Consider the following 57,671-nt stretch of genomic DNA (forward strand, 5'->3'; position numbering starts at 1 on the left):
CCGCCACCGTCATTGGCCTCCTCACGATTCTCGGATATTCCCTGTACGACACGGTTGTCGTGTTCGACAAGGTTCGGGAAAACACGAGTGGCTTCGCCGATCAGGAAGACTACACGTACGCGGAGGCCGCGAACCTGGCAGTCAACCAAACTCTTATCCGTTCCATCAACACGTCCGTGACGGGCCTCCTGCCCGTCGGCGCGATCCTCGTCATCGGTGTCCTCTTCCAGGGTGCCGGTACGCTTCGCGACCTGTCACTGGCACTATTTGTCGGTATGCTTATCTCGGCTATTTCGTCGATCTTCGTTGCGTCACCCCTTGCGGTGACCCTCGGGGAGAGGCAGCAGGACATCAAGGAGCACACCGAACGTGTTCTGGCGCGCCGCGAGGCCGGCGCTGAGTTGAGTGAAGAGAAGAAGGCATGACCGAAAACACGTTCCCGCAAGACATCGTGGACCTCGTCCAATCCCACATTCGTGAAGTGAATGACTTCCCGGCCCCCGGAGTGCTGTTCCAGGACGTCACCCCGCTGATTGCCGACCCGAAGGCATTCACGGCCCTCATCAACATCCTCGCCGACCGCTACCGCGGCAAGGTGGATGCGATTGCCGGACTTGAGTCCCGTGGCTTTATCCTGGGCGCACCCCTTGCCGTGGCTCTCGGAGTTGGCATGATTACCGTCCGCAAGGCCGGCAGGCTTCCCGGACCCGTTGTCGGCATCGACTACGACCTCGAGTACGGTTCGGCTCGCATGGAACTCCAGCCCTTCACCGTCAACGACGGTGATCGCGTCCTCGTGATCGACGACGTGCTCGCAACCGGCGGCACCGCAAACGCCGCATTCGAACTCATCGAAGCAGCCGGCGGTAAGGCCGACACCCTGTGTGTGCTCATGGAGATTGAGAGCCTGGGTGGGCGCGAGCGCCTCGCAGGGCGCAACGTCGAAGCCGTCCTCACCTACTAACTGTCGTGAGGTGGCAGACCACCTCACGATGAGTGCCGATACCCTGTGCGAAGCGCAACGCTTCGTCACAGGGCATTCGCATGCTTTCCAGACTTGATCTGGTGCGGCAGACGCCAACTCCCTCAAATACTCGCGTGGCAAACCATGCTCCGTACGCTCTAATGTAGCCGTGATCTCCGATCGCTCGGGACCAAGGGTGAGCTGTTTGCTCAGGCCTAGAGGAGGTAAGCCTGCTCAGGTCCAGCGGAAGTTAGCTTGTTCGGTCCAGCAGTAGTCCGTTTGTTCAAAGCACCCATGCACGATGGATTGGCCGAGATCTCGTATTGATCTGTTTCGCGGAGGAGGCCGACAGGCAGGAGTTTTCCCGATCGTCCCCATCGGCCGTACAATGATGGGCATGGCGGAACCGGAGAGTGATGTTCCCCGCATCAGGTCGAGACTGGCCTGGCTGAGCGGGCGGACGCAGCATGTCCCAACCATCCTGGAACCGCTCATGGCGGCCATAGAAGGCCGCACCATTGATCGCGCGAAAGTCATTCGAGCATTCGAGGTCGCAGAACGCTGCCACCAGGGCCAGATGCGCAAATCCGGCGAGCCCTACATCACCCACCCGATCGCGGTTGCGACGATTCTGGCCGAGCTCGGGATGGATACGGATACGCTCGCTGCGGCACTGCTGCACGATACGGTGGAAGATACTGGATACTCACTGGATGAACTAACGGCCGACTTTGGGGCCGACGTGGCCGTGCTGGTTGATGGGGTGACGAAGCTCGACAAGGTCGAGTACGGTGAGGCAGCCCAGGCGGAAACCGTCCGCAAGATGGTTATTGCCATGTCGAAGGACATTCGAGTCCTGCTGATCAAGCTGGCGGACCGCCTGCACAATGCTCGTACGTGGCGCTACGTACCGTCGAATTCGGCCAAGAACAAGGCCCGTGAGACACTCGAGATCTATGCTCCCCTCGCGCACCGCCTGGGCATGAACTCGATCAAATGGGAGCTCGAGGACCTCTCGTTCAAGACCCTCTACCCGGATGTTTATCGGGAGATTGAGCGCCTCGTATCCGATCGTTCAAGCGGCCGTGAAGCCTATCTTGAGTCGGTGAAGGAACAGCTCGGTAAGGAATTGAAGGCCGCACGCATTAAGTGCACGATTACCGGGCGGCCCAAGCATTACTTCTCGATCTACCAGAAGATGATCCTCCGTGGCCGAGACTTCGAGGACATCTACGATCTCATCGGCATCCGAGTCCTCGTCGAATCAGTGAGGGACTGCTACGCGGCCCTCGGCGTAGTCAATACGCTCTTTACCCCGATTCAGGGGCGCATCAAGGACTACATCACCACCCCGAAGTTCAACCTGTACCAGTCGATCCACACCACGGTCATCGGTCCCGACCAGAACACGATGGAGGTGCAGATCCGCACGTACGACATGCACAGGCGCGCCGAGTACGGTGTGGCCGCGCACTGGCGGTACAAGGAAAACCCGAACGCCACGAAGGCAAAGAAGGACCTGCCAACCGAACAGGAAACTCAGCTCAACTGGCTCCGTCAGCTCGTTGACTGGCAGCGAGAAACTGCCGACCCGACCGAGTTCCTTGACTCTCTGCGCTACGAGATGTCGGGAAGCAGGGTGTATGTCTTCACCCCGAAGGGAGAGGTCATGGACCTCCCGGCGGGAGCCACTCCGGTCGACTTTGCGTACGCGGTTCACACGGAAGTTGGGCACCGTACGGTGGGAGCCAAGGTTAATGACCGGCTCGTCACCCTCGACCACACGCTCGAATCCGGTGACACGGTGGAAATCATCACGGCCAAGGGCGTGGATGCTGGGCCGAGCCAGGGCTGGCTCGACTTCGTCGCCTCACCGCGCGCACGCGCCAAGATCAAGTCCTGGTTCACGAGAAGCCGCCGCGACGAAGCAATCGAGGTCGGTAAGGAACGCCTGGCGAAGGCTATCCGTCGGAAGAACCAGCCCGTTCATCGCCTCATGTCTCGCGACACCCTCAAGGGTGTTGCCGATGATCTGAATGGGAGCGATATTTCAGACCTCTACGCCGCTATCGGTGAAGGTCACGTGTCAGCCGAGTCCGTGGTGCGCCGCCTCATCGCCTCCCAGGGCGGTCAGGCCGGCGTGGAAGAGACCCTCGCCGAAGCGGTTACGCCAACAAGGATCCGTACCCGCCCCGCGAACAACTCTGCGGGTGTGGCCGTCGAGAACCTTGACGACTCCGATGTCATGGTCAAGCTCGCTCGCTGCTGTACTCCGTTGCCGCCCGATAAGATCGTGGGCTTCGTGACCCGCGGTAACGGGCTCTCCGTCCACCGCGCTGACTGCCCGAACGTTAAGTCACTCGAGCGCGAGCCGGAACGATTCTTGCCGGTGTCGTGGTCGGATGAAGGTAGCTCCGTCTACCTCGTCCAGGTCGCCATCGAGGCACTCGACCGTGCGGGGCTGCTGGCCGACATTGCCCGAGTCCTGTCCGAGCACGGGGTCAACATGATTTCCGGCAACATCAACACATCCTCCGAACGGGTCGCGAAGTCACGATTCACGTTTGAGATGGCGGATAGTAGGCACCTGAACCAAGTGCTGCGCGCACTGAAGAGTATCGAAGGCGTCTACGAGGCCTATCGTGTGACTGGTGCCCGGGATAGTCGGGTAGATGCCGGGCAATCTGCCCAATCAGCTGACTAGCCTGCCAGCTATCGCGGCCGCGAAATCGTTGGCCAAGAATCTCACGGACTTCCCGCACGTCAACTCCGTGACGGAGCAGGTGCACAATCCCCGGTAATGCCCTCTCCGGCGGTAGGACGAGCAGGTCCGCAGCCGTCCGCGCCATCGTCGTCACGTAAGCGGAACCGATCTGTGTTAGATGCTGGTCTTTCAGGAGCCGCCGATCAGTCGTCCACCGAGTCGACTTGCCCGGGAGGGGAGCGGTGGGAACACTGCGGAGGCTGAGTGGATCGATCGTCCATCTGCCCGTATGAACAAACACGGCACTTTCATCAACGAGAACCGCCGGGCTTCGCAGGCCGCGAGCCACCGCGTTTGCTCGCAGTGCGGGGCTTTGGCAGAGATCGACCGGCACGGCATGATCGGGACCCACTAGGCACAGGACGGGGGAGTGCGGATCACCAAAGAATGGTGCCCCCAACTCGATAGCCGTCACCGGTGCAAACTCCATACCCCATCACACCACAATCAGCGGCGTAAAGACCTCAACTTGTCTCCAATGTGGACAACTGGCTGGTCACAGGCCTGGGGGACCGGGGAGCGGTTTAGGAGATGGCACGGAGGGCGAAACTGAGATGGAAGCAAATGGGAAGAGTCAGCGAAGCACGATCAGTGATGTACTAAAGAGTAGGTGGGCGGTCCCTTAGGGAACCGCCCACCTACCGTGAGACTACTCGTGAGTAACGCTGCTACTTGAGCTGCTCGAGCCAGGACCTGCGAGCATCGAGTGCTTCCTGGGCGCGCTGGGCGGCCTTCTCGTCGCCACGCGCCTGAGCATCGGCGAGCTCCTGCTCGTGCTTGGCGATGGCATCCTCGAGCTGGGCGGCGAAGCCGGTTGCTCGCTCAACCTTTGCGGGATCGGTCTTGCGCCACTGCTCATCCTCAGCCGCACGAACGGCCGACTCGACATCGCGGAGCCTGCCTTCGGTACGGGAGATGTCCTTGCGGGGGACGAAACCGATCTGTTCCCAACGATCCTGAATATCGTGTAGCTTCTTCTTCGCTGCCTGGATGTCCTTGATCGGGAGGATCTCTTCAGCTTCCTTGATGAGCTCAAGCTTCTTGGCGAGGTTCGCACTCTGCTCGGAGTTGATCGAGTCGCGGTCTGCCTGACGAGCGTCGAAAAACACCTGCTGTGCGGCACGGAAGCGTGCCCACAGCTTGTCATCTTCCTTGCGGGAGATGCGGCCGGCGGCCTTCCACTCCTCTAAGAGATCACGGTAAGCCGCAGATGTTGCTCCCCAGTCGGTGGAGGAGGACATCTCTTCTGCGCGCTTGATGAGAGCTTCCTTCTTGGAGGTCACTTCCTTCTGCTTTGCTTCCAGCTGAGAAAAGTGCTGGCGGCGGTGACGATCAAATTCTGTACGAGCGCGAGAGAAGCGCTTCCACAGTCCTTCTTCGGCAGCGTGGTCGATCCTGGGGCCGGCCTTCTGTGCGCGCTTCCACTGCTCAAGCAGGGAGGTGAGTTCGTTGCGGGAGTCGCGCCAATGAGTGCGTTCGGGGTCCTGTGCGGCAATGGCCTCGGCGCGCTCGATGATCGAGGTGCGATCGGCGAGAGCCTGGATCTTGGCGACCCTGCGCTCCTCATCAAACTCGGCCTGACGGACCTTGAGTCGCTCCCGAATGGCCTCGACACGGGACTTGAGGGCCTCAACGTCGCCGACGACAGCTGGTTCGACCAGAGCCTCGTCCAGGGCCTTGAGGCCGGGATTGATCTCTTGAGGGTTGACAATCTCGAGCCGGGATTCGAGTAGTGAAGCCTGTGCCACCAGGTCGAGGTAGCGGCGCACGTAGACCGCCAGAGCGTCGTCCTTCGAGTCACCGATCGCGTACTGGCCGACCAGTCGCTCGCCCTGATCACCGGAGGAACGCAGGTAGACGTTACCCTCCTCATCCACGCGACCCCATTCGGCCGCTTCGGCTGCCGCCTTGGGATCGACCGGCGGAGCCGGGGGCACCACGGCAGGCTTGGCTGCCGGCTTGCCGGGGGCGGGGGGCCTCGGGCCCGTCTCTTGTAGCCATCTGGGGGTGGAGAGGAGACAGTCCTGGGAACGCGGCGGAACGGCGTGACCGGGAGCTGGTGCGGGCGGGGGAGTTGGGCGAACTGTGCCATGCGGCTTGGGCGGCACGGGTGCGCCCTCTGCCGGGGCTGTCTCCGCAGCTGCCTCAGCGGCTTCAGTCTGCTCGGCTGCACGTTCTTCGACCGGTGCCTCGGGAACTCCGGGGCCATCTTCCAGGGGCTGATCCTCTGTGGCAGGGGCGGGAGCTGCTTCCTCGCTCTGCTCAGGAGAATCCGCTGCCGCGGTTTCTTCTGTCTGTTCGGCGGTGGGCTCCGTCGCCCGTGCCGACTCTGCTTCTTCGTTCACGTTTGTGTTGACCTGCTCGGTTTCGGCAGGTGTCTGCGACGCAGTAGATTCCGTGGCATGCGCCTGCTCGTTGGTGGATTCGACCGCGTGTTCTGCGGATTCTTCATGATTGATGGGCTCGGTACCCGGATTTGACTGCGTCATCGTGTGCTCCTTGGGACGGGGTCGGCAGATGCGTGACCGTTCTCGTGTTGGGACGATCTATAGTCTACGATGTTCTGGCTCACATCGTGGCAACGGATCGAAATTACTCCAATACAGCCCCAAACAACACAGTGAGAGGATTGCTTGGGGCAGTCTGGTCATTCTTTTGAGATTGACCAAGGCGGTTCATATAAATAGGTGGCCAACCCAAACGGTGTGGTGCGCGAGAGCTGCTGAGCTTCGTGGTCCCGTTCTGCAAACGCCCTCACGTACCACTTCTTGCGTAGCAGCCGATCGATTAGGGCCTGCCGACTGGTGATGATCCATTGCCATTCAATTGGAAGGAACCGCCGGCCTCGGAGGGCACAGCCGGTCTTCGCCGATTGGTCTGGGCGGGGAAGAGCGATAACGTAGTGCCATGCGTTTGTTCATTTACACCGAGACGTTCCTCAGTGCGAACTGCTACATCTGGGAGAACACGGACACGAAGCAGGCTCTTGTTGTGGATCCGGGTGCTGGCAGTGCCGATTGGGTGGAGCAGAAACTGGCCAAGGAAGGCCTCGAGCTCGCCGGAGTGCTCCTCACCCACGGTCATCCCGACCACGTGTGGGATGCTGCGAAGGTTGCGGGAGATAAGCCCGTCTATATCGCGAAGCCGGACCTGTATCGTCTCGACGATCCGCTCGCTCACGTGGGCGGAATCGGTATCGACGTAGCTGAGGAATGGGTGAAGCCCACCAACGTCCAGGTCATTCCCGAACTGTGCTTGCAAGGCTCCGGGGCTCAGATTGCTCCCGGTTTCCCGGTGCGAGCAGTGCTCGTTCCCGGTCACACGGAAGGTTCGGTCGGCTACCTGAGCGCAGGTGTCCTGGAGGATGGTGAAGGAGCCATCACCGTGTCGCAAGACGGTTGCGGCGGCGGCGGATGCGAGGGCTGCAACTGCGGTGCGAGCGAAGGAAAGTCTGAACCGGAGCCGGTTGCCTTCATGTTCCTCGGTGACGTCATTCTCGGAGATTCGATTGGTCGCACGGACCTCGATGGTGGGGACGATAAGGAAATGCAGTCCACGCTGCGGATGCTTGCCGTTTCGATCAATCCCGATACCGTGCTCGCGACCGGTCATGGCCAGCTCTCCACTCTCGGCTACCAACTGCAAGCAAATCAGCACCTGCGCCAAGCAGCGATGATCACCGCGTGATTGGTTTTTACCACACTACGGTGCGATATCACGCTTGCCTGTTGGTGAGCGTGCGATAATAGCGCTCATGGCACGTCATTTTTCACTCTCCGGTTTCCCCGAGTGGCTTCCGGAACAACGACTCGTAGAACAGCACGTCCTCGAAACCTTGCAGCGGACGTTTGAGATGCACGGGTTCTCCGGAATCGAGACCAGGGCAGTCGAGCCTGTCTCCCAGCTCCTGTCCAAGGGTGAAACATCGAAAGAAATCTATCTCCTGTCCCGCCTCCAGGCGGACCAGGCCACTGACGATGCTGAACTGGGACTCCACTTCGACCTGACTGTCCCGCTTGCACGCTATGTCGTTGAGAACGCGGGCCGGCTCATGTTCCCGTTCAAGCGCTACCAGATCCAGAAAGTGTGGCGCGGCGAGAGGCCGCAGGATGGGCGCTTCCGCGAATTCGTCCAGGCCGATGTTGATGTCGTTGGTCAGGACACCCTGTCCCAGCACCATGACATGGAGCTACCGCTCGTCATGGTTGACGCGCTCTCCACGCTCCCGATACCCCGCGTCATTGTGCGCGCCTCAAACCGCAAGGTCGCCCAGGGCTTCTACGAGGCCATCGGCATCACCGACATCGAAGGCGCCCTGCGAGCCATCGATAAGCTCGACAAGATCGGTGAAAAGGCTGTCGCGGAACTGCTGGTTGCCGATGGTGCGACCGGGGAGCAGGCAGCGCTAGCCCTCGCACTCGCCGGCATTACCGGCACCGACGCCTCGATCGCCGACCGAGTTCTCGCACTCGGAGCCCGCTCCGAACTGCTGGAGACCGGCCTCGACGAACTGGTAACCCTTGTTGAAGGTGCGAACGAGCTCATGCCCGGCTCAATCGTTGCCGACCTCAAGATCGCGCGCGGCCTCGACTACTACACGGGCACGGTTTACGAGTCGACCATGGTTGGCCACGAAGATCTGGGATCCGTGTGCTCGGGTGGACGCTACGATTCACTCGCCACGGACGGCAAGAAAACCTACCCGGGTGTGGGCCTCTCCATTGGTGTATCCAGGGTTCTTGCTCGCGTGCTCGGACAGCCTCTCGTTGAGCCGTCACGAAAGGTTCCGACCGCGGTTTTGGTGGCAGTGCTTGATGAAGATAAGCGCCGTGTCTCGGACCGGGTTGCCATGGCCCTGCGCGAGCGCGGAATCCCCACCGAAGTATCTCCGAGCGCCGCGAAGTTCGGTAAGCAGATCCGCTACGCGGACCGCCGCGGCATCCCCTACGTCTGGTTCCCCGGTGAGCCCGACTCGGTTAAGGACATTCGCTCCGGCGATCAGGTAGATGCTGATCCCGCCACGTGGGCGCCGCCCTCCGAAGACCTGTCACCGTCGATTCGGATGCTTTCGTGAGAGCCCCGGCAGGAATCGGATCGACCGCGAACGAGGTCGCGAGCCTGCTCGCAGACGTGCGAGAGACTCTCGACCGGGTGTCGTTTCCTCTCGACCTGCCCCAGGCGGCCGATGCTCGGGAGGAGACGCAAGACCTCAAGCATCAGCTCGATGACTACGTGCTTCCGCGGTACGCGTCGCTCGATGCTCCGCTACTGACGGTTGTCGGTGGCTCCACCGGCTCCGGCAAATCCGCGCTCGTCAACGCACTCACCCGCAGCCACGTGGCGCAGTCGAGTGCGATCCGGCCCACGACCAGGACTCCTCTCCTCGTTCATCACCCCGCCGACCGGGACTGGTTCGAAGGCGATCGGATCCTGCCCGAGCTCGCCCGGGTACACGGTTCCGGCGGAGAATCCCACACCGAACTCGAACTGGCTACGGCAGAGTCCCTGCCGCGCGGACTCGCGTTGCTCGACTCTCCCGATATTGACTCGATCGTCGAAGAAAACCGGAGGCTGGCTGCACAGCTGCTCTCCGCGGCTGACCTGTGGCTCTTCGTGACAACCGCTGCCCGCTATGCTGATGCGATTCCGTGGGCACTCTTGGACGAGGCGGCCTCTCGAAATATTGTCATCGCCATCGTCCTCAACCGCGTTCCTGCAGGTGTGGGAGTTGAGGTTAGAGCCGATCTCGCTCGCCGGCTTGATGAGAGGGGACTGTCCCATGCACCCCTCTTCGTCATCGGGGAAACGGATCTTGGTGAGGAGGACTTCATCCCTGAGGCTGATGTTGCGCACGTGCGAGCCTGGCTGAACGGACTCGCGCACGACTCGGCGGCACGAACGGCCGTTGCTCGCCAGACCCTGGGCGGTGCGGTTGATGGTGTTGCCATCCGCGGCAGGAGCCTCCTGCCCGCGCTCAACGAGCAACGCTCCGCCCTCGTGACCCTGGCCTCCCAGGTTGATGACACCTTCGCCCAGGCGCACGCCCAGCTCGTCTCTGCGGTGAGCGACGGATCGGTCCTGCGTGGCGAGGTGCTCGCTCGCTGGCAGGACTTTGTCGGCACGGGCGAGATCCTCCGCCAAGTCGAAGCCGGGGTTGGAAAACTCCGTGACCGGATCACATCGTGGTTCAAGGGCGACGGAGTCGAGCCAGAACACGTCGAAGAAGCGATCGAAGACGGGATCGCCACCATGCTCATCGGTGAAACCGAATCCGCAATCGCCACGATTGAACGCTCCTGGGCACGCGGCCTCGGCGGCGACCAGTTGGCGGCAAACGCCGCCTCTCGCCTCCGCAGCCACGAGGAACGCAAGGAGGCAGCCACCCAGCTGGTACGGGAATGGCAGGGCCGCCTCACCGAACTCATCCAGGTTGAGGGGAAGGACAAGCGGGCGACAGCGCGCGTTCTGTCCCTCGGCCTCAACACGGTCGCCGTCGCCCTCATGATCGTCATCTTCGCCTCGACGGCAGGGCTGTCCGGTGGTGAAGTGGTCGTGGCTGGTGGTACGGCCGTGGTGGCACAGAAGCTTTTGGAAGCGATCTTTGGGGATGATGCGGTGCGGAAGATGGCGAAGGAGGCCGTCGCCGACCTGACCGACCGGGCCGGCGCCTTCATGGTCACCGATGCTGAACCGTTCCGTAGCGAGCTCGCAACCCTTGGTGTGGATGCGTCCGCGAGTGACAACTTGGGGGAGGCGCTTGCCCTGCTGTCTGCTGCCCGCCGTGAGGAGAATGGCCTGTGACGACTCTCAACGAGGGCCTGCATGACCTGTCGCGAGCAATCGACCTAGCGGAAGACCGAGTATCACCCGCGTTGCTCTCGCGTGCCCGAGAACTTCGTGATGCGATCGTGGATCGCCAGGCCGCGGGCCTCGAAACGACGGTTGTTGCTCTCTTTGGCGCCACCGGTTCGGGCAAGTCCTCCCTGTTCAATACGCTTGCGAAAACCAACCTGTCGAAAGTCTCGGCGAGCCGCCCCACAACCAATGAGCCGATCGCGGTATCGGAGCAGAGCGCGACCGAGATCCTCGACTGGCTACACGTCCGCGATCGACACATCCGTCCCCACCTGTTCAATAAGCACGGCGACCGTATCGTTCTGCTCGACCTCCCGGACGTCGATTCCACAGAGGAAGCGAACCGGGAGATCGCTCAACGCCTCGCCGGGGTTGTTGACGTACTCGTGTGGGTTCTCGATCCCCAAAAGTATGCTGATGCCGTTGTCCACGAGGACTACCTGCGTCCCATGACCGAACACTCGGATGTCACCCTTGTTGTGCTTAACCAGATCGATACGGTTGATCCGGCCGAACGTGACGCGATGATTGCCGATGCTCAGCGGATCATTCGCGAGGATGGCCTCTCGGCACGGATCATCGCGACCTCGACTCGCACCGGAGAGGGAATCGCAGGACTGCGGTCCACGATCGAGTCCGTTGCTGGCTCCCAGCAGGCGGCACACGATCGGATGGCGGCTGACGTGCGTGCGATCGGCACCGACCTGTCGAAGGAACTGGGTACAAAGGCTCCCGGGTTGACAAAGAAGAATCGGGAACAGATCGCGACCGCTGTTGCGAGTGCAGCGGGTGTCGACCAGGTTGCGAAAGCGGCCGCCGGTTCCTACCGTTTCAGGGGTCGCAAGTGGGTTGGCTGGCCGGCACTGCGCTGGCTCACCAACGTCCGTGTAGACCCCCTCAAGGGACTGCACCTGGTTCCCGACAAGGGTGATGTGCCCACGCTCACCGGGGTGCGAGCAACCCCTGCCAAGGAATCCCAGGTACGCGGGCTTGTTCGTACGATCATGGGTGAAGCGACGGAGGGCTTGCCGGCCGCATGGCGGCGGGACCTGACCGAAAGCACCGAATACCGGACCGGCACCGTCCTGGACCATGCCGACCGTGTCATTGCTTCAACAGACTTGGGTTACGACAAGAGGCCCGCCTGGTGGCAGGTCATGAACTTCCTTCAGTGGCTCTTCTTCGTCGTTGCGATTGTTGGTCTCGGGTGGCTCATCGCCATCTGGGCCGCCAACGCACTAGTCCTCCCGCTCCCGGATCCCCCGAAACTCGGCGAGGTTCCACTCCCGCCATTGCTGTTCCTCGGAGGGTTACTCGTGGGATTGGTCCTCACCATCATTGGGCGACTGTGCGTAAATCGGGGCGCAGCAAGCGTGGAGAAGCGAGTCCGTAAGCGATTGATCAAACAGATCCATCCAGTCGCCGAGGAGCACATGCTTAATGATGTTGACCGGGTCCTAGAAGAATCACGGATGCTATCCGATGTGGCAGGTCGCCTCACGACAGTGGGCAAGAAGTAACACTCAACCAACTGGACGGTGACAAACACCTAGCCGGTGACTTGAACTGCCTGGAGCTGTGCCGATAGTGGCGCAACTTCAGGCAGTTTCCTTATATCGAGGCGCAGAACCTAAATCTCTCAAACAATGCATCGATGAATGTCACCTCATTCGGCTATGCCATCGCGAACGAGAAATGCAGCCCGCTCGATCAGTGATACGTCCAAGCAGGGTGGCTTTATTCGAGCAGTGACATGTCCAAGCAGGATGGCTGTGTTCGAGTAGCGACTAGTGAACGCAGCATGGTGATGTCCGAGCAAAGCTCCGGCCAAGAATTGGCACCCGGTCTGCGCAGCCACTTCTGGTTCGAATAAGTGCCGTATAGGAATGACTGAGACTCGGCTGACTTAGACTCGAATGAGCGAGATCTGAGCGAGTGAAACCTGTGGGGATAAGCGAACGAGGGACCCGTAGGTCCCTCGCCGTCACCTAGAAGGTGAGTGTCGCTCCGCTGTCTCTAGTAGTCTCGGCGACGCTTGGAAGAGCCGCCACGACGCTTGTCGAAACGGTCACCCCCACGCTTATCAAACCTATCTCCGCGCCTGTATCCGCCGCGGTCTCCACCGCGGTCGAACTTGCGTCCGCCACCGCGCGGCCCCTCATCGGGACGGATCTGAAGAGCCCGCCCGGATACTTCGGCATCGTAGATGCGGTTGGTTGCTTCCTGGCTGAGATCGCCCGCGATCTCGACGAGGGAGAAGGAGGGGTAAATGTCGATCTTGCCGAGATCGGAGCCGCGCAGGCCGCCCTCGCCGGTGATCGCCCCAACAATGGCACCCGGCTTGACGCCGTCACGGTGACCAACCTCAACGCGGTAGCGGCGGGCGCCGGGCAGGGAGCCACGGTCGCGACCGCTACGCTCACGGCCCGGGCGATCATTGCGGTCACCCTTGCGGTCATCACGCACGTTCAGGCGATCCGGTTCGTCGTTGTCGGTCGGGCCCGGGTCACGGACACCGAGAGCGAGCAGTGCGTAGACGAGATCGTCGACGGACATGTCCGTCTCCTCGGCCTCCTGAGCTGCCTTGAAAGCATCGAGTGCCTCGCGGTACACCGACAGGCGGCCGACCGTGTAGCGTTCCTTCGCCTGGGTAATGAGACGCTCCGCGCGTAGCTTCGACACCTCGGCGGGAGTGGGCAGATCCACTTCTTCCATGCGAGCCTTCGTGGCCTGCTCGATCTTCCGCAGGCGAGCACGCTCACGCGGAGTGACAAAGGACAGGGCAACACCCTCGCGTCCCGCGCGGCCGGTGCGACCAATGCGGTGCACGTAGGTGTCGATCTCCTTCGGGATATCGAAGTTGATGACAAGTCCGATGCGTTCCACGTCGAGGCCCCGGGCGGCCACGTCGGTTGCCACGAGAACATCGAGGAAGCCGCTGCGGAGGCGGTCGATGAGCTTCTCGCGGTCACGCTGAGCAACATCACCGGAGATTGCGGCAGCCTGAACGCCACGAGCGTTTAGTTCGAGAGCGAGCTCCTCGGCCGAGGCGCGGGTACGAACGAACACGATTGCTGCGTCTGCGTCGCTCGTTGCGAGGACTCGTGCCAGGCCACCGATCTTGTGGCGGGACGGCACAACGGCGAAGGTCTGCTTGACCGTGGATACGGTGGAGCGAGGATTAGATACCGAAATGTGTTCCGGATCGGTCATGTGCTGATCCGCGACACGGCGGATCTGGGGCGGCATGGTGGCCGAGAAGAGAGCCGTGATCCGGCCCTCACGCGTGAGGGATCCCGCAATGGTCTCGACGTCTTCCGCAAATCCCATGCGCAGCATCTCGTCGGCCTCGTCGAGAACAAAGTAGGAGACGTGGCTGAGGTCGAGGGCGCCCTTGTTGATGAGATCCATGACACGGCCCGGGGTGCCGACAACAACCTGTGCGCCGCGTTCGAGACCGCGGATCTGGGGCACATAGGAGGAGCCGCCGTAGACGGGGAGAACATTGAGATCATGATTGACCTTCGCGAAGTCGGAGATCGCGTCCGATACCTGGAGGGCGAGCTCGCGGGTGGGGGCAAGCACGAGTGCCTGAACCCTGCGCTTGTCGGGGTTAACCTGGGCGAGAAGGGGAAGGCCGAAGGCTGCGGTCTTGCCGGTACCGGTCTGGGCCACGCCGACAACGTCACGGCCACTGAGCAGAACCGGGATGGTCTGCTCCTGGATGGCGGTGGGGGTTTCAAAACCGAGGGCCTGAACGGCCTCCAAGAGGTCCGCCGGCAAACCAAGGTCAGCAAAGGTGGTGGGGTTTTCTTCTGTTTCGGGGGTGTTTGATGCGGGCGTATCCGCCATTGTGTTTCCTCATCTGCCAACCTGCCCGAATCACACAAGAATGGCAGCGTCAGCTCTAATACCGCGCCACGTTGGCGCGTGTCCGGCGCCTACTGACGCCTCCCGGCGCTAAGCGCCCTCATAACCTTACCGGGTCGATGCTTGATGCGTCAGGTCAGTTTCGGTGACGTTCGGCTCAACCCGGAACGACACCGCCAGCGAGGCGAGCGCCAGGAGCGACATGGCAATGAGCACGGCCGCGAATGACGCGGTGCCAAAGCCCGAGATGAGGGCGAAGACAATGCCGGCGAACGCAATACACAGGGAAGCGCCGAGCGTATCGGATACCTGGAGGGCGGACGAGGTCTGACCCTGCGACTCGATCGGGGTGAGGGCGAGCGCGTGGGTTGCCATCGCCGGATAGGCGATACCGATCCCCAGGCCCGCAACCGCCCAGGCGACAATGAGGAACCAGGGGGCTACCGACACCCACGCAACGGGGATGGTGGCAGCGGTTCCGATCAGCAGGATTGCGCTACCAAAGCTTGCGAGCCGCTTACGTTGGCCCGGATCGATGATGCGTGCCTGAACGAATGAACCAATCGACCAGGTGATGGAACCGACGGTGAGTGTCAGCCCCGCATCAAGCGGCTCCCAGCCATGAATGCGCTGCAGCATGAGAGGGAGATAGATTTCCACCGCCAGGAAGGTGCCGTTCAGCATGCCACGCAACGCAACCGTCGAGGGCATACCCCGTTTTAGGAGAAGCGTGCCACTGGGAAGCATGGGGCGCACAAAGGCCAGTGCCGCGACAGCGGCGACCACGATCCCCGCGAAGACAAGGGGAGTGAAATCCTCAGAATCGGTTCCGGACATGACCTGGAGGGCAATGGCGGCAATGCCCGCACCGAGTGCCGGCAGGGCCACGGTCTTGAGCTTAGAGAGCTTGCCCGTGAACTCCATGGCCGGAAGCATCGACAGCACCTTCGCCAAGAGCGGCAAAAGTACGAGCAGAAGGACGGGAACGATGATGAACACGACACGCCAGTGCACGTGCTGAGCAAGGAAACCCGACAGTGCGGGACCGATGAGTGAGGGAACAACCCAGGCGGCACTGAAAGCCGCAAAGAACGTGGGTTGGCGCTTGCCCGGAACCAGCCGGCCCACGAGCACATAGAGGGGAACGATGCAGAGGCCACCTCCGAGCCCCTGAATGAGTCTGCCCAGCACGAGGATCTCAATCTCGGGAGCGAAAGTGCACATGACCAGACCGGCCGAGAAAACAATGAGACCCGTAAAGAGCGGTGCGCGCACACCCTTCGCATCGGCCCACGGCCCACACAGCGCGGTCGTGATGAGCTGAGCAGCGAGCGTAATACCGTTCGCGAGCGCAAACATGTGCTCACCATTGAGATCCTTCGTGACGGTGGGCATGGCCGTGGTAACCGCGAGTGCCTCGAAGGCGATGCACGTGATGATTGCTGTCGCGATCCAGAGGAGCCACCGTTGTGCGGTCTCGGATGCGGTGCGCTGTTTGCGGGGATGTCTGGCCATAATGGGCATTCTCTCACCGCACAACTTCCGTCACTAGGTGGACACGAGTGACTCGTATCCTAAACTGGGATGTGGCGCTGGCTCGTTTCGCCCCCGCCCGGGTTTGCCTGTCTCGCAAACCGGAACCGTCAACGAATTGAGGAATCGTGCTCCGTACGCACCACACGGGAAGCCTGCGTGCCTCCCACATTGGCCAAACCGTCACACTCGTGGGTTGGGTTGATCGCCGCCGTGACCACGGCGGCATTGCCTTCATCGACCTGCGTGATGCCTCCGGCATCGCCCAGATCGTGATCCGCGAGGAAGTCGCGCACGAACTGCGTGCCGAATACGTCATTCAGGTGACCGGTACGGTCCGCGAACGCCCCGAAGGAAACGCCAACGCCGGTATTCCCACCGGTGATGTCGAGGTTGTTGCTGACGAGGTCGAGGTTCTCAACACGGCAGCGGCGCTACCCTTCCAGGTCTCTGAGCATGCTGAGGATTCCGGCAAGGTTGGGGAAGAGACCCGACTGAAGTACCGTTACCTCGATCTGCGCCGTAAGTACGAACAGAACGCGATTCGCCTGCGTGCCAAGGTGAACCGCGCTGCCCGCACGGTCCTTGACGCAGCCGACTTCGTTGAGATCGAAACCCCGACGCTGACTCGCTCCACCCCGGAGGGTGCACGCGACTTCCTCGTGCCCGCACGCCTTGCCCCCGGATCCTGGTATGCACTGCCGCAGTCGCCCCAGCTGTTCAAGCAGCTCCTCATGGTGGCCGGCATGGAACGCTACTACCAGATCGCCCGCTGCTACCGTGACGAAGACTTCCGTGCAGACCGTCAGCCCGAATTTACCCAGCTCGATGTTGAGATGTCCTTCGTTGAGCAGGACGATGTCATCGCGATTGCGGAAGATGTGCTCGCTGAGATCTGGAAGCTCATTGGCTACGAGATCACGACCCCGATCCCGCGCATGACCTACGCCGATGCCATGGCCAAGTACGGCTCCGATAAGCCCGATCTGCGTTTCGGACAGGAACTTGTCGACCTCACCGAATACTTCAAGGACACCCCGTTCCGGGTGTTCCAGAACGAGTACGTGGGTGCGGTTGTCATGCCCGGTGGTGGCTCCCAGCCCCGCCGTACTTTCGATAAGTGGCAGGAATGGGCCAAAGCTCGCGGTGCCAAGGGACTCGCTTACGTCACGATCGCCCAAGACGGCACGCTCGGTGGCCCTGTTGCCAAGAACATTAGCGATGCTGAGCGCGAGGGACTCGCGGCCGCAACCGGTGCCCAGCCCGGCGACTGCATCTTCTTCGCTGCCGGCGATACCACCTCATCCCGTGCCCTCCTCGGTGCCGCCCGCCTTGAGATCGGTGAACGCTGCGGCCTCATCGACGGCAAGGAATGGTCGTTCGTGTGGGTTGTTGACGCCCCCATGTTCAAGCCCGCTTCCGAAGCGAAGGCCGAAGGAGATGTTGCTGTGGGTGGGGGAGCCTGGACCGCCGTCCACCATGCGTTCACTGCACCCAAGCCCGAGCACCTCGACACGTTCGATACGGATCCAGGTTCGGCACTGTCGAACGCCTACGACATTGTCTGCAACGGCAACGAGATTGGTGGCGGTTCCATCCGTATCCACCGTTCCGACGTTCAGGAACGCGTCTTTAAGACCATGGGACTGTCCCAGGACGAGGCCCAGGAGAAGTTCGGCTTCCTCCTCGATGCCTTCAAGTACGGTGCACCGCCCCACGGCGGTATCGCCTTCGGCTGGGACCGCATTGTCGCCTTGCTCGTGGATGCTCCCTCGATTCGCGACGTCATCGCCTTCCCGAAGTCGGGTGGTGGGTACGATCCGCTGACCGATGCTCCCGCTCCCATTACCCCCGCACAGCGCAAGGAAGCAGGAGTGGATGCCAAGCCCAAGGCGAAGGATGCTGTCGCCGGTGAGGCAGAGGCTCAGCTTGAGGAATCTGCCAAGTAGCGATGACCGAACCCGTCGAGTCGCGCCCGCTGTTAAACATCAGCCGGGCCGCCGAGATCTTCTGGTACACCTCCCAGACGGAGTGGATGGAACTCGTGGAGCAGGGACAACTCCTGCTCCACAAAACCTCACCCGACCACGCGGTCGTGCTCTACGTAGCCGAACCGGTCAAGAGCATGGCAGATCTCATTGCCAGATCAAGTGAGCCTGACCTCCTCCGCCTCCTCGCCCTCGGTGATCCGGGCAAAGTCAATGAGGCACTCGATCGATTGCGCGAGCAGGCGAGAAGCGGAACGCTGAATGGTTTGGCTGGTGCCGGGGAACTTCCCGGCCCGTCCCGGGCCATGCTCCAAGACGACACCAGTGCCGGACTTGCCGACCGCCACAAGGGTTGGCTGGGCCAATACGTGGGTAACAGGTGGATCTTCTTCTACGCGGAAGACAAGCTTGAGACTCCGACGCACGATGAGCACATCGAAAAGCTTGGACCCCAGTGGCGGGCAGAGATCGAGCGCGTTATTACCGCCTCGAACCCAACTACGTCAGCGCTCAGGGATATCGACGAGCTCACGTGGTACGGGTACGTCGATGGGAACCTGCTCGGTGGAGCCATGGGAGTAGAACGCCGACGTAACAGCGACGGCACCCTCGGATCGCACTTTGCAGGGCTGGGTACGGACCCTGATATGCAGGGGAGAGGGATCGGCGGTTCGGTCATGGCAGGCACCATCAACCGTGAACTCGACGAAACCGACCTCACCACGTTCGGCATGTGGAGCTGGAACGATAAGGCAAGACGCCTCTACAACCGCCTTGGAATCATAGAAGGGCACGAGTACATCACCTACTCGACCACACCCCTTCAAGAGTCGTAACCGAAGTTCCGCTGAATCTTAGTAGCCCCGCTTGGTTACCCTTGCGGGGCTACTTTGTACCCTCGCAAGGGATTTATAAACGGCGCATCCGCTTCCTAGTCATCAACAGCATCCTCAACTCGCTTCGACATGCCGAGCGAAATTTGTCTCGCTTAGGAACTGTGCACACGGCTAATTAGTTAAGCAAGCTTCGAACCGTGCAGCGCAATTCTGTTGGTGTCATGTCACTGCCTACGAACTCTTTGACTTGACGAAATATGCCGACATGCAATGGAAGCCAATACTGGAAAAGATTTGTCCGAACCCATTTGTACGCTGAGACTGTGTCAGACGACACGTTTACAACAAAATAAAAGGAGGATGCATGCGAGTAGATGCATATCACTCTATTAACCAGAGTGATCCAGATGTTCATCATGTATTCGACAACTGTCCTACTGGCCAGCAGATCCCTGCTCGCAACAAGCGACAAGGGAAAAACAATTGGCCTCTTTGTAAGCATTGCGACGATATGTAGGGCCAGAGTGGGACTCCAAGCGTTCAACTTGGAGTCCCACTCCATATTTTTCTAAGTAGCCAACGACATGCTGTGAGTAGTCAACGACTGACCTTCAATCCCAACCCACAGCGTCCAATGCGAATTCTCGAGTCTCGGAAATATGCCTGGTTCTTTCAATCAAACCTCGCCAATATTGCAGTTGCTAGTCGGGCGAAGTTCCTATATTTCTGCGGAAATTCTCAGCGCAGCCCTCGAGTTAGTCGTGGCCTCAGTTTCAACATCGTTTCCTAGTTCCCAAGAGATTGCGACCATGGCCACGACTGTTGAAGATGGATTTGCAGGCAGCGCGACTGAAGCAGAAAATATTCGGACAAATTAGGACAGTAGTCCCGACACCTGCTTTTAAGTACGGATTACTCTGTAATAAATAAGCGGAGACAGTTTCACAAACACTTGGAGGCAAAAATGGCTGAACTCTCACTCACCGATGTGTCGGGACAGGGCGGCGGATGCGGTTGCGGTGAACACGACCACGACGTTCCCGTACTTGACGTTCGCATCATCCCCCACGCAATCCGTCACGGTGCCGTCATCGGCTCCTTCTCTCAGCTACGTCCGGGAATGACCATGCATCTCATCGCCCCGCACAATCCGCTTCCCCTCCTTCAGCAGCTCAAGGACATCAATGGCGAAGATGCCATCGAGATCTCCTACGTTTCCGAGGAGCCTTGGACCATCGCTCTCACGCGCAAGTAGTCCAGATAACTTGTGGCTGGGATGCGGAGGGTCGAGCTGCATCCCAGCCACAACCATGCACGGGGCCGTGAACACTCACGCTTAAGAGCCCGGTGCATCCTTGGGTAGTGTGGGATTGAAGTAAGGACGGGTGAACGGTATGTCTCTGGGTGCACTCCAGGCCCCCGCCCAAACGGGCGGCAAGAAGTCACGGCGAGTGTCGTGGCGGGTGGTTTTTCTGGTTCTCGGTGGTATTTCACTCCTCATGGGGATGAATGCGGGACTGCTCAATCTGGGATCGTGGGCACCTTCTGCAATCCAGGATGATTCTGTGCACGGATTTGTCATGACGGCAGGATTCCTCGGTACCTTAATTTCTTTGGAACGAGCCCAGGCGCTAGCCCACAATGCATCGAAGAACAACTGGGCTTTCCTTGCTCCCGGACTACTTGGTGCGGGTGGCATCATGCTCGCCGTTGGGGGCACGGCATCGTTCTGGGGAATGGTTGGGCATCTCCTCATGATTCAGGGAGCACTCGTGTTCTCCCTCATCTACCTGTGGCTGTGGCGTAGGGCGCCACTCACCCTCCTTGCCACCCAGATCCTGTCGGCCGTTCCGCTGCTCGTCGCCACGATCCTCGTTTTGCGTTTCGATGTCTCCGCGCTCATTCCCCTCCTGGGAGCATTCCTCATCATTACGATTGTCTCTGAGCGAGCGGAGCTCGCTCAGCTTTCCATGGGCAGGCGTGCTGTCCCCACCCTGCTTGTCTTATCAACTGCCCTTGTGCTGGCAGCGACTGCATCGCTCCTGTGGCCCGAGGTTGGGGCACGAATATTCGGAGGCGTTCAATTCTTACTTGCCCTGTGGTTGATCAAGGATGATGTGCCCCGCCACCTCATCAAGTCCACAGGTTTACACCGCTATACGGCATTCGCTCTGCTGACCGGATACTTCTGGCTCATCGTTGGAGCCATAACCTGGATTCTGACCGCGGGAGCGGTCGGCACCGCGTACTACGATGTCGTGATTCACACGATCTTCATCGGATTCGCATTCACCATGATCATGGCTCACGCGCCCACGATCTTCCCTGCAGTCATGAGCATCCCCGTTCCCTACAGGCCGATCATGTACCTGCCGCTGGTCCTGCTCAACATTGGCCTACTTATTCGGGTCTTTGCCGAGATTGCAGTGGGGCAGGGAAGTCTATGGTTGTTGGGCGGTCAAATCAATGTCATTGCGATCTTGATATTCCTTGTCACCATCATCGGTACTGTCGTTGCTGGTGAACCCAAGGAGACAGGTGAACCCAAGAAGACAAAGGCCAGGGGATAGTTGTGGAGCTAGGATCACGCCCGACGACGGGTACTCCCGGACCGAAGAAAGAACGCCGTGCGTTCAGCCCAATTAGGGACATCATGGCCATAATCTGGCTCCTTGTCCTGGTGGTCGTTGTCATTTTCCATGAGCAGATCCTGTCCTCGGACTGGCTTGCTATCCACGTCACGTTCCTTGGTGCACTCACCCACTCCGCTCTCGTGTGGTCGGAATACTTCGCTAACACCCTGTTGAAGACAAGGCCGCAAGAGAATGAGCGGGAGATGCAGGACAGGCGCAGCCTCATCGTTGCGCTCGGTGCACTGTTCGTGTTTGCTGGCTTCCCGATGGACATGTGGGTCCTCGTCATGGTCGGAGCCATCCTCGTCACTGTTTCAGTTGTGTGGCATGCCATCTTTCTCATAAGGAAAGTGAAGGCGGCACTTCCCGGCAGGTTCCGGATCGTTATCCGCTACTACATCACCGCAGCATTCATGCTCCCCGTGGGAGCAACCTTCGGAGTGCTCCTCGCCTTCGGCTTTGGGGATGAATGGCGGGGCAGGCTCATGATCGCCCACATGACCTTCAACCTACTTGGCTGGATTGGGCTGACCGTGGTTGGCACACTCGTGACCTTCTGGCCCACGATGGTCAGGGCGCGGATGGATGACCGATCGGAACGGCTCGTCAAACAGGCACTGTACCCACTGCTTGCCGGGATCGTCATCGTGTCAAGCGGTGCGCTACTCGGCCAGACCATCATTTCCCTCATCGGCGTTCTTTGCTACGCCGGGGGACTGGTGTGGTGGGGGAGAACCCTGTGGAAGCCGGTTGCTTTGAAAGGCATTCGGGAGTTTGCTCCCGCTTCCGTTGGTGCCGCCATGGTCTGGGCCATTGTTGGACTCATCTGGATCGGAGTCTTGCTCGCGGTATCTGAGGATTGGCCGGAGGTCACTGACCGCCTGGTTGATATGGCACCGGTCCTCGCCTTCGGATTCGCCATCCAAATCCTGCTCGGTGCACTCTCGTACCTGCTCCCCGTGCTCATGGGCAGATCCCCTCAAAATGTTGTTGTCTACCAGGATGGCCTCAACACGTGGTCCACGTTCCGTATTACGGTGCCGAACATGGCACTCATCGTGTGGCTACTGCCCGTACCCGACACGGTTCGCATCGTGATAGCAGCACTGGGGATCTTTGCGCTCATGACCGCCATCCCCATCATGTTCCTGGCTGTCTTTAGAGGACTGAAGCACAGCAAGCAGCAGGAGGCTCATCGCCTGGAATCAACCAACCCCAAACCCGTGACAAAGAATCCCGAGACACAGAACCTCGTGACGAAGAATGCGGAGGAAACGCATGAGTGAGAACAAGCCTGGTGTGATGAGGGGGCAGCAATCCAATTCTGGCGTGTCATCCGTGTGGTCAGCTGGCGGTCTCATCGCAGCCGTTGTGGCATTGCTCCTTGCCGTGTCCTTCGGTGTTGCTCTACCCGGCAGTGATAGCTCACTGCCCGCGAACCCCAACTTTGGTGGTGGTCCGGCCGCGGCGGGAGCCGCAGTGGAACCAACGGGAGAAACAACCGAGGTCACGGTCGTGGCAACCGCAGACATGACCTACGAGCCAGCCGTCATTGATGTGCCTGCCGGCAACGAACTCGTTGTTACCCTCGTGAACGAGGATGACAAGAACGGGCACGACCTCGTGATCGGGGACGTGCAGTCATCGCGCGTGCAGCCAGGTCAGTCAGAAACGATCAACTTCGGCACGCAGTCCTACTCCCAAGAAGGCTACTGTTCGGTTGCTGGGCACAGGCAGATGGGCATGACCCTCGACGTGGTTGTCGATGGCAGCGAAGCTGGCACTGGTGGCCACGACAGCCATGCGGCCACTCAAACCATTCCCGATGTTGATGGTGCGGAGATTGGCGAGGTCTATCCTGCGGCTCTCGAGCCCCTGCCAGAATCTGATGGTCCGGTTACCCACGAAGTCACCTTCACGGTCACGGAAGTACCCCTCGAGGTAGCACCTGGGCTGTGGCAGACCAGGTGGACATTCAACGGCGGCTCCATGGGGCCAGTCCTGCGGGGACGGGTGGGAGACACCTTCGAGATCACTCTCGTCAACGATGGCACCATTGGGCACTCGATCGACTTCCATGCTGGTGCACTCGCACCGGACGAGCCCATGCGAACGATCGCTCCCGGTGAAGAGCTGGTATACCGCTACACGGCAACCCGCTCGGGAATCTGGATGTACCACTGCTCGACAGCACCCATGTCCACCCACATTTCGGCTGGCATGCACGGCGCGGTCATCATCGAACCCGATGACCTTGACCCGGTTGATCGCGAATATGTTGTTGTTCAATCCGAGGTATACCTCGCTAATGAAGCTCACTCTGCAGAGGAAGCGGAGGAACTCGACGCCGATAAGATCGTTGCTGGCAACCCCGACCGCGTTGTCTTTAACGGTGTTGCCAACCAGTACGACCAAGAACGCTTCGAAGCCCGCGTTGGTGAACGAGTCAGATTCTGGGTACTGGACGCCGGACCGAACGTACCGTTGGCATTCCACATCGTTGGGGGACAGTTCGATACCACCTGGAGTGAGGGAACCTACCTCATCCGTCAAGGTGCATCCTGGACTGGGGCAACCGATGGTGGGTCGCAGGTACTGTCCCTGCTACCTGCCGAAGGTGGATTCGTGGAACTCGAATTCCCCGAGGCCGGCAACTACGCGGTCGTCAACCACATCATGAGTGAAGCCGAACGCGGCGCACACGGATTCGTGCACGTCACTGAGTAAGCAGGTATCACGTATCGGAGGAGACATCGGACCTTCTGGAATGAGAAAACTGTCCTGAACGAATGAGATTGCTATCCTCAACGAATTGGCACCCCTGGCGGGGTGCCAATTTCCTTTAACTTCTCACATCAGAAAATACCTGGTCTCCATAGTCCATCCGCACCTCAGTGGAGTACGTTAGATAGGGAAGTCATCACCGCGAGGTATTTGTTTGAATGCTGATTGCGTTGAACAAAGACCGGGAAGGGGAAAGGTTGAGATGAACGTGGAAAATCGGATCACGGTAGATACCCCTGCGACATGTGTCTATGACGCCAATTGCACGATGTGTGCGAAGCTTGCGAGGTGGGCACAGAAGCGAACCGATGTGCAGTTCACCGGGTATGCAGACCTGACCCATCGCGGAGTAGACCCCAGCGAGTATGAGTCTTACCTGGTTTTTGCTGGTGAGACCGTTGAGCGCGGGCACTGTGCCGTTGCTGCAGTGCTCAAGACCATGGGGCTCCCATGGAAGCTTCTTGGCACAGTGGTCGGGGCCCGGGTTTTCGATTCGCTGGGAAGAAAGGTCTATGCAGAAGTAGCTGAGCGCAGGAGCTGCTCAACCTCGTAGGTGCACCTGGCTCAGTATGTTCGGGAGTTAGAGTGACGGGTGGCGTTGCTGGTGGCAAGACCACCCGTCGATCAACTCAATCGTGGGTGCCGAACCTGTTGTAGATCTTCACCAGTGGCTTTGGTGCCCACCAGTTCCATTTGCCCAGCAGGGTCATCGTTGCCGGAACGAGCAGCATACGAACAAGGGTTGCGTCGAGTGCAACGATAATTACGAGGGCGACACCGACCTGTTGGACGACTGCGAGCTCGCCGAAGACGAAGCCAATGAACACGGCAATGATGATCGCTGCGGCCGAGGTGATGATCCGACCGGACCGCTGAAGTCCGGATGCCACCGCATCATTGTTCGCGTAACCCCTGTCCCAATACTCCTTGATCCGAGCAAGGAGTAAAACCTCGCAGTCCATGGCCAGACCGAAAGCGAACGCGAGAGCAATAGCCACAACGTAGGCGTCAAGCCCAGGTAGGGCCTCGAGGCCCAGGTAACCGTTCTCAAAGAGATCCACACTGTGAGTCCAAGGGATGCTAAGAGTGAAAGCCCATTGAGAAGGACGGTCTTGAGAGGGGCCATGAGGGACACGGTCATGAGGAACAAGTAGGAAAAAGACTGCAATGACAATGATGAGGAGGGCAGGTGGGAGACCCTCAGCAAGCGACCCATTGAAGTCCATCTGCAACGCAGCATTGCCTCCACCCTGAACTCAACATCGACATGAATTGAGCGAATGTCAGAGACGATATTCCCGACTTCGATGCTGAGCGAATCTTCAACATCGAGATCAAGGCTAATACGAGTGAGATCGGCACTTGCACCCTCGGTGAAGGTCAGTGCCGCATCGGGATATGTTTCCGCCAAGATTGTTGCGAGCTTACTGTTGGCTACCTGATCGACGGGGATTTCGGCGAGAACGGTGATGTCGGGGGTGGCGAATGCTGGGTACTGCTCCGATAGGAGGGCGATTGCTTGCCCATCATCAGATTTCTCGGGAATGTAATTCTTATAGGAGGAGCGCAGGTGTAGATTGCCGATCAGGAGTGCGATGATCACCAGCAGTGCCCCGAGAACGATGAAGATCGGCCACGGACGATCGTGCACAAAGTGAGCGATTTTGGAGAATACTCCATGATCGGTAGCTTCGTCCCAAATACCTTGAGTGAGCTTCCGCAACCCCGGCACCTTTGACAGATTTGAAGGGGCGGGCCAGATTGTTTCCGAAAAGGCTGATGAGTGCGGGTACGAGGGTGATCGAAGTAAAAACTGCCAAGATCACCGTGATAACGCCGCCCATGGAAATCATCTGTAGCGTTTGTGCTTCCATGACCAGCGGGGCCGTAATGGAGGCGGCGATGGCCATGCCGGAGAAGAACACGGTGCGACGGGCCGTTGAGGTCGTGGTTTGGCTTGCGGTGGACCGCATACCATTCAATTCGCTTGCTTGTTCCTTTGTCGGGGCCTTTGGAATGTCACTGACATCTGGCTCATACCCAAGATCGGGAAGATGTCGTTGATTCTCCTCCCGGTAGCGAGCAACAATCAGCAGGTCGTAATCGATCGATAATCCGAGACCAATAATCGAAATGATGTTAATGACGAAGGAATCGACAGTCGTGACCTTAGCAAGAATCTAGAGCACTCCCATCCCTACCGCGATCGTAGAAATTGCCCCAATGAGTGGCGGTCCCGCTGCAAGCAAACCACCAAACACCACGACCATGAGGAAGGCGCGATGAGGAGGCCAATAGACTCAACCATCACCAGATCCTGCTGCACCCGAGCAATGACAGCAGCCGTTGTCAAGTCCAATGAATGAACGTGAGTAGTAACTTCGGGAACGATCTCGGCTAGGCTGGATGATGCATCATCAAGCTCGGCAAGGACAGCTTCCTGGGTTGAGTTCTGCTCATCCTCCGATTGTCCGGATTCCAGTTCGATGACAACAACCTGGCCATTCTCATCACTTGCAATGAGCGAACTGAGACTCATTGCCATCAGATGCTGGTTCCTCTGCATTGCCAGATACCTCATTGTTAACAGGTGCTTCATCACCGCTACCGGTTCCCTCCGATGGGGTGATCGCGAGAAGTGAATTGAGCTCCCGATCGATCTCAGCACCGACTTGGTCGATGGCAGCCTGCTTTTCAGCGTCAATCTGCTCCTGTGCCACAGCGGCTGACTGAGGATCGACTGAGGCAAGAGCATCAATTTCCTTCTGGGCTTCCGTGAAACCACTCTCCACCTCGGCGAGTGCCTGCTGCCGCTGGGATTCGACTTCTTGCCTAATATCCAGAGCGAAGACCGGGTAGGAGAGAACACTCTCGACCCCGTCAAGTTCCATGAGGTCATCGGCAAGCGTGAGAACTCTTCTCGATACGGCGCAATCGTCGGCGAGCTGCTCCGCGGTCGACCCATTGATCAGATAGCTGACTGAGACTGCTTCATTCTCACTGTCGTCAAAGACCACCGATGATTCCGTGTTCGGCGAGACGGGATGCCAGTACTGAGGGAGCCAAACAGGGAGGTGCCACCTACCCCTGTGAAGACGAGCATGAGAGAAAGTCCGATAAAGACAATCCAACGTGAAGCGGTAGTGCGCGGATGATGTGACACAAGTCGACCAAGCCACGCTAACACCAGTCCATCATCTCTGGTTCATTATGGGAAAATGCCCAGTACGCGGTACCTCACATTCTGAACAATGCACAGCGAGGATCCAGTCTTCCGCCTTTGAGGAAAGACCGTGACCCGGGAAGATGCTGGATGGGCTCGGCCATCACGGTTGGCGCGCTCAGGTCCCTAACCCTTGAATGTTCAACTCGTCACAATGCCTTCGTGCAAGGGTACCGGACGTTACGGGAGCCTTGCATGGGGGCCGCGGACTTTCAACTTAGGGGGTGCCCCACCCGTTGGTGGTCAATTTTCCGGGAAGTACTCCGCTGTGTGGCGCGAATTCAATGAGCTCGGAATCCTTTTTCTGATTTTCGTAGTCTTTGAGGCTGGCAACCACCCAGTTTGTGAGTGCAATGAGCCCGATGAGATTGACGATGGTAACGAATGCCATGGCAGTGTCCATCAACGTCCACACGAACGAGATCGCCAATAGAGCCCCGATACCGGAGCTAATGACTGCGGTGAGCTGTGCAGCGCGCTGACACGCAACTGAGGTCTTGCCGAGGAATACGAGATTTGCATCCGCATACGCGTACGCGCCAAGAATTGAAGAGAATGCGAAGAAGAAAACCATGATGGAAAAAGGAACCGCCATCCAATCACCAAGTGTTGCGGTCACAGCATCCGAGGTGATGTGTGAAGAAGCGGAGTCGTCAATACCTCGAAGATCAATGACTCCCGAGGTCAAAATAATGAAGCCAGTCGCGGTACTGACAAGCATGGTGTCAAAAAAGACGCCAAGTGACTGAATCAGACCCTGAGAAACCGGGTGATCAACCGTCGCCGTCGCTGCGGCATTCGGATTGGTCCCCATGCCGGCTTCGTTCGAGAAGAGACCTCGGCGCACACCATTGAGGATTGTGGCAAGAATTCCACCAGCGCTACCAGCGAGTGTCTCATTGAGTCCGAAAGCCGAGGCGAAAACATCCCGGAAGAAGCCAGGAAGAGCATCGATATTAAGAACAATGATCGCGAGCGCGGTGATGATGTAGCCAAGCGCCATGACCGGAGAGATGAATTCGGTGGCCTTCGCGATGCTTCGAACTCCACCGATGAGAACCACTGCAGTACTGATAACGATGAGGGCAGCAGATACCCAGAGTGGAATGTTGTGGGTGCCGTAGAGCACACCCGAAATTGAGTTTGCCTGAACCATGGGCATGGCGACAATCATGGAAAAAACCATGAAAATCGCAAAAAGGTTGGCAAGTAGCTTGGAGCCCGTGCCGTGGAGAATATAGGTGGCAGGACCGCCCCGGAAAGTGCCACCCGCATGACGTTGCTTGAAGATTTGGGCCAGTGTTGCTTCCGCGAAAGCGGTTGCCATGCCGAAGAATGCGACCACCCACATCCAAAACAGTGCCCCGGGGCCACCAAGTATCATGGCGAGAGCGACACCTGTAATGTTGCCGATCCCGATCCGGGTTGCCATACCGATAGCGAATGCCTGGAAGGAAGAAATTCCACCACGCGCTCCTCGCCTTGACTCTTTCAGGTGAGAGACCATTGACCGTACGTGACGGAACTGGACTCCACGAGTGCGAATCGTGAGGTAGATGCCGGTGCCGGTCAGTGCAAGAATGATGATCCATGTGTAGATCCAGTCATTGACTCCCGTCAGCCACTCCGTTGCCGATACGGTGAAACGTGAAATAGTTGCCTGGATCTCTGCCATGTTCTTTTACTCCTCAATCTTCCAAGGGGAATCGTCCCACAGGTCAGGGCCGCCACCTGAATCGAAGGTCACGGACTCCCACACGCTGGGACGGGTCAACTAATATTGCGAGATATTCGACCATCAAATTGCCTGAATCGAACATTATTTGGGCGGTTGGATTCTCCTCAGATCTTCAGATAGGAAAGAGGGGAAGATCCCGTCAACATACTGATCTTGGGTTCCGACTCGAGAATCTCGGCGGGCGATCCAGGACAGTGGGAGGCTGGAGCGCAACGTACCGATGCGATCATGTTGCTCCACATTTCAGGTGATCGCCCGCGTGTTGCTGCCATCTCCACTCCCCGCGATACGTGGGTTGATTTCCCTGAACATGGTGAAGCGAAGATTAATGCCGCGTTCTCGTTCGGCGGCCCCACTTTCATGATTCATACGTTCGAACAACTAACGGATGTTCGTATTGATCATTTTGTTGTCACTGACTTTGAGTCGTTTTCAACCATGTCCGATGCGTTGGGTGGAGTACGTATTCGACTCAGCTCTCGTTTGGAAACCCCCGATGGGATGATTCCGGCAGGCGACCAGCGACTAAATGGAGAGCAAGCCTTGGCGTATGTTCGCCAACGCTATGGCCTGTCTGGCGGTGACTTTTCGAGAGTGCAACGGCAACCAGAACTGGATACGATCAATCATGAGCGAAATGTTCAATAAGAACATTCTCAGCGACATGGGAGAGCTAACGAAGTTTGTGGAAACGGTTGCCCAGTCGGTGTCGGTTGATGAAGGGTTCTCCATCGGAGAGATGAGGGACCTGCTGATTTCCAGCAGGAACTTGCGATCCGGCTATATTAGCTCCCTGACGATTCCGCATGGAGGAACGGGATGGTCGCCCGATGGTCGCCAGTCAACCGTCCTCTCGGATGAGGAGCATGCCAGGCCGCTCTTCGAGGCAATCAAACACGATGATCTCAGAGCCTTCCTCGATACCGACCCCGAAGGCGTGACGAGGTTGCCGGTTGAGCCCGAATAAGGTCTCCACTTGACCAAAGAGTACGGGCCAACCGAAGGGTTTGTGGCTCCGAACATCAGCAGTTGGCACCTGAAGCTAGACTAGTTCTGTGGATTTGTTCGATAACGCTGGGATGGAGCCCGAGGGGATTCCGAGTGATGCAGGGGCGCCCCTCGCAGTTCGTATGCGACCCCGCGGCATTGACGATGTGCTGGGGCAGGATCATCTTCTTGCCCCCGGTTCACCATTGCGTAGACTGATCGAATCTGACGGCACGGATGCCGGACCATCCTCCGTTATTCTCTGGGGCCCCCCAGGAACTGGAAAAACCACGCTGTCCTATTTGATTGCTCGGAGCGGTGCACGCAAGTTTGTTGAACTATCCGCAGTATCGGCAGGAGTGAAGGAACTGCGTGCGGTCATCTCCGAAGCCCGCCGTCATCTCACCACCTCCGGCGCAGAGACAGTTCTCTTCATTGATGAGGTGCACCGGTTCTCAAAAACACAGCAGGATGCACTCTTGCCCGCCGTGGAGAACAGGTGGGTTATTCTTGTCGCTGCTACGACCGAGAATCCATCCTTTTCAATTGTGACGCCCCTCCTGTCGCGTTCCATCATGCTGACTCTGCAAGGCCTTGAACCCGAGCACATTGGTGAATTGCTTGAGAGAGCAGTGAAAGATAAGAGGGGACTGGCAGGGAAATTTACACTTCCCGAAGACTCCAGAGCCATGATTGTGCGGCTTGCAGGTTCAGATGCGAGGCGGAGCCTCACCGTACTGGAAGCCGCTGCTGGGACAACTGCCGCCCGCAAGGACAGCACCATCACCATCGAGGACGTGTCGGAAGCGATCGATGTTGCGGCCATGGCCTACGACAGGGATGGCGATGCTCACTACGATGTGATCTCCGCCTTCATTAAGTCCATACGCGGCTCCAATGTTGATGCAGCCATGCACTATCTGGCACGAATGTTGGAGGCGGGGGAGGACCCCCGCTTTGTTGCTCGCAGGCTCATGATCTCGGCTGCCGAGGATATTGGTATGGCGGACCCATCGGCACTGCAGACGGCAACGGCTGCAGCCCAATCCGTGGCTTTGGTGGGCATGCCCGAAGCCCGGATCATCCTTGCTGAAGCGGTTGTTCATCTCGCAACAGCGCCGAAGTCGAACGCAGCCTACAACGCAATCAATGCGGCGATTAAGGATGTGCGTGACGGCAAGGTTGGGACCATCCCCAATCACTTGCGTGATGGCTCCGTATGGGCCTCCCGCCAAACCGGTGCCGGTGAGGGCTACAAGTATGCTCACGACTATCCCGGTCATGTGGTGGCCCAGCAGTATCTGCCCGATGAGCTGGTGGGTACCCGCTACTACGAGCCCACGGAGAACGGTTTCGAGTCACAAATCACGCCTAGATTGGCGAGATTCCGCTCCATTGTTGATGGAGAGTAGTGGTACGCTTGTTCGGTTGCTTCGGCAACTTTCCCTGGGGCCTTAGCCACGAGGTGGCCCCGCATCACTGATACCCAGTGGTGTGCAAATTGAATTCGACAGGAGAATTATGGCTAATTCACGTTCCCGTAAGCAGGTGCGCCTTTCGCGTGCACTCGGTATTGCACTGACCCCGAAGGCTGAGCGCTACATGCAGCGCCGCCCCTACCGTCCTGGTGAGCACGGCCGTGGCCGCACCAAGGACTCGGACTACTCGGTCCGTCTGAAGGAGAAGCAGCGTCTGCGCGCCCAGTACGGCATTCGCGAGTCGCAGCTGCGCACCATCTTTGAAGAGGCACACCGCATTGAGGGCCAGACCGGTGAGAACCTGGTTGAGCTCCTCGAAATGCGCCTCGATGCTCTCGTGCTCCGTGCTGGCTTCGCCCGCACCATCGCACAGGCACGCCAGGTAGTTGTGCACCGCCACATTGTTGTTGACGGCAAGATCGTTGACCGTCCCTCGTTCCGCGTGAAGCCCGGCCAGACCATCCAGGTCAAGGCCAAGTCGCAGGCTTCGGACCAGTTCCTCATGGCTGCCGCCGGTGTGCACCGTGACGTTCTGCCCGACGTTCCCGAGTACCTCGACGTTCAGATCGAAAAGCTGAACGCCACCCTCGTTCGTCGCCCGAAGCGTGCTGAGGTCCCCGTGACCTGCGACCACCAGCTGGTCGTTGAGTACTACTCGCGCTGATCTTCGTTTGTGCGCCCTGGGCAGGATATGCTCAGGGCGCACTGCTTTTTCGTCCCAAAGGATCAGCCATGGAGATCACGCTCGGCGGCATCGCCGCTATCATCGCAGCCCTCGCTTTTGTTGCGCTTGTCATCTTTCTTATTCGCCCGCTTACGAAGTTGGGGAAGACTTTCGATGAACTGACGGTCTCGGTTGAGAAGCTGACCGACGAGACCCTGCCCGCACTGACGAATGCTGCCGAGGCAGTAGCGCGTACCAATGGCCAGTTGGAGCGTATTGACACGATCACGTCGGCCGCAGCCAGGACCGCGGAAGACCTGTCTGCCACGACCACGCTCGTGACCTCCACAATTGCGGCACCGTTCTTGGCGGTGCGCCGCGCGTTCGGAAAGCGCGGTCAGCGGCGGTAGAATAGCCGCTAGTTTGTCCCCGATAGGGGGAGGCCCGTAACTTCCCCTCATTCCATGAGCCGCTCCGCGGCATAGCAAAGAGGAACCATGCGCACTGCAGAGATTCGCAACCGTTGGCTTGACTACTTCGCAAAGAAGAATCATCACGTAGCCGACTCGGTCCCACTCGTGTCCCCGGATCCCTCGATCCTGTTCACGATTGCGGGCATGGTCCCCTTCATCCCCTACATTCTCGGCACCGAGAAGGCACCGTGGCCCCGCGTTGCTTCCGTGCAGAAGTGCATCCGCACCAACGACATTGAGAACGTTGGTCGCACCACCCGTCACGGCACGTTCTTCCAGATGGCGGGGAACTTTTCCTTCGGTGACTACTTCAAGGAAGGTGCACTCGACCTCTCCTGGGAGCTGCTGACCACAAGCCAGGATGAGGGCGGCTACGGCCTTGACCCGGAGCGCCTCTGGATCACCCTGTGGGAAGAAGACACGGTCTCCTACGAGCACCTGACAAAGAAGATCGGGATGGACGAATCCCGCATCGTTCTCCTGCCCTGGGAAGAAGCCTGCTGGGATACGGGCCAGCCGGGTCCTGCCGGTTCCACGGCAGAGTGGCACTACGATCGCGGCCCAGAGTTTGGTCCCGATGCCAAGAGTGGCAAGGTTCCGGGATGGCCGGGCAATGCCGAATCCGAGGATCGCTACATCGAGATTTGGAACAACGTGTTTGACCAGTTCGTGCGCGGCGAGGGCCAGGGCAAGGAATACGAGCTCACGGGCGAACTCGAGCAGAAGTCGATCGATACCGGTCTCGGTGTTGAGCGCCTTGCCTACCTCCTGCAGGGCAAGAACAACATGTACGAAATCGATGAGGTTTTCCCCGTCATCGAGGCCGCACAGAAGCTGACGGGCAAGACCTACGGCACCGACAACGAGGATGATGTCAAGCTCCGCATCATTGCCGACCACGTGCGTTCCGCACTCATGCTCATTGGGGATGGCGTGCGCCCGGGTAACGACGGTCGCGGCTACGTGCTGCGCCGCCTCATCCGCCGCGCGGTCCGTTCCGTGCGCCTGCTCGGCTACGACGAGGTTGCCCTGCCGACCCTGCTGCCGGTGTCAATGGAGGTCATGTCCGAGTCGTACCCCGAACTTAAGACAAACTTCGCCCGCATCTCCGAGGTTGCCTACGCGGAGGAGGAAGCGTTCCGCAGGACACTGGCATCCGGTACCACGATCTTTGAGAACGCTGTCAAGAACCTCAAGCAATCGGGGAAGAGCACCGTCCTGTCCGGATCCGATGCCTTCACTCTGCACGACACGTATGGTTTCCCGATCGACCTGACGCTGGAGATGGCGGAGGAAGCCGGGGTGTCCGTGGATGCGGATGGCTTCACGGCTCTCATGAAGGAACAGAAGGACCGGGCACGGGCCGATGCTCAGGCAAAGAAGACGGGCCACGTTGATGTTCAGGTCTACCAGGACCTGCTCGGCAAGTCCGGTGCCACCAACTTCCTGGGCTACACGGAATCAGTCACGGACGGTACCGTCCAGGCGATTCTTGTGGATGGTCAGCCGGTTCCCGCTGCTGAGGCTCCCGCCGAGGTTGAGATCATCCTCAACCAGACTCCGTTCTGGGCAGAGCAGGGTGGTCAGCTTGCTGACCACGGCACTATTTCTGTTGCCGGTGGCGGTCTTGTCGATGTCATGGATGTTCAGTCACCCATCAAGGGGCTCATCGTGCACCGCGGCACCCTGACCGAAGGCTCTGTTGCCCTGGATGACCAGGTCCATGCCGAGATCGATGTGGACCGCAGGGGACAGATCGCGCGCGCCCACACGGCCACCCACATGGTCCATAAGGCTCTGCACGAGTTCCTCGGGGAGCAGGCCACCCAGGCCGGTTCCGAGAACTCTCCCTCCCGCCTCCGTTTCGACTTCCGTCACGGACAGCAGGTCCCCACCGATGTTTTGACGGACATTGAGGGTCGAGTCAACTCCCGCCTCCAAGACAACCTCCTGGTGACGGACGAGCAGATGAGCCTCGACGAAGCCAAGAAGCAGGGGGCAACCGCCCTCTTTGGTGAAAAGTACGGCGACAGGGTTCGCGTGGTGTCAATCGGTGGCGACTGGTCGAAGGAACTCTGTGCCGGTACGCACGTTCCCGAAACCGGAAACATCGGTCTCGTGTCCGTTCTCGGTGAGGCCTCCATCGGATCCGGTGTCCGCCGCATCGATGCCCTCGTTGGTCAGGGAGCGTACGCGGCAGGTGCAAAGGAACGCGCCCTGGTCTCGCAGATCTCGGCCATGGTCGGCGCCCGCCCGAATGAGCTTCCCGACCGCATCGACTCGATCATGACCCGCCTGAAGAACGCGGAGAAGGAAATTGCCGCGATGCGGACGGCGCAACTCATGGCCGGCGCTGACGATATTGCGAAGTCCGCAACCCGCCACGGTAACGCCCTGTTCGCATGGAAGGACCTGGGTGATGGGGTGAGCGGTGACGACCTGCGTACCCTCGCACTCGACGTGCGCTCCAAGATCGCCGAATCCGAGCCCGCCGTGGTGGCGATCTTTGGTCAGTCCAAGGGCCGACCCATGGTTGTTATTGCCACGAACGAGACGGCGCGTGAGAACGGCATCAAGGCCGGAGCTCTCGTCAAGGTCGCATCGGGCGTGCTCGGTGGTGGCGGCGGCGGTAAGGACGATGTTGCCCAGGGTGGCGGACAGGATCCCACCAAGATCGCAAATGCTGCGCGGGCGATTGAGAGCTCCCTCTGAGTAAGCGTAAGGGCGTGCGCCTGGCCTTCGATGTGGGCCGGGCGCGCATCGGCGTTGCATCCTGCGATGAGGATGCGATTCTCTGTTCCCCGGTGGAAACTCTCTACCGTGATCGACGTGGCGATAGTCACTTTGATGACGTGGATGACCTGATTGACGAATATGAACCGATCGAGGTCATCGTCGGTCTGCCAATGAACATGGACGGAACCGAAGGCGCATCTGCGAAAGATGCTCGGAAATTTGCCCATCAGGTTGCGTTACGGCATCGTAACATTGGGGTACGTTTAGTAGACGAACGGCTAACAACAGTTAGCGCACACAAGACTTTGCACGAGGCAGGCAAGTCCGAGCGTCGCCACCGATCCGTGGTTGACCAGGTCGCTGCTATCCTCATCCTCGAGCTAGCCCTCGACATCGAAGACCGAACGGGGTTACCACCGGGGGAGCAGGTAGGCAGAAAGGGCACGCATGGGTGACATCTTCGACGCGTTCAGTGACGAAACCGTCACAGAATCTGAGAAGGCACGGCCCCGTAAGAAACGCGGCAGCCGCTCCACCGCCATCGTCATTCTGGTCATTGCGATCCTCGCCGGCATTACCGCCGCCATCCTGCCCAACGTGAGGGACTGGATCACGAACGGACCCGCTTCCGAAATCTTTAGCAACAGCCCCGAGGACTATCCCGAAGGCCAAGAGGGTGAACCTGTGCAGGTCACGATTCCCGATGGGTCCACGGGATCGGACATGGCTGCGATTCTTGTTGAAGCCGATGTGGTCGCCTCCACGGGTGCGTTCATTGACGCATTCAACGCAGATTCCGGTGCCGGCAGCATTCAGCCTGGAACCTACGAGTTGCCGACCCAGATCCCGGCCCAGCGCGCGATCTCGCTCCTGAAGGACCACGACGCGCAGCGCGTCGACGTCAACATCACGATCCCCGAAGGCTTCACCCGCACCCAGGTGCACGAGCGGATCGCGAACCTGCTCGATGTCGATATTGCCGATGTTGCGGCGGCCTCCGAGAACGCTGAAGCGATTGGCTTGCCCCCCGAGGCGGAAGGAAACGTCGAGGGCTGGTATAAGCCCGGCACGTACATGATTTCCCCCGACACCCCTGTACACGAAGTGCTTGCCGAGATGGTCTCGGCCCGCAAGTCCGAGCTCGACTCGCTCGGGATTCCCGAAGGTGAACGACAAGAAGTACTAATCAAGGCCTCCATCCTCGAACGCGAGGTCAACCTGCCCCAGTACTACGCTCAGGTCGCCCGGGTTATCGAAAACCGGCTGGTCGATACCGAGTCGGTCAACGGCAGGTTGCAGATGGACTCGACCGTGCTCTACGGGGTTGGCAAGTCCGGTGGCATTCCCACCGCGGAGGATCTCGCGAACGACAATCCCTACAACACGTACCGCCACGGCGGTTTGCCGCCCACCCCGATCGGGGCTGCTGGCAAGCCAGCCATCGAAGCCGTTCTCAACCCGGCTGATGGGGACTGGCTGTTCTTTGTCACTGTGGATCTGCACTCGGGTGAGACGCTGTTTGCGGCTACCCTGGAAGAACACAACGAAAACAAAGCTCGCCTTGACTCGTGGCTGGAACAGAACCCGGACTACGGGCGTTCCGATGCTCCCGAGGTTGGCGGGGATGAAGAAGGGGAAGGCTGATGAAGAAGGCAGGGATTGCCGGATACCCGGTGGATCACTCACTCTCACCGGTCATTCACAATGCCGCCTATAGGGACATGGGCGAAGATATCGAATACGGGTTCTATCCCACCCCGCTCGAACAGCTCGATGACCTGATCGGCGGTCTCGATGACACGTGGGCAGGCCTGTCGTTGACGATGCCGCTCAAGCAGGCCGTAATCGACAAGCTCGATTTTGTTGATGGCCTCGCCAAGACCGTCGGCGCGGTCAACACGGTCTGCTACCAGCCCAGTGGCGGGCAGGTCGTCGGATTCAACACGGACGTGTACGGCATCGCCCAAGCAGTTCGTGAGTCCGGTGAAATCTCAACGCCCTCAGCGATCATCCTCGGTGCAAGAGCAACCGCTTCCTCGGCTCTCGCTGCATGCGTGGAGCTGGGCATCAAGCAGCACATCACGCTCGCCGCCCGCAATCACGGCGGTTTTGGTTCGGCGGTAGCTGCGGCCTCCCGCATGGACCTCAGCCCCTCACTGGTAAAGCTGACCGACAACATCGAGAGCTCACTCGCAGGCACTGGGCTCCTCGTCTCGACACTCCCGGGCGGTGTGGCGGACGATCTGGCGGACCGGATCACGGATGCCAACCTCAATCTGTCCGGACTCACCGTCCTTGACGTGAACTATCACCCGTGGCCGAGCAAGCTCGTGGCGGCGACCGAGGCGCGTGGCGCAACGATTGTTCCGGGCTGGGCCATGCTCCTTCACCAGGCCGTCTCCCAGGTCCGACTCTTCACGAACCGCACCCCGGATGTGGGGGTTATGAGGGCGGCTCTCGAGGCTGAACTGGCACGGCGATGAACTGGACCAGGGGAGTTCCGGTCCTGTGGATTTCCCTTGCCTTGCTCGCTGGCGCTATTGCCGGTCTTGTTGTCGGCTGGGATCAGCTGTTCGGTGCCACCACCGTTTACTCAACCCTTTTGGGGGCGGTTCTCGGGGTGCTATTTCTCATCGATGCGAGGACGCAGTACCTGCCCGACGGGTGGCTCATCATTGCCGGGATCCTCACAGTCCTTCATCCCATCACCGTCATGGTGGCGGTTGACTTTCCCGCGGGCGGCATCATGCTCCTCCTTGTCCTCGTGGGCGCAAGTATTGGCTTCTGCACGTTTGCGATCGCCCGGATCCTGTCCAACTATCAGCTTGGTCTAGGGGACGTGAAACTGGCCGCCGTGCTCGGTGGCTGGTTGCTCCCACTCGGCTGGAAGGCGCTGGGACTCGCCCTTGTGGCGACCGTCGCAATCGGGGCGGTCTGGGTGCTTGTCAGCATTTTGAGGGGCCAGCGGACCGCACCCTACGGTCCGGCCATGGTCCTAGGGGCGATACTGGCAACCGGCCTGGCCTAAAACTCTGGCAAGATAGTTGTCATGTTGTGGATGACTGCTGGAGAATCACACGGCCCCGCCCTTGTCGGGGTCGTCGAAGGACTACCCGCCGGTATTGAGGTGCAGAGCTCCGACATTAGCTCGGCACTCGCTCGCCGCAGGCTCGGAGCCGGGCGCGGCTCCCGCCAGAAGTTTGAGAAGGACGAGCTGGAGATCCTTGCCGGCATCCGTCACGGCAAGACCATTGGTTCCCCCATTGCCCTCGTCATCCGGAACTCGGAATGGCCGAAGTGGACCGCTGTTATGAGTCCCGACCCGGTCGATCCCTCCGAGCTTTTAATTGATGCTGGGACTGGGGATGAAAGGGAGATTTCCCGCAACAAGAAGCTCACCAGGCCCCGCCCCGGTCACGCAGACCTCGTGGGCATGATGAAGTACGGCTTCGACGAGGCCCGCCCGGTCCTCGAACGCGCCTCTGCGCGCGAGACCGCAACCCGCGTTGCTCTCGGTGAGATCGCTGCCCGCTTCCTCTCCCAGGCCGCAGGCATCGAACTTGTCTCCCACGTCGTGCGCGTCGGATCGGTTGCAGTTCCGGAGGATGCTGATAAGCCGTGGCCCGGGGATGTGACTCAGCTTGACGAGGATCCCGCTCGCTGCTTCGACAAGGACACGTCGGTGGCCATGCAGGAGGAGATCAAGGCCGCCCAGAAGGACGGTGACACCCTCGGAGGTGTCGTTGAGGTGCTCGTATACGGAATGCCTCCCGGTCTTGGTTCCTATATTTCTTCCCAGCGCAGGCTCGATGGGCGGCTCGCCCAGGCACTCATGGGTATCCAGGCCGTCAAGGGCGTCGAGGTCGGTGACGGCTTCACGACGGCAGCGCGCCGCGGCTCGGAGGCACACGATGAGATCGTGACCCAGGACGGCAGGATTGTGCGCAAAACCAACCGTGCGGGAGGCACCGAGGGCGGAATGTCGAACGGTGAAGTTCTGCGCGTCCGTGCCGCGATCAAACCCATTTCGACCGTGCCGAGGGCGCTCGCCACAATCGACACCGAGACCGGTGAACCAGCAACCGCCATCCACCAGCGTTCCGATACGACCGCGGTCGTGCCCGGTGCCGTTATTGCCGAAGCCATGGTTGCCCTCACGCTAGCCGAGGCATTGCTGGAAAAGACCGGGGGAGACTCGCTTGCCGAGGTTCGCAGGAATCTTGCTGGCTACCTCAAGTCACGCGGGGAGCACCTCTCATGAGCCGTCCCTACGCGGTCTTCATCGGCCTTCCCGGGTCCGGCAAGTCGACCATGGCCAAGCACATTGCCGAGATTCACGGTCTCGAATCTGCCGATAGTGACGATCTCATCGTCGAAAAAGCTGGCAAGACCATTCCCGAGATCTTCGACGAGGTCGGCGAGGAGGGCTTCCGCAAGATCGAGCTGGAGACCATCATCGAAGCGCTCTCAACTTTCGATGGTGTGCTGGCGCTCGGTGGGGGAGCAATCGTGTCCCCCGGTGTGCGCAAGGCACTGCGCGGGCAGCGCGTCGTCCTCATCGCCGCGGATCACGGAATCCTGCTTGAACGGGTCTCCCGACATCCCTCGCGCAGGCCACTGCTTGAGGCGAGCCCCGAAGAGTCGCTGCGGAGGCTCAGCGCTGAGCGCGAGCCCCTCTACCGTCAGGTCGCGACCCTGACGGTTAAGACCGATACGAGGCCCCCGGCGCGGCTGGCGAGCGAGATCTATGCCCAGCTCGAATCGGATGCGACGACAATCGATGTCGTCGACTACGCGGTGCACGTTGGTCACCACCTTGATCACCGGGTTGCCCAGGCCGCAACCTCCGCATCCTCCGCGCTCGTCGTTCACCCGGAAGCACTCACCGAGAAGGCGGACCGGATCCACCGTGAACTCGAGGCCCGTGGGATCCCCAGCCGCAGCTTTGTTGTGCCCGCGGGGGAAGAGCAGAAGCACCACCGTGAACTTGTTCGCGCCTGGGACACGCTCGGTGACATGAAGATGGCACGCGATGGCGTTGTTATTGGACTGGGTGGGGGAGCGACAACGGATCTTGCTGGCTTCATCGCCGCCACGTGGTTGCGGGGTGTTGACCTTATCCAGGTGCCCACGAGCCTGCTGGGCATGGTGGATGCTGCCGTTGGTGGCAAGACCGGGATCGATACCCCCGCAGGCAAGAACCTCGTGGGCGCATTCCACAAGCCCATCAGCGTCATCGCCGATCTTGACTCACTACGCACTCTGCCGAACGAAGAACTGGTCGCCGGACTCGGCGAAGTTGTGAAGTGCGGGTGGATCGAGGACCGTGCAATCCTTGACCTGGACTCACACGAACTGCTCAATCCCGATAGTTCCGCACTGCGAGAGGCGATTGTTCGCTCCATTGCCGTCAAGGCCCGAATCGTCACCGAAGACTTCAAGGAGACCGGGGCCAGGGAATTCCTCAACTACGGGCACACCCTGGCACACGCGATTGAAAAAGTTGAGAACTTCTCCGTACGCCACGGCGAAGCCGTCGCCATCGGATCCGTGTTCGCCGCAGCACTTGCTCGTGCCGCCGGAGTTTCCGATCTCGTAGAACAACACATTGAATCCTTTGCGAGTGTGGGCTTGCCCGTCACCTACAAGCCCGGCAGACGGGCCGAACTCGTGGACGCGATGATGAACGACAAGAAGGTCCGCAACGGAAAACTGCGCTTCATCCTCTTGAGGCAACAGGGTGAACCCTTTGTGTTCGAGCCTAGTCAGGCCCATCTTGATGCTGCGTGGGAAGCGGTTGGCGCATGATTATTCTCGTAGGCCCGGTCGGATCCGGTGGCACCGAGTTGCTTGCTGAATTTCAGAGCCGAGGGCTATCGGTATGCGATGCTGAGCAGCTCCTGGAGGAGCGGGAGGGCGAGAGCGCATCAGATCTGCTGATCTTCCAGGGGGCGACCGCCTACGCGGAGGCTGAACGCGGTGCCTCACTCGCCGCACTGGACTCGGGTGCAGACGTGGTGCTGCTTGGTTCGGGTGCGCTCGGCAACTCGGGCGATGATGATCGCGGCGTGGAAGTCCGAGCCCGCGTGGATGAAGCTGTCCGCCAAGGCGCCACGAAGGTGTTCTTGACCGCCGAGGCCAAGGTATTGATGAACCGTGCCGGTCTCGATATCCCACGCTCGGTTGCGATCGGTTCACCCCGTTCGTCGTACCTGACCCACCTCAAAGCTCGTGAACCCCTCTACTCGGTAGGGGCGACCACGATCAACACCGCAAGCGGTGAGTGGCCGGTTCTTGCCGATGAGATCATGAACCTGACCTACTAACCGATTTCGTATCTTCCCTATAATCCGTTTTTGCTCGCTACTTGCCTCACATTGGTATGGTCTTCTTGGGCTGATGCTTCAGTTAGCGGTAGTGTTTGGGTGACTAAAACTTAAGGAGTTTTCGTGGCAACATCGAACGATCTCAAGAACGGCATGGTGCTCGTTTTCGACAACCAACTCTGGTCTGTCGTTGAATTCCAGCACGTGAAGCCCGGTAAGGGCCCCGCCTTTGTGCGTACCAAGCTGAAGAACGTCCTGTCTGGCAAGACCGTTGATCGCACCCTGAACGCGGGCGTCAAGGTTGAGACCGCGACCATTGACCGCCGTGACATGCAGTATCTCTACAACGACGGTACCGACTACGTGTTCATGGACCTGGAAACCTACGACCAGCTCACGATCTCTCCCGAGATCGTTGGTGATGCCGCGAACTTCCTCCTCGAGAACCAGAACGTCATCGTCGCAACCAACGAGGGCATCGTCCTGTTCATTGAGCTGCCGACCTCGGTCGTTCTCGAGATCACCTTCACAGAGCCTGGCCTCCAGGGCGACCGCTCCTCGGCAGGCACCAAGCCGGCCACGTTGGAGACCGGTTACGAAATCCAGGTCCCGCTGTTCCTCAACGAGAACACCAAGGTCAAGGTTGACACCCGTACCGGTGAATACCTCGGTCGCGCCACAGACTAGTGGCACGCCACCTCGAAACACAGCGCAGGCGCGCACTCGACATCGTCTTTGAGGCCGAACAGAAAGATATTCTCGTTCCCGGCCTGTTAAAGGAACTGCTCGCCGAACGCCAGGTTCTGTCCACCGCACAGGTGCCCATCCAGCCGGCAGGAGTCAGGCTGGTGGAACTCGTGTCCAATCACCTGTACGAAATCGATGAGCTGATCGAACAGTACTCGAAGTGGGGTCTACGCAGGCTCGCAGCGCTCGATCGCGCAATCCTGCGCCTCGGCCTTGCCGAGATCTGCTTCGACAACCTCGAGATTGGCGTTGCCGTCAAGGAATACTCCGCGATCGTCCGGGAACTGGGAGACGAACGCTCGGTCGGTTTCATCACGGCAATCTTCAACCGCGCAGGTAAAGAACACCGCGCGGCTGCGCAGGCAAAGCCCGACCAGGACGTTACTGCTACTGAATCCACCACTCAAGCATCCGGTCAGTCCGATTCGGAACACGCCCGTGTATCCGAAGCGGATAATGTTCGTGTGTCTGATTCTGATGATGAAGGATTTGCGACTGACGCAGTTCGTAGTGATCTGGCTGCGAGCGGTGTTGGTGATGAGGGATCAATCACGGACAAGACCGCCCAGGCGGTTGCGGATGAGCATTTCCGTGAACAGCCAGGCCATTCCCTATCGGGAGAAACTCCCGATATTGCGGGGAAAGAGACCGATAAATAGTTGAGTACAGGCAGGAGAAATCCTGCCTGTACTTGTGCATGGACGAGTGAGCGGCGCTCACCCGATCGTGCTTAGAATGACAGCACGGGTCCGGCCAGCCGGGTCGGATCTCCTTTAACTACCGTCCGGAGAGGCGGCAAGGAGGCCCACATGAGTCAGCGCACCGTTATGGATGGCGGGGATATTTCCCGCTCCATCACCCGCATGGCACACGAAGTACTTGAACGTAACCACGGAGCAGAATCCGTTATCCTGCTTGGAATCCCATCCCGAGGTGTGCCGATTGCGCAGCGCCTCGCCGACGCGATCAAGAAGGCAAGCGGTGAAGTTGTTCCCGTCGGTGCCCTCGATGTCACTATGTATCGGGATGATCTGCGCCGGAACCCTACTCGTGCACCTTCCCCTACCCGGATCCCCGAAGACGGGATTGACGACAAGATTGTTGTACTTGTCGACGACGTGTTTTTCTCTGGCCGCACCATCCGTGCGGCACTCGATGCTCTCACGAACATCGGTCGCCCCACCGCCGTGCAACTCGCAGTCCTTGCTGACCGCGGGCACCGCGAACTTCCCATCCGCGCCGACTACGTTGGCAAGAACCTACCGACCTCCCGGGCGGAGCGCGTGTTCGTGCAGGTGGAGGAAGTTGACGAGACCGATGCCGTGATCATCGAGGATCCCCGATGAGGCATCTGCTGTCGACAAGAGATCTGAGCCCGGAAGAGGCGCTCGTGATTCTCGATACGGCAGAGACCATGCGGGACACGAACAAGCGCTCGATCCGCAAGCTGCCAGCTCTAGCTGGCCGGACCGTTGCGATCATGTTCTTTGAAGACTCGACCCGCACCCGCCTCTCGTTCGAAGCGGCAGCCAAGAGGCTGTCCGCCGATGTGCTCAACTTTTCCGCCAAGGGTTCCTCCCTGTCCAAGGGGGAGTCCCTGAAAGACACGGCACAGACCCTGTCGGCCATGGGAGCTGAAGCATTCATCATCCGTCACTCCGCCTCGGGCGCAGCCCAGCGGCTTGCTGAGTCTGGCTGGATTGATGCCCCGATTATCAACGCGGGTGACGGTACCCACCAGCACCCAACCCAGGCACTCCTCGATGCGTTCACGATTCGCCGCCACCTCATCGGTGCTGACCGCCTCGGAGCCGACCTCAAGGGCAAAAAGGTTGTCATTGTTGGCGACATTCTTCACTCCCGTGTGGCACGCTCGAATCTTGACCTGCTGACGACCCTTGGTGCCGAGGTCACCCTGGTTGCTCCGCCGACGCTCCTGCCGGTGGGCATGGACGGGTGGGACGCGAAGGTCACCTACAACCTGGATGATGCGATCGACGATGGGCCGGATGCGATCATGATGCTCCGGGTGCAGCACGAACGCATGAACGGGAGCGGGGGAGGGTTCTTCCCCTCGCCCGAGGAATACCACCGTCTCTACGGGCTCAACATGGAGCGCATGGGCAGGCTTCCGAACCACACGATCCTCCTTCACCCCGGGCCCATGAACCGGGGACTGGAAATCTCGGCGGAAGCAGCCGACCAGGATCGTTCCGTTGTTCTCGAACAGGTAGAGAACGGAGTCTATGTTCGCATGGCAGTTCTTTATCTCACCCTGGCCAATGAGGAGGCAGCATGAGCACCCTATTCACCGGGGCAAACATTCTTGGTAAAAAAACAGCCGATATTCGCGTCAAGGACGGATTCATTGCGGAGCTTGGCGAGAATCTCGAGGTGGGTGACAGCACGGTCGTTGACTGCACCGGCCTGATCGCGCTCCCCGGGCTCGTTGACCTCCACACCCACCTGCGCCAGCCCGGCCGGGAGGATGCGGAAACGGTTCTGACCGGAACAAAGGCCGCGGCGGCTGGTGGCTATACGGCGGTGCACGCCATGGCCAACACGACCCCCGTGCAGGACACTGCGGGCGTTGTCGAACAGGTCGCGAAGCTCGGGAAGCAGGCGGGCTATGCCTACGTGCAGCCGGTTGGTGCCGTCACGGTTGGCATCAAGGGGGAGCGGCTGGCCGAATTGGAGGCCATGCACGAGTCTCGCGCCAACGTCACCATGTTCTCTGACGATGGGAACTGCGTCTCCGACCCGGTTCTCATGCGCCGCGCACTCGAATACGTTCGCTCTTTCGGGGGAGTGATTGCGCAGCATGCGCAGGAGCCCCGCCTAACGGAGGGAGCGCAGATGCATGAGGGAAGCGTCTCGGCTGAGATCGGTTTGGCCGGCTGGCCGGCCGTTGCAGAAGAGTCGATCATTGCCCGGGACTGCCTGCTCGCCCAGCACGTCGGCTCCCGCCTCCACATCCTCCATGTGTCCACGAAGGGCAGTGTGGAACTCATCCGCTGGGCGAAGGCCCAGGGCATTGAGGTGACGGCCGAGGCGACGCCTCATCACCTGTCGCTCGACCATGCCCTCGCCCGCACTTACGACCCGCGGTTCAAGGTCAACCCGCCCCTGCGCACCGAATCCGATATCGCGGCACTCAAGGCGGGCTTGGCTGATGGCACGATCGACACGATCGGGACCGATCATGCGCCCCACCCGGTAGAAGCCAAAGACTGCGAGTGGGCAGCCGGTGCGTTTGGTATGACGGGACTGGAAACAGCACTTCCTGTTATCCACCAGGAGATGGTTATGACCGGGCTGTTGACGTGGGCCGATGTTGCTCGCGTCATGTCCACCGCGCCCGCCAAGATCGCGGGCATGACCGACCAGGGTCAAGACATTGCAGTTGGCAACCATGCAAACCTGTGCTTCTACGATCCGGAGGACCCGGTCGTGGTCAAGGGAAGCGATCAGGTGACCAAATCAGCCAACACCCCCTACGAGGGACGGACCCTGCCGGGCAGGGTCAAGCACACAGTTTTTCGGGGACGACTGACGTTCCTCGAAGGAAAGGTAACCGAATGAGAGAGCAAGCACTCCTCGTGCTCGAGGACGGTACGGTATTTCCGGGACTCGCGTGGGGAAAGCGAGGCCGAACCACCGGTGAGATCGTGTTCTCCACCGCGATGACCGGATATCAGGAAACCTTTACCGACCCCTCCTACCACCAGCAGATCGTGGTCATGACTGCCCCGCACATTGGCAACACGGGCGTGAACGACGAAGATGGTGAATCGGACCGAGTCTGGACCGCGGGCGTTGTGGTACGCGATCCCGCGAGGCGTGCCAGCTCGTGGCGTGCCACCGGCGAACTTGAGGACTACCTCATCGAACACGACGTTGTTGGTATCTGCGAGGTTGATACGCGTGCTATTACTCGGCACCTGCGCGATCGGGGTGTCATGAAGGCAGGAATCTTCTCGGCCTCTGCACTGCCCGCAGGTGCAGACACCGGCTCCCAGCAGGCCCGCGACATCCTCATTGGTCTCGTCAATGACTCGCCGGCCATGGCCGGCGCCGAGCTTGCGTCGGTTGTCTCGACTCCCGCTCCCTACGTGGTGGAACCGCGCGGTAAGTTCGAGGGTCAGGACCCGGTCGTCAAGATCGTCGCCGTTGACCTCGGAATTAAGAACCGGACTCCGTGGCAGCTCGCCGAACGCGGCGCCCAGGTCACGGTCGTGCCGCAGGCTACGACACTGCAGGAACTGCTTACCCTTGAACCGGATGGCGTGTTCTTCTCCAACGGTCCCGGCGACCCTGCCGCTGCCACCCACGAGATCGAAATGCTGCGCGGCGTGCTTGACGCCAAGATTCCGTTCTTCGGTATCTGCTTCGGCAACCAGCTTCTGGGTCGCGCCCTCGGATTTGGCACCTACAAACTTGAATATGGGCATAGGGGAGCGAACCAGCCCGTTCTCGACCGCGAAACCGGCAAGGTAGAAATTACTGCCCACAACCACGGCTTCGCCGTGGACCTCCCGGTCGATGAAGCCACCGAAGCCCCCTACGGGGAAGGACGATACGGCCGGGTGGCGGTCTCGCACGTCGGTCTCAACGACGGTGTCGTTGAGGGCCTGCGCTGCCTCGATATTCCCGCCTTCTCCGTCCAATTCCATCCCGAGGCCGCTGCCGGCCCGCACGATGGGGAACATATTTTCGACCGCTTCATCACCATGATCAAGGAGGTGGGCTGATGCCCCGCCGCACAGACATTACCTCAGTTCTCGTCATCGGCTCCGGCCCCATTGTGATTGGCCAGGCCTGCGAATTCGACTATTCGGGCACCCAGGCCTGCCGTGTGCTCAAGGACGAGGGGCTGCGTGTCATTCTCGTCAACTCGAATCCGGCCACGATCATGACCGACCCCGATCTGGCTGACGCTACCTACGTGGAGCCCATCAGGGCGGATGTTCTCACGACCATCATCGAGAAGGAACGTCCCGACGCGCTGCTACCCACCCTCGGTGGCCAGACCGCACTCAACGCCGCCGTGGAACTGTCGGAACTGGGCGTACTCGAAAAGTACGGTGTCGAAATGATCGGTGCCCGCCTCGAGGCCATCCAGGCGGGTGAGGACCGGGAAAAGTTCAAGGAGGTCGTCGAAAAGTGCGGTGCAGAATCCGCCCGCTCTGCGATCTGCAACACCCTCGAAGAATGCTTCGACGCCGCAGAGGAACTCGGCTACCCCGTTGTCGTGCGTCCCAGCTTCACCATGGGCGGGCTCGGCTCGGGCTTCGCGTGGAACAAGGAAGAGCTTGAGCGCATTGCCGGTGCAGGCCTGCACTACTCGCCCACCACCGAGGTTCTTCTCGAAGAATCGATTCTTGGCTGGAAGGAATTCGAGCTGGAGATTATGCGCGACCAGGCAGACAATGCCGTGGTCGTGTGCTCGATCGAAAACGTAGACCCGGTTGGCGTGCACACGGGTGACTCCATCACCGTTGCGCCCTCGCTGACCCTGACCGACCGCGAATACCAAAACCTGCGGGACATCGGCATCGCCGTCATCCGCGAGGTCGGTGTCGACACGGGCGGCTGTAATATTCAGTTCGCTGTCGAGCCCGACACGGGCCGCGTCGTCGTCATCGAAATGAACCCGCGCGTTTCCCGGTCGTCCGCACTCGCGTCGAAGGCAACGGGCTTCCCGATCGCGAAGATCGCCGCCCGCCTCGCGCTCGGCTACACCCTGGACGAGATCCAGAACGACATCACCGGCTCCACCCCGGCCTCGTTCGAACCCTCAATTGACTACGTCGTGGTCAAGATCCCGCGTTTCGCATTCGAGAAGTTCCCGGCAGCCGACAACCACCTGACAACGACCATGAAGTCCGTTGGTGAGGCAATGGCGATTGGTCGTAACTACACTGAGGCCCTTCAGAAGGCCATGCGGTCCATTGACAAGAAGAATTCCTCGTTCACCTGGAAGGTAACGCGGAGCCTCGACGAACTGCTCGAAGCAGCCTCCCATTCGACGGAGGACCGGATCCATGCGGTCCAGCAGGCCCTCTACCTCGGTGCCACCATTGAGCAGATGTTTGAGATCACGAGCATCGACCCCTGGTTCCTCGACCAGATGGTTCTGCTCAATGAGATCGCAACCGAGATCTCCGAATCGGACGCACTGTCCGCGTCCCTCCTGGGATATGCGAAGCGGCACGGATTCTCCGATGCTCAGATCGGTGAACTGCGGGACATGAGCGAGGAGGCGGTCCGCGAGATCAGGGCAGCCTACGACCTGCACCCGGTTTACAAGACAGTCGATACGTGCGCGGCCGAGTTCAAGTCCGATACCCCGTACCACTACTCGAGCTACGACAAGGAGAACGAGGTTGCGAAGCGCGAGCGTCCCGCAGTCATCATCCTCGGCTCCGGCCCGAACCGGATCGGTCAGGGCATCGAATTCGACTACTCGTGCGTGCACGCCACCCTCGCGCTGCGTGACAAGTACGAGACCGTCATGATCAACTGCAACCCCGAGACCGTCTCCACGGACTACGACATGTCGGACAGGCTCTACTTCGAGCCCCTCACCCTCGAGGATGTCCTCGAGGTCTACCGGGCAGAATGCGAAGCCGGGCCGGTCGAGGGCGTCATTGTTCAGCTTGGCGGCCAGACACCGCTCTCACTCGCAGCCGACCTCAAGGCGGCAGGCGTGCCGATTCTCGGCACCTCGCCCGAGGCGATTGATGCGGCGGAGGACCGTGCCCTGTTCGGAAACGTGCTTGAGGAAGCTGGCCTGCCGGCCCCCGCCTACGGCACGTCGACCACCGACCAGCAGGCGATCGATATCGCCTACCGAATTGGTTACCCCGTTCTTGTGCGCCCCTCCTACGTGCTCGGCGGCCGCGGCATGGAAATCGTCTACGACGAGGCCCAGCTGCGCGACTACCTTGCCCGCCAGGCCAACGCCATGGGAGACGCGACCCGGAGGGTTGCCCCGCTCCTCATCGATAAGTTCTTGGACGATGCGATCGAGATCGACGTGGATGCACTCTACGACGGAACGGAACTGTTCCTCGGCGGCGTCATGGAACACATTGAGGAGGCCGGCATTCACTCCGGTGACTCCGCCTCCGTCCTGCCCCCGCTGACCCTCGGTCAATCCATGATCGATAGAATTCGCGCGTCGACCGAGGCGATCGCCAAGGGCGTGGGTGTACGCGGGCTCATCAACATCCAGTACGCGCTCGTCTCCGATGTTCTGTACGTCATCGAAGCGAACCCTCGTGCCTCCCGCACGGTGCCGTTCGTCGCGAAGGCAACAAACGTGCCGCTCGCGAAGGCAGCAACGCTGATCATGGCTGGCTCCACCATTGCGGAGCTTAAGAAGGATGGGCTCCTTCCTACAGAGGATGCGACCAAGATCGAGAAGGCTCCCATGACCGCGGTCAAGGAAGCTGTCCTTCCGTTCAAGCGTTTCGCAACCAAGGACGGCAGGATCGTCGACTCCCTGCTCGGACCCGAGATGCGTTCCACGGGTGAAGTCATGGGCCTGGACCAGAACTTCCCGCTCGCCTTCGCGAAGTCCCAGGCGGGCGCCTTCGGCGGACTCCCGAGTGGAGGCAACGTGTTCGTTTCGGTCGCGGACCGTGACAAGGGGGCGATCATCTTCCCCGTCAGCGGACTTGTGGAGATGGGATACACGATCTATGCAACCTCCGGGACGGCAACCCTACTCAACCGTTACGGGGTTCCCGCCACCGAGGTGCGCAGGAACTCGGCAGGTCGCGGCCCCAACGGCGAACCCACGATCATCGACCTCATCACCGAGGGCAAGATCGACATGGTCGTCAACACCCCCTCCGATTCGGGTACCCGAGCCGATGGTTACGAGATCCGGGCCGCAACAACCGCGGCCGATAAGCCGATCATCACGACCGTCCAGGCCTTCGGTGCCGCCGTTCAGGCACTCCAGGCGTCGGGCGAGGGCTTCGATGTCATGAGCCTTCAAGAGCTCGGTGCGAGGAACGCGCGATGACCTTCGCGTCACGACTCTCCAAGGCGCAGGAGCGCTTCGGACCGATCTGTGTCGGAGCAGACCCCCATGCTGCCATCCTTGGCAGCTGGGGGTTGCCCGACAGCCCCGCCGGCCTCCAGAGCTTTTCTGAGATCTTCACGGAGGCCTTCGCGGGGCGGGTCGCCTCAATCAAACCCCAGGTTGCGTTCTTTGAACGGCACGGATCGCGGGGACTCGCAGTCCTCGAAGAACTCATCGGCGCCTTCCGTGAGGCTGGGACCCTCGTTATTGCCGATGCGAAGCGTGGCGATATTGGGTCGACTATGGCGGGGTATGCGGATGCGTGGCTGGGGGATGGGCCGCTCGGCTCCGATGCCGTTACGCTCAGCCCCTACCTCGGTGTCGGATCACTGGAGCCCGCCTTCGAGCTCGCAGCTCAGAACGATCGTGGCATCTTTGTGCTTGCGGCCACCTCGAATCCCGAGGGTGCCGCCATCCAGGGCGCACAAACCGCACCTGTCACACGGAAATCTGGTTCGGCGGATCCTGGACAGGATCGTATCGATCTTCCGGGTGATGTGGCGGTTGCTCAGCGGGTGCTGGCGGAGCTCGGTGCCTACAACGTGTCGTACTGGCCGGGTGTTCCCGGTTCACTTGGTGCTGTGATTGGTGCCACAACTAGTCAAAGGCTGGCGGCCTGGGGCGTTGATGCAGCGGTGCTACATGGCCCAATTCTCGCTCCCGGGGTAGGTGCTCAGGGAGCATCGGTGCAGGATGCGGAAGGGGTTGCTCGTGGTAATCTTCTCTGCATCCCCGTGTCCAGGGCGATATTGCGTGCAGGTCCAGATGTCGATGCATTACAGAATGCCCAAGTCGCACTGAAGTGACATCATTTTGTTACCTTGTTTTGATAGGGTGACGACTGGTGCGCTGACGCACATCACAACCACATCTTCACAGGAGTATTACTCATGGCTCTTCCCTCCCTTTCCCCCGAGCAGAGACAAGCCGCCCTCGAAAAAGCCGCCGTGGCACGTAAGCGCCGTGCAGAGCTCAAGAAGTCGCTCAAGGCTGGCGAGACTACTCTGTCCGAAGTTTTGACACTAGCGAAAGAGGACGAGATCATTGCAAAGCTCCGCGTTTCGGCTCTTCTTGAGTCCATGCCCGGAATCGGCACCGCCAAGGCACGCGCCATCATGGACCGGACCGGCATCTCACCCTCGCGTCGCGTGGGCGGTCTCGGACCCCACCAACGTCAGGCTCTCATCACCCTGTTCTGCTAATGCCGGCATTCGTCATCTGTGGGCCGACCGCGGTCGGCAAGGGAACAATCGTCCGTGAACTCCTTGCGGCACAGCCAAATATGTGGCTCTCCGTGTCTGCCACGACTCGCACCCCCAGGGAAGGGGAGCGTGACGGCACGGACTACTATTTTGTGAGCCCGCAGCGTTTCGATGAGCTGATTGCGGATGGCGACATGTTGGAATGGGCGACAGTGCACGGCGTGCACCGGTACGGAACTCCGCGCACTGCCGTCGATGAGGCAATGGCCAAGGGCAAAATCGTGATCCTTGAAGTGGATCTCGATGGGGCGAGACAGATCCGTGCCTCCATGCCCTCCGCCCACCAAATTTTCATTTCCCCACCCACGTTCGAGGATCTCGAAACCCGGCTTGAAACCCGGGGGACCGAGGGACCCTCGGAACGTGCACGCAGGCTCGAGACGGCACGGGTGGAAATGGCAGCGAAAGACGAATTCGATTCGATCGTTATCAATGACGACGTGGCACGGGCCACGGGCGAAATCCTGTCAATCATGACGCAAATCAAGTAGCATGAGTCGTTGAGCTAGAGGAAGGCTGAAATGTACGGAACAGTACCCGAGCCGGAAGGCATCACAGACCCGCCGATCGACAATCTTCTCGATAAGGTTGACTCGAAGTACGCGCTGGCTGTCTATTCCGCAAACCGCGCACGCCAGATTAATGATTACCGTCAGGAACTCATGTCCGCTGATGGCAACGTTGTGCATGTCGGTCCCTTGGTATCCTCCGATCCGGAAGAGAAGCCGCTATCCATCGCGCTTCGCGAGATCGTTGAGGACAAGCTGGTTCTCGCACCCACCGAAGACTAATGACTGAAACAACCGTAAGGGCCCTCGGTGCATCCGCGGGCCCTTCGCGTATCGTCCTCGGAGTCACGGGCGGCATCGCCGCCTACAAATCCGCGATCCTTGCTCGCCTCTTCGTGAAGGCGGGCCACGACGTGCGCATCATCCCCACGGACTCGGCATTGCAAATGGTGGGGCGCACAACCTTTGCCGCACTGTCTTCCCACCCGGTCCACACGAGCGTGTTTGATGATCCGGAAGGTGTCGAACACGTCCGGGTTGGTGACGAGGCGGAGCTCGTCGTCATCGCACCAGCCACGGCCAATACCATTGCCAAGCTTGCCCACGGGGTCGCAGACAACCTGCTGACAACAACCACGCTGGTGGCAACATGCCCGATTCTTGTTGTACCTGCGATGCATACGCAGATGTGGAACCACCCGGGCACCCAGGCCAATGTACAAACCCTCCGCGACCGCGGAGTCTATGTTCTCGATCCGGCTGTTGGCAGGCTGACAGGTGCCGACTCGGGTGTGGGGCGCATGCCCGAGCCGGAACAGATCGCACAAACGGCCTTCGGCATGCTGATCGACCAGGATCTTGCCGGCACCCGGTTTGTCATTTCCGCCGGCGGCACGCGCGAGCCCATCGACCCGGTCCGTTTCCTTGGCAACCGTTCCACTGGCCGCTTTGGCATTGCTCTCGCACTCAACGCAGCGCAGAGGGGAGCGAAGGTTGATCTCGTTGCCTGCAACATCGATCGCGCGCTCCTGCCCAATCATCCGCGCATCACAGTCCACCCCGTCGGCACGGCCCGGGAATTGCAGGATGCCATGACGCAGAAGGCGGACGGGGCATCCGTGCTCATCATGACCGCGGCGGTTGCAGACTTCCGTCCCGCCCAATCCGGTGGATCAAAATTCAAGAAGGGTGCTGGCGCCACCCCCGACATCACCCTCATCGAAAACCCCGACATCCTCAAAGGCCTCGCATCCGACCGCTCCCATGGCGCACTCGTTGTCGGCTTTGCAGCCGAAACGGGTGACGAGCACGGCACCGTGCTCGACTACGGAAAGAAGAAGGCCATCGCCAAGGACGCTGACCTTCTCGTCGTCAACCGCGTGGGTGAAACCGTTGGTTTCGGCGACGTCGACACCGCCATCACCATCCTCGATCGGGAGGGCAATCCGGTGGCGGAGGACGAGGGAACGAAGTCTCACATGGCGGGAATCGTGCTCGACACTATTGCCACGCATGTCCGTTAACTAAACTAGGTGATTGTGCAACCCTTTACTTCTGAATCAGTGACTGCCGGACATCCCGACAAAGTCTGCGATCTCATTTCCGACCGCATCCTGGACGCCATCCTCACAAAGGATCCCGATGCTCGTGTCGCCATTGAAACCATGGTGACGACCGGCCTAGTCCACGTTGCTGGCGAACTTAACACCGAGAGCTACGTCGAGATCCCCCAGATCGTGCGCGACGCACTCCTTGACCTCGGCTACTCCTCGTCCGAGGTGGGATTTGATGGTCGTTCTTGCGGCGTCACCGTCTCGATCGGCCAGCAGTCCGCCGACATCTACGACGGTGTGCACAACTCTCTCGAGTCCCGCGAATCCGGCGGCAACGTCGAAGCCTATTCCCGTGAAGGTGCGGGCGATCAGGGCCTCATGTTCGGCTACGCAACGAACGAGACCGACGTTCTCATGCCCATGCCGATCTTCCTCTCCCACCGCCTCGCCGAGCGCCTGTGGGAGGTCCGCCGCGACGGGATCGTTGCGGGACTGCGTCCCGATGGCAAGACCCAGGTCACGGTCAACTACGACGAAACCGATCGTCCGGTCTCGGTCGATACGATCGTGGTCTCCTCCCAGCACGATGAAGACGTCACCCAGGAACAGCTCCGCGAATTGCTGACCACCCACGTGATCGAGCCCGTTCTCGACCAGTACGCTCCCAATCTTGACCGGAGCGATCTTACGATTCTCATCAACCCGTCCGGCCGATTCGTCATCGGTGGGCCGATGTCGGATGCTGGCCTCACCGGCCGCAAGATCATCGTCGACACCTACGGTGGCATGGCACGCCACGGTGGCGGCGCCTTCTCCGGTAAGGATCCGTCCAAAGTCGATCGCTCCGCATGCTACGCGGCACGCTGGGTGGCGAAGAATATCGTGGCAGCCGGTCTTGCCGAGCGCTGCGAAGTGCAGGTTGCCTACGCCATTGGACAAGCGAACCCCGTCTCGGTCCGCGTCGATGCCTTCGGTACAAACGCGCGCCCCCTCGGCGAGATCACGAACGCAGTGAAGAAGGTTTTCGACCTGCGCCCGCTCGCCATCATCGAGGCACTCGATCTCAAGCGCCCGATCTATGCTCAGACCGCTGCTTTCGGCCACTTCGGCCGCGAGATCCCGGACTTCACGTGGGAGCGCACAGACCGTGTCGAGGCACTGCTTGCTGCTCTCTAGCGAGTCTGCGAACACCAGCGTACGGAAGGTGATGAACTAGAGGAGTGCCTGACGCTCTCTTTGATCTTCCTAGCCAGCCCGCCCTGCTCAAGGCAGAGCGGGCTGTGCGCACAGTTGAGGCGGAGCACTCAGATCCGGTGGCGCAGGTTGTTCTCGATACTCCTTTTTCGTGGCCGGACAAGCTCTATGACTATCTCGTGCCCGCCAAACTCCACGACTCGGCATTGCCGGGCTCCCGAGTGCGGGTGCAGTTCGGCGCCAAGCGACTAACCGGCTTCATCCGCCGCCGCACCAACACCACCACCTCCGTCCGACTCAAAGCGATCCTTAGCGTTCTTGGCGAACCCGTGGTCACCGACGACATGTTTGTCCTTGCGGAGAAAATTGCGATGCGGAACGTCTGCTCGCTCCACGATGTTCTACGCTCGGCAATACCTGCCCGTCACGCACGTGCTGCCACCAGCGTGGCTGCGCTCCCTCCACCCACATTCCCAACCGTCCCGCCGCTCAATGAGCAGGAGAGCAATAGCGATCTGAATCCAGGTGCTGATTCGGGCAGAGAGACCGTTATTGCCGCGGGCCGGGATGTCTGGACCGACCTCGCTCGAGCATCGCACGAGGCCCTTACGCATGATAAGACCGTACTTATTGTTGTGCCTACGACACTAGAGATCGGGAAAGTGCGAACCAGTCTCTCCGAACTGATCCCGGGGGAACCGATTGGGATCATGGGTGCGCACCTCAGTGCAGAGGCCCGCTACCGGCACTTTCTGTCCATTCTTCAGGGGCGCACGCGTATTGTGATCGGTACCCGAACGGCTGCTTTCGCACCCATGAAACCGGGCCTCATGATCATCGTTGACGAGATGAATGGTGCGATGAGGGACAAGAGAAGCCCGTACATGTGGGCCGATGAGGTGTTGCGCATGAGGCAGGGCGATGCAACTCTGCTGCGCTATTCTTTCCCGCCACGCCTTTCTGAAACCCCGCCGCAGTTCACCGCCCGTGGTGCGTGGCCCAAGATCACGCGTGCCGAGCAGTGGGCCGGAGACCAGCGCGGACTCTTGCCGCCCGCGGCCTTCGAGGTAATCCGCGACGGATTGACAACGGGGCCGGTACTGATTTCCGCACCCCGTGCAGGCTACGTTCCGGCTCTTGCATGTGCTCGTTGCGGTAAGCGAGCGATCTGCCAGCACTGCGGCTCCAGCATCGCCGTACCCACCGCGGGCAGCATTGCCTCCTGCGGAAGGTGCGGAGCAGGTAAGTGGGTGTGCTCATGCGGATCAACGCAGATGCGCGCGGTTTCCCGCGGTTCAGACAGGCTTGCTCAAGAAGTTGCCCTGGCCTTCCCAGGAGTCGGAGTTGATGCCGTGCGGTCTGCCAGCGAGGAATCACAATCCCGCCTCGTTATCGCAACACCCGGGGCGGAACCCGATCGCGAGTTCGCGGCCGGGGTGATTGTTGATGCTGGGGCGAGGCTCGCATCTCTCAGACTCGATGCCGAGATCGAAGCTGTTGCCCGTTGGTCGCGCGTCGCATCCCGAATCACTGGACATCTGGTACTTACCGGGGGAGTGCCCGAGCACCTGGTTCGTGCCCTTGCCACTCGCTCGATCGATTTCATGGGCCCAGTTGCCGATGAACGCGAAGTGCTCGGACAGCCACCCTTCCACCGCTGGTTCCGGATCTCGGGTCAGCGCGGTGACCTGCAGCGACTGCTCGGCAGCGTCGCAAGCATGCTCGAAGGCGATACCCCGCCCGATACGGGTATTGCCGCCATGCTCTCCGGCGGTGGTCGTCAGGTCTTCGCCCAGGGACTCCATCTTGTGGGACCTGTCGAGGAAGATGACGGGCTCGCCCTCTATCTACACGAGCGAGCCCCTGCGAGGAGGCTTGCGTCAGCTTTGCGTGAATCGCTCCAAGATCTCGGTCAACTCCAGATACGAATCGAAGCCGATCCAATCCTCTGATCGAGCCGGTGCTCGTTTGAGTGGACTCGGTGAGACGGCGGGCAACTTGACCCCGCCCATGCACCTCGCAGGTGCGAAGTTCTGCCCTTGCCCGCACCCTGTTCTGAACGGGAGGGGGAGCGGGGCACGTCTGAAACCACATCACCGGTCCCTGCGCTTCTCCGTTCGAAGGAACATGTGTCTCCGTGATTGACGACAACGGGCCTGAGCAGACCTGACAGCCCGTGCAGCTCACCCTTTGTCACACTTCAAAGAACTTCTGTGCAAAGACAGACAGCGCGGGCGACTGCTGCGAAACTGCCTTCGTGCCTGTGGCGGTCAGGAGGGCAATGAAGGTGCACTGTTCATCTAAGTCCGGTTCACGGAGGATCAAGCCAAGTTTCTCCAAGCGGAGATGCCGACCGAAACCGTGGCGGGTGGCATCAGTGAAATTTCCGCCAGCTGCCTAGGCGAGACCTTCCGACCAACTCCGTTGAGGCTGAGCGCTAAGAGCAGATGGATTTCGGG

Annotated in this window: 50 protein-coding genes (2 of these 50 running past the window's edge); 41 read left to right on the forward strand and 9 right to left on the reverse strand. The window is 60.0% G+C overall.

All coding sequences use genetic code 11. The features are described from left to right. The 3 genes from secF to BN1241_RS11130 all read left to right on the forward strand — a co-directional run. Window positions 1-425, forward strand: the 3' portion of a protein-coding gene (gene secF / locus BN1241_RS11120) for a protein translocase subunit SecF (protein ID WP_054953626.1). 577 nt of this gene lie to the left of the window's left edge; 425 of the gene's 1,002 nt are visible here — the last part of the coding sequence; its start codon lies off the left edge, out of view; it ends in the stop codon at window positions 423-425. Then, complete coding sequence (locus tag BN1241_RS11125) at window positions 422-964, forward strand: adenine phosphoribosyltransferase (protein WP_054953627.1); 543 nt, start codon at window positions 422-424, stop codon at window positions 962-964. The genes secF and BN1241_RS11125 overlap by 4 nt, the downstream gene beginning before the upstream one ends. A 397-nt stretch (window positions 965-1,361) precedes the next feature. After that, window positions 1,362-3,668: a RelA/SpoT family protein gene (locus tag BN1241_RS11130; protein ID WP_315968846.1), complete on the forward strand. Its 2,307-nt coding sequence runs from the start codon at window positions 1,362-1,364 to the stop codon at window positions 3,666-3,668. 728 nt (window positions 3,669-4,396) lie between these two features. Here the strand turns inward: BN1241_RS11130 and BN1241_RS11135 are convergent. Beyond that, window positions 4,397-6,217 (reverse strand): DUF349 domain-containing protein, encoded by a 1,821-nt coding sequence (locus BN1241_RS11135; protein WP_082418338.1) that lies wholly within the window; start codon window positions 6,215-6,217, stop codon window positions 4,397-4,399. A gap of 418 nt (window positions 6,218-6,635) precedes the next feature. Between BN1241_RS11135 and BN1241_RS11140 the strand changes: the two genes are divergently transcribed. The 4 genes from BN1241_RS11140 (at window position 6,636) to BN1241_RS11155 (ending at window position 12,103) form a co-directional block, all read left to right on the forward strand. Beyond that, window positions 6,636-7,415, forward strand: coding sequence for an MBL fold metallo-hydrolase (locus tag BN1241_RS11140; RefSeq protein WP_054953629.1), 780 nt, complete (start codon window positions 6,636-6,638; stop codon window positions 7,413-7,415). 67 nt (window positions 7,416-7,482) lie between these two features. Then, window positions 7,483-8,802 carry a histidine--tRNA ligase gene (gene hisS / locus BN1241_RS11145; RefSeq protein WP_054953630.1) on the forward strand — a complete coding sequence of 440 codons (1,320 nt, stop codon included), beginning with the start codon at window positions 7,483-7,485 and terminating at the stop codon, window positions 8,800-8,802. Further along, window positions 8,799-10,529 (forward strand): dynamin family protein, encoded by a 1,731-nt coding sequence (locus BN1241_RS11150; protein WP_230198314.1) that lies wholly within the window; start codon window positions 8,799-8,801, stop codon window positions 10,527-10,529. Before hisS ends, BN1241_RS11150 begins: the two co-directional genes overlap by 4 nt. Next, entirely contained in the window at window positions 10,526-12,103 is a 1,578-nt protein-coding gene (locus tag BN1241_RS11155; RefSeq protein WP_054953632.1) for a GTPase, read from the forward strand. The genes BN1241_RS11150 and BN1241_RS11155 overlap by 4 nt, the downstream gene beginning before the upstream one ends. Before the next feature lie 496 nt (window positions 12,104-12,599). Here BN1241_RS11155 and BN1241_RS11160 read toward each other — a convergent pair whose 3' ends face one another. Further along, window positions 12,600-14,435: a DEAD/DEAH box helicase gene (locus tag BN1241_RS11160; protein WP_054953633.1), complete on the reverse strand. Its 1,836-nt coding sequence runs from the start codon at window positions 14,433-14,435 to the stop codon at window positions 12,600-12,602. A gap of 126 nt (window positions 14,436-14,561) precedes the next feature. Further along, window positions 14,562-15,968 (reverse strand): MFS transporter, encoded by a 1,407-nt coding sequence (locus BN1241_RS11165; protein WP_054953634.1) that lies wholly within the window; start codon window positions 15,966-15,968, stop codon window positions 14,562-14,564. Between the two features lie 146 nt (window positions 15,969-16,114). Between BN1241_RS11165 and aspS the strand changes: the two genes are divergently transcribed. The 7 genes from aspS (at window position 16,115) to BN1241_RS13655 (ending at window position 24,780) form a co-directional block, all read left to right on the forward strand. After that, window positions 16,115-17,935 (forward strand): aspartate--tRNA ligase, encoded by a 1,821-nt coding sequence (gene aspS, locus BN1241_RS11170; RefSeq protein WP_054953635.1) that lies wholly within the window; start codon window positions 16,115-16,117, stop codon window positions 17,933-17,935. Window positions 17,936-17,937: 2 nt separating this feature from the next. Continuing rightward, on the forward strand, window positions 17,938-18,810 hold the full coding sequence (locus BN1241_RS11175) for a GNAT family N-acetyltransferase (protein ID WP_054953636.1): 873 nt from the start codon (window positions 17,938-17,940) through the stop codon (window positions 18,808-18,810). A 964-nt stretch (window positions 18,811-19,774) separates the two neighbouring features. Then, entirely contained in the window at window positions 19,775-20,065 is a 291-nt protein-coding gene (locus BN1241_RS11185) for a DUF2249 domain-containing protein (RefSeq protein WP_054953638.1), read from the forward strand. Between the two features lie 139 nt (window positions 20,066-20,204). Continuing rightward, window positions 20,205-21,380 carry a hypothetical protein gene (locus BN1241_RS11190; RefSeq protein ID WP_054953910.1) on the forward strand — a complete coding sequence of 392 codons (1,176 nt, stop codon included), beginning with the start codon at window positions 20,205-20,207 and terminating at the stop codon, window positions 21,378-21,380. 83 nt (window positions 21,381-21,463) lie between these two features. Continuing rightward, on the forward strand, window positions 21,464-22,729 hold the full coding sequence (locus tag BN1241_RS11195) for a hypothetical protein (protein ID WP_147599425.1): 1,266 nt from the start codon (window positions 21,464-21,466) through the stop codon (window positions 22,727-22,729). Continuing rightward, window positions 22,722-24,170 carry a multicopper oxidase domain-containing protein gene (locus tag BN1241_RS11200; protein WP_222704448.1) on the forward strand — a complete coding sequence of 483 codons (1,449 nt, stop codon included), beginning with the start codon at window positions 22,722-22,724 and terminating at the stop codon, window positions 24,168-24,170. The genes BN1241_RS11195 and BN1241_RS11200 overlap by 8 nt, the downstream gene beginning before the upstream one ends. A 259-nt stretch (window positions 24,171-24,429) precedes the next feature. After that, on the forward strand, window positions 24,430-24,780 hold the full coding sequence (locus BN1241_RS13655) for a DCC1-like thiol-disulfide oxidoreductase family protein (protein WP_054953640.1): 351 nt from the start codon (window positions 24,430-24,432) through the stop codon (window positions 24,778-24,780). A 76-nt stretch (window positions 24,781-24,856) separates the two neighbouring features. Here BN1241_RS13655 and BN1241_RS11210 read toward each other — a convergent pair whose 3' ends face one another. The 5 genes from BN1241_RS11210 to BN1241_RS11230 form a co-directional block, all read right to left on the reverse strand. Then, window positions 24,857-25,288 (reverse strand): MMPL family transporter, encoded by a 432-nt coding sequence (locus tag BN1241_RS11210; RefSeq protein ID WP_054953641.1) that lies wholly within the window; start codon window positions 25,286-25,288, stop codon window positions 24,857-24,859. 492 nt (window positions 25,289-25,780) lie between these two features. Then, a complete protein-coding gene (locus BN1241_RS11215) occupies window positions 25,781-26,407 on the reverse strand; it encodes an MMPL family transporter (protein ID WP_261795481.1) in 627 nt (208 codons plus the stop codon). Between the two features lie 17 nt (window positions 26,408-26,424). Further along, window positions 26,425-26,766: a hypothetical protein gene (locus BN1241_RS11220; RefSeq protein WP_054953643.1), complete on the reverse strand. Its 342-nt coding sequence runs from the start codon at window positions 26,764-26,766 to the stop codon at window positions 26,425-26,427. Continuing rightward, window positions 26,738-27,244, reverse strand: coding sequence for a hypothetical protein (locus tag BN1241_RS11225; protein WP_054953644.1), 507 nt, complete (start codon window positions 27,242-27,244; stop codon window positions 26,738-26,740). The genes BN1241_RS11220 and BN1241_RS11225 overlap by 29 nt, the downstream gene beginning before the upstream one ends. A gap of 423 nt (window positions 27,245-27,667) precedes the next feature. Continuing rightward, window positions 27,668-29,125, reverse strand: coding sequence for an alanine/glycine:cation symporter family protein (locus tag BN1241_RS11230; protein WP_082418341.1), 1,458 nt, complete (start codon window positions 29,123-29,125; stop codon window positions 27,668-27,670). Between the two features lie 216 nt (window positions 29,126-29,341). On the opposite strand from BN1241_RS11230, the gene BN1241_RS11235 reads away from it, so the two are divergent. The 27 genes from BN1241_RS11235 to BN1241_RS11365 all read left to right on the forward strand — a co-directional run bounded on the left by BN1241_RS11235 (window position 29,342) and on the right by BN1241_RS11365 (window position 57,164). Further along, entirely contained in the window at window positions 29,342-29,836 is a 495-nt protein-coding gene (locus tag BN1241_RS11235) for an LCP family protein (protein WP_054953645.1), read from the forward strand. Further along, on the forward strand, window positions 29,817-30,155 hold the full coding sequence (locus BN1241_RS11240; RefSeq protein ID WP_147599427.1) for a hypothetical protein: 339 nt from the start codon (window positions 29,817-29,819) through the stop codon (window positions 30,153-30,155). Before BN1241_RS11235 ends, BN1241_RS11240 begins: the two co-directional genes overlap by 20 nt. Before the next feature lie 88 nt (window positions 30,156-30,243). After that, the gene (locus tag BN1241_RS11245) at window positions 30,244-31,587 is read left to right on the forward strand and encodes a replication-associated recombination protein A (RefSeq protein WP_054953647.1); all 1,344 of its coding nucleotides are present in this window, start codon (window positions 30,244-30,246) and stop codon (window positions 31,585-31,587) included. Between the two features lie 109 nt (window positions 31,588-31,696). Next, window positions 31,697-32,317 (forward strand): 30S ribosomal protein S4, encoded by a 621-nt coding sequence (gene rpsD / locus BN1241_RS11250; RefSeq protein WP_054953648.1) that lies wholly within the window; start codon window positions 31,697-31,699, stop codon window positions 32,315-32,317. A gap of 68 nt (window positions 32,318-32,385) precedes the next feature. Next, window positions 32,386-32,727 (forward strand): DUF948 domain-containing protein, encoded by a 342-nt coding sequence (locus BN1241_RS11255; protein WP_054953649.1) that lies wholly within the window; start codon window positions 32,386-32,388, stop codon window positions 32,725-32,727. A gap of 87 nt (window positions 32,728-32,814) precedes the next feature. Then, entirely contained in the window at window positions 32,815-35,502 is a 2,688-nt protein-coding gene (alaS, locus tag BN1241_RS11260) for an alanine--tRNA ligase (protein WP_054953650.1), read from the forward strand. Window positions 35,503-35,516: 14 nt separating this feature from the next. Next, entirely contained in the window at window positions 35,517-35,981 is a 465-nt protein-coding gene (ruvX, locus tag BN1241_RS11265) for a Holliday junction resolvase RuvX (protein ID WP_082418342.1), read from the forward strand. Beyond that, complete coding sequence (mltG, locus tag BN1241_RS11270; protein ID WP_054953652.1) at window positions 35,974-37,170, forward strand: endolytic transglycosylase MltG; 1,197 nt, start codon at window positions 35,974-35,976, stop codon at window positions 37,168-37,170. Before ruvX ends, mltG begins: the two co-directional genes overlap by 8 nt. Further along, window positions 37,170-38,009: a shikimate dehydrogenase family protein gene (locus BN1241_RS11275; RefSeq protein ID WP_054953653.1), complete on the forward strand. Its 840-nt coding sequence runs from the start codon at window positions 37,170-37,172 to the stop codon at window positions 38,007-38,009. The genes mltG and BN1241_RS11275 overlap by 1 nt, the downstream gene beginning before the upstream one ends. After that, window positions 38,006-38,554 carry a prepilin peptidase gene (locus tag BN1241_RS11280; RefSeq protein ID WP_054953654.1) on the forward strand — a complete coding sequence of 183 codons (549 nt, stop codon included), beginning with the start codon at window positions 38,006-38,008 and terminating at the stop codon, window positions 38,552-38,554. Before BN1241_RS11275 ends, BN1241_RS11280 begins: the two co-directional genes overlap by 4 nt. A gap of 30 nt (window positions 38,555-38,584) precedes the next feature. Beyond that, entirely contained in the window at window positions 38,585-39,787 is a 1,203-nt protein-coding gene (gene aroC, locus BN1241_RS11285) for a chorismate synthase (RefSeq protein WP_222704475.1), read from the forward strand. Next, window positions 39,784-41,334: a 3-dehydroquinate synthase gene (gene aroB / locus BN1241_RS11290; RefSeq protein ID WP_054953656.1), complete on the forward strand. Its 1,551-nt coding sequence runs from the start codon at window positions 39,784-39,786 to the stop codon at window positions 41,332-41,334. The genes aroC and aroB overlap by 4 nt, the downstream gene beginning before the upstream one ends. Then, window positions 41,331-41,852 carry a shikimate kinase gene (locus tag BN1241_RS11295; protein WP_054953657.1) on the forward strand — a complete coding sequence of 174 codons (522 nt, stop codon included), beginning with the start codon at window positions 41,331-41,333 and terminating at the stop codon, window positions 41,850-41,852. The genes aroB and BN1241_RS11295 overlap by 4 nt, the downstream gene beginning before the upstream one ends. A 123-nt stretch (window positions 41,853-41,975) precedes the next feature. Continuing rightward, window positions 41,976-42,539 (forward strand): elongation factor P, encoded by a 564-nt coding sequence (gene efp, locus BN1241_RS11300; protein WP_054953658.1) that lies wholly within the window; start codon window positions 41,976-41,978, stop codon window positions 42,537-42,539. Then, window positions 42,539-43,258, forward strand: coding sequence for a transcription antitermination factor NusB (locus BN1241_RS11305; RefSeq protein ID WP_054953659.1), 720 nt, complete (start codon window positions 42,539-42,541; stop codon window positions 43,256-43,258). Before efp ends, BN1241_RS11305 begins: the two co-directional genes overlap by 1 nt. 150 nt (window positions 43,259-43,408) lie before the next feature. Continuing rightward, entirely contained in the window at window positions 43,409-43,945 is a 537-nt protein-coding gene (gene pyrR, locus BN1241_RS11310; protein ID WP_054953660.1) for a bifunctional pyr operon transcriptional regulator/uracil phosphoribosyltransferase PyrR, read from the forward strand. After that, window positions 43,942-44,898, forward strand: a complete 957-nt coding sequence (locus tag BN1241_RS11315; protein WP_054953661.1) for an aspartate carbamoyltransferase catalytic subunit — start codon at window positions 43,942-43,944, stop codon at window positions 44,896-44,898. Before pyrR ends, BN1241_RS11315 begins: the two co-directional genes overlap by 4 nt. Further along, window positions 44,895-46,181 carry a dihydroorotase gene (locus tag BN1241_RS11320; protein ID WP_054953662.1) on the forward strand — a complete coding sequence of 429 codons (1,287 nt, stop codon included), beginning with the start codon at window positions 44,895-44,897 and terminating at the stop codon, window positions 46,179-46,181. Before BN1241_RS11315 ends, BN1241_RS11320 begins: the two co-directional genes overlap by 4 nt. Then, entirely contained in the window at window positions 46,178-47,350 is a 1,173-nt protein-coding gene (gene carA, locus BN1241_RS11325) for a glutamine-hydrolyzing carbamoyl-phosphate synthase small subunit (protein ID WP_054953663.1), read from the forward strand. The genes BN1241_RS11320 and carA overlap by 4 nt, the downstream gene beginning before the upstream one ends. Next, on the forward strand, window positions 47,350-50,634 hold the full coding sequence (carB, locus tag BN1241_RS11330; RefSeq protein ID WP_054953664.1) for a carbamoyl-phosphate synthase large subunit: 3,285 nt from the start codon (window positions 47,350-47,352) through the stop codon (window positions 50,632-50,634). The genes carA and carB overlap by 1 nt, the downstream gene beginning before the upstream one ends. Beyond that, window positions 50,631-51,500 carry an orotidine-5'-phosphate decarboxylase gene (gene pyrF / locus BN1241_RS11335; protein WP_054953665.1) on the forward strand — a complete coding sequence of 290 codons (870 nt, stop codon included), beginning with the start codon at window positions 50,631-50,633 and terminating at the stop codon, window positions 51,498-51,500. Before carB ends, pyrF begins: the two co-directional genes overlap by 4 nt. Before the next feature lie 84 nt (window positions 51,501-51,584). Then, window positions 51,585-51,896, forward strand: a complete 312-nt coding sequence (gene mihF / locus BN1241_RS11340; RefSeq protein ID WP_054953666.1) for an integration host factor, actinobacterial type — start codon at window positions 51,585-51,587, stop codon at window positions 51,894-51,896. Beyond that, window positions 51,896-52,447, forward strand: a complete 552-nt coding sequence (gene gmk / locus BN1241_RS11345; RefSeq protein ID WP_054953667.1) for a guanylate kinase — start codon at window positions 51,896-51,898, stop codon at window positions 52,445-52,447. The genes mihF and gmk overlap by 1 nt, the downstream gene beginning before the upstream one ends. A gap of 30 nt (window positions 52,448-52,477) precedes the next feature. After that, window positions 52,478-52,747, forward strand: a complete 270-nt coding sequence (gene rpoZ, locus BN1241_RS11350; protein WP_054953668.1) for a DNA-directed RNA polymerase subunit omega — start codon at window positions 52,478-52,480, stop codon at window positions 52,745-52,747. Then, entirely contained in the window at window positions 52,747-53,988 is a 1,242-nt protein-coding gene (gene coaBC / locus BN1241_RS11355; protein ID WP_054953669.1) for a bifunctional phosphopantothenoylcysteine decarboxylase/phosphopantothenate--cysteine ligase CoaBC, read from the forward strand. The genes rpoZ and coaBC overlap by 1 nt, the downstream gene beginning before the upstream one ends. Before the next feature lie 9 nt (window positions 53,989-53,997). Continuing rightward, entirely contained in the window at window positions 53,998-55,194 is a 1,197-nt protein-coding gene (metK, locus tag BN1241_RS11360) for a methionine adenosyltransferase (RefSeq protein WP_054953670.1), read from the forward strand. Window positions 55,195-55,238: 44 nt separating this feature from the next. After that, window positions 55,239-57,164 (forward strand): primosomal protein N' family DNA-binding protein, encoded by a 1,926-nt coding sequence (locus BN1241_RS11365; RefSeq protein ID WP_054953671.1) that lies wholly within the window; start codon window positions 55,239-55,241, stop codon window positions 57,162-57,164. A gap of 369 nt (window positions 57,165-57,533) precedes the next feature. Here BN1241_RS11365 and BN1241_RS11370 read toward each other — a convergent pair whose 3' ends face one another. After that, window positions 57,534-57,671: the end of a hypothetical protein gene (locus tag BN1241_RS11370; RefSeq protein WP_054953672.1), read on the reverse strand. The gene runs 183 nt beyond the window's last position; 138 of the gene's 321 nt are visible here — the last part of the coding sequence; its start codon lies beyond the right edge, outside the window — the gene reads right to left on this strand; it ends in the stop codon at window positions 57,534-57,536.

Origin of the sequence: Flaviflexus massiliensis, from assembly GCF_001375495.1 — a bacterium.
Classification (GTDB): Bacteria; Actinomycetota; Actinomycetes; order Actinomycetales; family Actinomycetaceae; genus Flaviflexus; species Flaviflexus massiliensis.

Excerpts from the sequence above, each read along its gene's own strand:
- BN1241_RS11125 (WP_054953627.1), top strand. The coding sequence starts at position 422 with ATGACCGAAAACACGTTCCCGCAAGACATCGTGGACCTCGTCCAATCC.
- BN1241_RS11130 (WP_315968846.1), top strand. The coding sequence starts at position 1,362 with ATGGCGGAACCGGAGAGTGATGTTCCCCGCATCAGGTCGAGACTGGCC.
- BN1241_RS11135 (WP_082418338.1), bottom strand. The coding sequence starts at position 6,217 with ATGACGCAGTCAAATCCGGGTACCGAGCCCATCAATCATGAAGAATCC.
- BN1241_RS11140 (WP_054953629.1), top strand. The coding sequence starts at position 6,636 with ATGCGTTTGTTCATTTACACCGAGACGTTCCTCAGTGCGAACTGCTAC.
- hisS (WP_054953630.1), top strand. The coding sequence starts at position 7,483 with ATGGCACGTCATTTTTCACTCTCCGGTTTCCCCGAGTGGCTTCCGGAA.
- BN1241_RS11160 (WP_054953633.1), bottom strand. The coding sequence starts at position 14,435 with ATGGCGGATACGCCCGCATCAAACACCCCCGAAACAGAAGAAAACCCC.
- BN1241_RS11165 (WP_054953634.1), bottom strand. The coding sequence starts at position 15,968 with ATGGCCAGACATCCCCGCAAACAGCGCACCGCATCCGAGACCGCACAA.
- BN1241_RS11175 (WP_054953636.1), top strand. The coding sequence starts at position 17,938 with ATGACCGAACCCGTCGAGTCGCGCCCGCTGTTAAACATCAGCCGGGCC.
- BN1241_RS11185 (WP_054953638.1), top strand. The coding sequence starts at position 19,775 with ATGGCTGAACTCTCACTCACCGATGTGTCGGGACAGGGCGGCGGATGC.
- BN1241_RS11190 (WP_054953910.1), top strand. The coding sequence starts at position 20,205 with ATGTCTCTGGGTGCACTCCAGGCCCCCGCCCAAACGGGCGGCAAGAAG.
- BN1241_RS11195 (WP_147599425.1), top strand. The coding sequence starts at position 21,464 with ATGGCCATAATCTGGCTCCTTGTCCTGGTGGTCGTTGTCATTTTCCAT.
- BN1241_RS11200 (WP_222704448.1), top strand. The coding sequence starts at position 22,722 with ATGAGTGAGAACAAGCCTGGTGTGATGAGGGGGCAGCAATCCAATTCT.
- BN1241_RS13655 (WP_054953640.1), top strand. The coding sequence starts at position 24,430 with ATGAACGTGGAAAATCGGATCACGGTAGATACCCCTGCGACATGTGTC.
- BN1241_RS11220 (WP_054953643.1), bottom strand. The coding sequence starts at position 26,766 with ATGAGTCTCAGTTCGCTCATTGCAAGTGATGAGAATGGCCAGGTTGTT.
- BN1241_RS11230 (WP_082418341.1), bottom strand. The coding sequence starts at position 29,125 with ATGGCAGAGATCCAGGCAACTATTTCACGTTTCACCGTATCGGCAACG.
- BN1241_RS11240 (WP_147599427.1), top strand. The coding sequence starts at position 29,817 with ATGAGCGAAATGTTCAATAAGAACATTCTCAGCGACATGGGAGAGCTA.
- rpsD (WP_054953648.1), top strand. The coding sequence starts at position 31,697 with ATGGCTAATTCACGTTCCCGTAAGCAGGTGCGCCTTTCGCGTGCACTC.
- BN1241_RS11255 (WP_054953649.1), top strand. The coding sequence starts at position 32,386 with ATGGAGATCACGCTCGGCGGCATCGCCGCTATCATCGCAGCCCTCGCT.
- alaS (WP_054953650.1), top strand. The coding sequence starts at position 32,815 with ATGCGCACTGCAGAGATTCGCAACCGTTGGCTTGACTACTTCGCAAAG.
- mltG (WP_054953652.1), top strand. The coding sequence starts at position 35,974 with ATGGGTGACATCTTCGACGCGTTCAGTGACGAAACCGTCACAGAATCT.
- BN1241_RS11275 (WP_054953653.1), top strand. The coding sequence starts at position 37,170 with ATGAAGAAGGCAGGGATTGCCGGATACCCGGTGGATCACTCACTCTCA.
- BN1241_RS11280 (WP_054953654.1), top strand. The coding sequence starts at position 38,006 with ATGAACTGGACCAGGGGAGTTCCGGTCCTGTGGATTTCCCTTGCCTTG.
- aroC (WP_222704475.1), top strand. The coding sequence starts at position 38,585 with ATGACTGCTGGAGAATCACACGGCCCCGCCCTTGTCGGGGTCGTCGAA.
- aroB (WP_054953656.1), top strand. The coding sequence starts at position 39,784 with ATGAGCCGTCCCTACGCGGTCTTCATCGGCCTTCCCGGGTCCGGCAAG.
- BN1241_RS11295 (WP_054953657.1), top strand. The coding sequence starts at position 41,331 with ATGATTATTCTCGTAGGCCCGGTCGGATCCGGTGGCACCGAGTTGCTT.
- pyrR (WP_054953660.1), top strand. The coding sequence starts at position 43,409 with ATGAGTCAGCGCACCGTTATGGATGGCGGGGATATTTCCCGCTCCATC.
- BN1241_RS11315 (WP_054953661.1), top strand. The coding sequence starts at position 43,942 with ATGAGGCATCTGCTGTCGACAAGAGATCTGAGCCCGGAAGAGGCGCTC.
- BN1241_RS11320 (WP_054953662.1), top strand. The coding sequence starts at position 44,895 with ATGAGCACCCTATTCACCGGGGCAAACATTCTTGGTAAAAAAACAGCC.
- carA (WP_054953663.1), top strand. The coding sequence starts at position 46,178 with ATGAGAGAGCAAGCACTCCTCGTGCTCGAGGACGGTACGGTATTTCCG.
- carB (WP_054953664.1), top strand. The coding sequence starts at position 47,350 with ATGCCCCGCCGCACAGACATTACCTCAGTTCTCGTCATCGGCTCCGGC.
- pyrF (WP_054953665.1), top strand. The coding sequence starts at position 50,631 with ATGACCTTCGCGTCACGACTCTCCAAGGCGCAGGAGCGCTTCGGACCG.
- mihF (WP_054953666.1), top strand. The coding sequence starts at position 51,585 with ATGGCTCTTCCCTCCCTTTCCCCCGAGCAGAGACAAGCCGCCCTCGAA.
- gmk (WP_054953667.1), top strand. The coding sequence starts at position 51,896 with ATGCCGGCATTCGTCATCTGTGGGCCGACCGCGGTCGGCAAGGGAACA.
- rpoZ (WP_054953668.1), top strand. The coding sequence starts at position 52,478 with ATGTACGGAACAGTACCCGAGCCGGAAGGCATCACAGACCCGCCGATC.
- coaBC (WP_054953669.1), top strand. The coding sequence starts at position 52,747 with ATGACTGAAACAACCGTAAGGGCCCTCGGTGCATCCGCGGGCCCTTCG.